General features: G+C 55.3%; 21 protein-coding genes and 1 pseudogene. 3 read left to right on the top strand and 19 right to left on the bottom strand.

Annotated elements, in window-relative coordinates:
* Positions 1–117: 117 nt before the first annotated feature.
* From V3O24_RS03105 to V3O24_RS03185, 17 genes and pseudogenes are all read right to left on the bottom strand, one after another.
* Entirely contained in the window at positions 118–1119 is a 1002-nt protein-coding gene (locus V3O24_RS03105; RefSeq protein WP_331306153.1) for a DUF3387 domain-containing protein, read from the bottom strand.
* Positions 1116–3251: a type I restriction endonuclease subunit R gene (locus V3O24_RS03110; protein WP_331306154.1), complete on the bottom strand. Its 2136-nt coding sequence runs from the start codon at positions 3249–3251 to the stop codon at positions 1116–1118. Before V3O24_RS03110 ends, V3O24_RS03105 begins: the two co-directional genes overlap by 4 nt.
* Before the next feature lie 311 nt (positions 3252–3562).
* The gene (locus V3O24_RS03115; RefSeq protein WP_331306155.1) at positions 3563–4513 is read right to left on the bottom strand and encodes a Fic family protein; all 951 of its coding nucleotides are present in this window, start codon (positions 4511–4513) and stop codon (positions 3563–3565) included.
* Positions 4510–6291: a restriction endonuclease subunit S gene (locus tag V3O24_RS03120; RefSeq protein WP_331306156.1), complete on the bottom strand. Its 1782-nt coding sequence runs from the start codon at positions 6289–6291 to the stop codon at positions 4510–4512. The genes V3O24_RS03115 and V3O24_RS03120 overlap by 4 nt, the downstream gene beginning before the upstream one ends.
* Positions 6281–6676 (bottom strand): HI0074 family nucleotidyltransferase substrate-binding subunit, encoded by a 396-nt coding sequence (locus V3O24_RS03125; RefSeq protein WP_331306157.1) that lies wholly within the window; start codon positions 6674–6676, stop codon positions 6281–6283. The genes V3O24_RS03120 and V3O24_RS03125 overlap by 11 nt, the downstream gene beginning before the upstream one ends.
* Before the next feature lie 127 nt (positions 6677–6803).
* Positions 6804–7364: a DUF1016 N-terminal domain-containing protein gene (locus V3O24_RS03130; protein WP_331306158.1), complete on the bottom strand. Its 561-nt coding sequence runs from the start codon at positions 7362–7364 to the stop codon at positions 6804–6806.
* Positions 7357–7578 (bottom strand): hypothetical protein, encoded by a 222-nt coding sequence (locus V3O24_RS03135; protein ID WP_331306159.1) that lies wholly within the window; start codon positions 7576–7578, stop codon positions 7357–7359. The genes V3O24_RS03130 and V3O24_RS03135 overlap by 8 nt, the downstream gene beginning before the upstream one ends.
* Positions 7568–9325, bottom strand: a complete 1758-nt coding sequence (locus tag V3O24_RS03140; protein ID WP_331306160.1) for a class I SAM-dependent DNA methyltransferase — start codon at positions 9323–9325, stop codon at positions 7568–7570. The genes V3O24_RS03135 and V3O24_RS03140 overlap by 11 nt, the downstream gene beginning before the upstream one ends.
* Before the next feature lie 585 nt (positions 9326–9910).
* Positions 9911–10012: pseudogene (locus V3O24_RS03145) on the bottom strand (aminoacyl-tRNA hydrolase); the annotation flags it as partial.
* A gap of 103 nt (positions 10013–10115) precedes the next feature.
* Complete coding sequence (locus tag V3O24_RS03150; RefSeq protein WP_331306161.1) at positions 10116–11453, bottom strand: POT family MFS transporter; 1338 nt, start codon at positions 11451–11453, stop codon at positions 10116–10118.
* A 165-nt stretch (positions 11454–11618) separates the two neighbouring features.
* A complete protein-coding gene (locus V3O24_RS03155; protein WP_331306162.1) occupies positions 11619–15227 on the bottom strand; it encodes an ATP-binding protein in 3609 nt (1202 codons plus the stop codon).
* Positions 15224–15907 carry a DUF4194 domain-containing protein gene (locus tag V3O24_RS03160; RefSeq protein ID WP_331306164.1) on the bottom strand — a complete coding sequence of 228 codons (684 nt, stop codon included), beginning with the start codon at positions 15905–15907 and terminating at the stop codon, positions 15224–15226. Before V3O24_RS03160 ends, V3O24_RS03155 begins: the two co-directional genes overlap by 4 nt.
* Complete coding sequence (locus V3O24_RS03165; protein ID WP_331306165.1) at positions 15882–17324, bottom strand: Wadjet anti-phage system protein JetA family protein; 1443 nt, start codon at positions 17322–17324, stop codon at positions 15882–15884. The genes V3O24_RS03160 and V3O24_RS03165 overlap by 26 nt, the downstream gene beginning before the upstream one ends.
* Positions 17325–17459: 135 nt before the next feature.
* Positions 17460–18170, bottom strand: a complete 711-nt coding sequence (locus V3O24_RS03170) for a VTT domain-containing protein (protein WP_104424064.1) — start codon at positions 18168–18170, stop codon at positions 17460–17462.
* Positions 18171–18281: 111 nt separating this feature from the next.
* Entirely contained in the window at positions 18282–18962 is a 681-nt protein-coding gene (locus V3O24_RS03175; RefSeq protein ID WP_331306166.1) for a 4'-phosphopantetheinyl transferase superfamily protein, read from the bottom strand.
* A gap of 74 nt (positions 18963–19036) precedes the next feature.
* Positions 19037–19426, bottom strand: coding sequence for a GxxExxY protein (locus tag V3O24_RS03180; RefSeq protein WP_258076638.1), 390 nt, complete (start codon positions 19424–19426; stop codon positions 19037–19039).
* A 70-nt stretch (positions 19427–19496) separates the two neighbouring features.
* Positions 19497–20777 carry a hydroxymethylglutaryl-CoA synthase family protein gene (locus V3O24_RS03185; RefSeq protein WP_331306167.1) on the bottom strand — a complete coding sequence of 427 codons (1281 nt, stop codon included), beginning with the start codon at positions 20775–20777 and terminating at the stop codon, positions 19497–19499.
* Between the two features lie 340 nt (positions 20778–21117).
* Between V3O24_RS03185 and V3O24_RS03190 the strand changes: the two genes are divergently transcribed.
* The 3 genes from V3O24_RS03190 to V3O24_RS03200 all read left to right on the top strand — a co-directional run bounded on the left by V3O24_RS03190 (position 21118) and on the right by V3O24_RS03200 (position 23637).
* Positions 21118–21372: a phosphopantetheine-binding protein gene (locus V3O24_RS03190; protein WP_331306168.1), complete on the top strand. Its 255-nt coding sequence runs from the start codon at positions 21118–21120 to the stop codon at positions 21370–21372.
* A complete protein-coding gene (locus V3O24_RS03195; RefSeq protein WP_331306169.1) occupies positions 21369–22682 on the top strand; it encodes a beta-ketoacyl synthase N-terminal-like domain-containing protein in 1314 nt (437 codons plus the stop codon). Before V3O24_RS03190 ends, V3O24_RS03195 begins: the two co-directional genes overlap by 4 nt.
* Positions 22683–22902: 220 nt before the next feature.
* Complete coding sequence (locus V3O24_RS03200) at positions 22903–23637, top strand: enoyl-CoA hydratase/isomerase (RefSeq protein WP_331306170.1); 735 nt, start codon at positions 22903–22905, stop codon at positions 23635–23637.
* A 202-nt stretch (positions 23638–23839) separates the two neighbouring features.
* Here the strand turns inward: V3O24_RS03200 and V3O24_RS03205 are convergent, their stop codons facing one another.
* Both V3O24_RS03205 and V3O24_RS03210 read right to left on the bottom strand, forming a co-directional pair.
* Positions 23840–25546, bottom strand: coding sequence for a carboxylesterase family protein (locus V3O24_RS03205; RefSeq protein ID WP_331306172.1), 1707 nt, complete (start codon positions 25544–25546; stop codon positions 23840–23842).
* The gene (locus tag V3O24_RS03210; RefSeq protein WP_331306173.1) at positions 25524–44057 is read right to left on the bottom strand and encodes an amino acid adenylation domain-containing protein; all 18534 of its coding nucleotides are present in this window, start codon (positions 44055–44057) and stop codon (positions 25524–25526) included. Before V3O24_RS03210 ends, V3O24_RS03205 begins: the two co-directional genes overlap by 23 nt.
* Between the last annotated feature and the right edge of the window lie 685 nt (positions 44058–44742).

Below are 44742 nucleotides of genomic sequence, written 5' to 3' on the forward strand. Positions count from 1 at the left end.
AATAACTTGAGCAAGTTTTATTTTTCATTTTTTAACCATGAAGGACATGAAGCGGCATGAAAGGTTTAAGTCTTCATGTCCTTCATGGTAATTGCCTAAATTAATTTATGCACGATCCTAAGCCCACTCCGCGCTCAAACTCTCCGCCTGCTCCAGCACCAGTTGAATAGCTTCTTCCTGCTTGGTGGGCGGGTATTTGTACTTACGCAATATCCGTTTAACCATCAATCTCAGGCTGGCGCGAACGCTTTCGCGCACCGACCAATCCACGCTGACGCTGTTGCGTAAATTTTCGGCCAGTTCATGGGCAATTTTCTTCAAGGTTTCATCGCCCAGTTCGCGCACGGAATCCTCGTTGTTGGCCAGCGCATCATAGAAGGCCAACTCGTCACTGTTAAGGCCGAGATCGACGCCGCGATTGACAGCCTCCTTGAATTTCTTCGCCATCTGGATCAACTCTTCCATGACCTGTGCGGTTTCGATGGAGCGGTTCTGGTAACGCTTGATCACGTTGGCGAGCAACTCAGAAAACTTGTTTTGCTGGACGACATTGCCGGCGAAGCGGCTTTTAATTTCGCCTTCCAGCAACCGCTCCAGCAATTCCACAGCGAGGTTGCGTTCCGGCAGATTGCGCACCTCGTTCAGGAAGCCTTCGTCCAGAATGCCGATATTCGGTTTATCCAGGCCCACCGCATTGAAAATATCCACGACGTCTTCGGACACTACCGCCGAGCCGATGATCTGGCGGATCGCCAGTTCGCGTTCTTCATCGGTTTTCTTTTTGCCGCTGATGTCCTTCTTGGTCAGCAACACTTTGACCGCCTGGAAGAACGCGACTTGTTCGCGCACGGCCTTGGCTTCATCCAATGTGCAGCACAAAGTAAAGGCTTTGGACATCGCCAGCGCGGTATCGCAAAAGCGCTTCTTGCCGTCGTTAACGCCGAGCAGATGGTTGGCTGTTTTCGCCAGCATGCGGTGACCGCCGGTTAAAAATCCGCTGTAATCGAAACCGTGCAGCATCGCGCGCAACACATCGAGTTTTTCTTCCAGCACCGCATAAGCTTCATGAGCATCGACGGTCGGGCGTCCGCGTCCTTTGCTGGCGGTGTATTCCTTCAAGGCCTGTTCAGGTCATTGGCGATGCCGATGTAATCGACCACCAGGCCGCCTTGTTTGTCGCGGAATACGCGATTGACCCTGGCAATCGCCTGCATCAGGTTATGTCCCTTCATCGGCTTGTCCACGTACATCGTATGCACACACGGCGCATCAAAGCCGGTCAGCCACATATCGCGCACGATCACCAGACGCATCGGGTCTTCGGGATCTTTAAAACGCTTTTCCAGACGCTTTTTGACTTGCTTGGAATAGATATGCGGCCGCAGCAGGGCCTTGTCGCTGGAGGAGCCGGTCATCACCACCTTGATCGCGCCCTTTTCGGGATCTTCATCGTGCCAGTCCGGCCTCAGCTCAATGATCGCGTTGTACAAATGCGCGCAGATGTCGCGGCTCATCGCCACAACCATAGCCTTGCCGGATTGCGCCTTGTTGCGCTCTTCAAAGTGCGCGACCAGATCTGTAGCTACCTGCTGAATGCGGGGTTCCGCACCGACAATGCTTTCCAGCGCGGTCCATCGGCTTTTGAGCTTGGCTTGTTCGTTGTCTTCTTCGTCCTCTGCCAACTCGTCAACTTCGGCATCCAGGTCCGACAATAACTCTTCCTTTAATCCCAGTTTGGCAAGACGCGATTCATAATAAATCTCGACCGTCGCGCCGTCATCCCTCGCCTGCTGCATGTCGTAAATATGGATGTAATCGCCGAATACGGAACGGGTGTCGCGGTCTTCGGAGGATACCGGCGTGCCGGTAAAGGCGACAAACGTCGCATTCGGCAACGCATCGCGCAAATGCTGGGCGTAACCGACCTGATAGCGCTCAAGGTATTGATTGGAGGCTTCTTCGACAGCGTTCAAAGATACACCGGCAGGCAACTTCCTGGTTTTAAGTTTGGCCTCGAAACCGTACTGGGTACGGTGCGCTTCATCGGCAATCACCACGATATTATGGCGGTCAGACAATACGGGAAAACTGTCTTCATCCTCGCCGGGCATGAACTTCTGAATCGTCGCAAACACGATGCCGCCGGAAGGGCGATTAGCCAGCTTGGCCCGCAAATCCTGGCGGGTTTCGCCCTGTACCGGCTGCTCGCGCAATAAATCCTGCGACAGCGAGAACACGCCGAACAACTGCCCGTCCAGATCATTGCGGTCGGTAATCACTACGATGGTCGGATTTTCCATCGCCACTTCGCGCATCACGCGGGCGGCAAAGCAGGTCATCGTGATGCTCTTGCCGGAACCTTGGGTATGCCAGACCACGCCGCCCTTGTGACTGCCGCCGGGGCGGGATGCGGCGACCACCTGCGTGATCGCCGAACGCACCGCATGGAACTGGTGATAACCGGCGATTTTCTTGACCAACGTGCCGTCATCTTCAAACAGCACAAAAAAGCGCAAAAAATCCAGCAGATAAATCGGAGCCAACACGCCGCGCACCAAGGTTTCCAACTCATTGAACTGGCCGAGCGGATCAAGCGCCACGCCGTCAATGGTGCGCCAGGCCATAAACCGCTCCTTGTCGGCGGAAAGCGAACCCATCAGCGCCTCGGTGCCGTCCGAGATTATCAGCACTTCGTTGTACTGGAACACATCGGGGATTTGTTCTTTGTAAGTATCGATCTGATCGTAGGCTTTCCAAATATCGGCAGTCGCGTCGGCAGGGTTCTTAAGCTCCAGCAACACCAACGGCAAGCCGTTGACGAACAGGATAATATCGGGGCGGCGGGTATATTTCGGGCCTTTGATCGAGAACTGATTGACCGCCAGCCATTCGTTGGCAGCGACATCTTCAAAGTCTATCAGTCGCACAAAATCGCCCCGAGTTTCGCCATCCTTTTGATATTGCACCTGCACGCCGTTGACCAGCAAACGGTGAAAGTGGCGATTGGCCGCCAGCAGCACCGGCGTATCCAGATTCAACACCTGCTGCAACGCATCTTCACGGGCGACCGGCGGTACCAGAGGGTTGAGCCGGTTGATCGCCTGCCGTAAACGTTCGACCAACACCACCTGAGTGTAGTTGCCGCGCTCGGGCGCATTGCCGTCCATCGCAATATCCGGGCCGTAGGCTGAGTTGTAGCCGACGTCGGCCAGCCAGCTTAGAGTTTCTTGTTCCAGTTGGTCTTCGGTCATTTGTTCACTTCCATTTCGCCAAATATATTAGATGCTGTTGAGTGTAGAAAATGCGCTTATTTATACGTGCCGGTCTTGATATGCATAGAAAAAGGAATTTTTTATACATCAAAGCACGCAGAAAACTCTTTCCAGTTGGTTTTTGGTCACGTTCGTCACTGTAAAAAGCTTTACATGAGCCCCTTGTCATGTAAAAAATATCGGATATTTTTAACATGACAGCAGGATCATGTTAAAACCATCAACATGATGTCAGCGGGCGGAAAGACTGCTTCCACTTGCACCCTCGGCAATTTAGCGCTTACCCTCGATCATTTCAGCACCTCCCAATGGCCGCCTTTGGCAGGCCCGATGCGTGACAAACGGTTTTCATCTTGCAGCTTTTTGAGATTTCGTTCAACAGAACGCTCGGTTACACCAATCGAAAGCGCTAATTCCGGGATCGTGGACAAAGGATTTTCGCGAAGCAGCGCAAGAATTTTCCCCGACGTTTTCCCCGACGTTTTCAACAGCACTTCTTTCATCGCATCCTGCAACGCTTGCAACATGAATTCGATGAAAGGAGTTGAATCCGCCAGCCTGTCCGCGTCCGCCAAGGCCTGATAATAAGCGTCTTGCCGGGTTCTGATCACCGATTCAACCGGCAAATACGCCAATAGCGGTTGCCACCGGCTCAATATCAGTGTTTGCCATAAACGCCCCATCCGGCCGTTACCATCCGCGAAAGGGTGGATAAACTCAAATTCGTAATGGAACACGCAACTGGCAATCAACGGATGTACAGGTGCCGATGCCAGCCAAGTCAGCAAATCCTCTATCAGCCCGGATACCCGGCCTGCGGGCGGCGCCATATGCACCAAGCTCCGGTCATTGTATATGCCTACGCCGCCGCTGCGAAAACAACCCGCATCATCGACCAGTCCCGCCATCAGCAAGCTATGGGCTGTTAATAAATCAGTTGCGGAATGCGTCTGCCAACGCGGCATCTGTTCATAAGCGGCAAAGGCGTTGCGCACCTCCTGGATTTCACGCGGCAAACCCAAAACCGGTTTGCCGTTCAGTACGGCGGTCACCTGTTCGATGCTCAAGGTGTTATTTTCGATAGCCAGCGAGGCCTGAATGGTGCGGATGCGATTGTTGCGCCGCAACTGCGGCGACAGATCGCCGTCATCTGACACCGCCCAACGGGTTAACAGCTCGACGATGTCTGCGACCCGTTGCAGTATCAGCGGCGTGATGGTGTAGGGCGGCTGATAACTCATGCGCCGGCTTCCTCGGCGAGTGCTTCGGCATCCGGCAGGCGCAGCTGGCCGGAGATCAGGCGGGGGAGCAGGGTGTCGCGTAGGGTGGCTAGGGTTTGGGCTTGTTTAAGGTTGACTGCAAATCTTTGACGCAAAGGAAGTGCAATTTCATCAAATGCAAGCAAGGTTTCTTTAGGTGGAATGATTAGCTTCAAAGCAGCAAGTTTACTTCGATTTAATTCGGTTTGACCGGTCGATCCTTCTCCCAGACGTTCAATCTCAACTTGTCTTCGCATCATCGAAAGACCGAGATAATTCCATGTTAGATTTTCGCTTGCGCGTACAACCGTAACGTGTGAATCCACTATCATCAACTCGTCAGAGGACAGGACTTGAGCAACGCGGCCTAGTGTTCCGACGCCAGTTGAGTTTACCAAAATATCACCGATGGATAGTTCGCGCCCATCAATTTTTCTTTGCACGGGATCGTGCCGACGCGCTTTGCTGAGATCTAGGATAAAGTCGCGGATACACTTTTGATTAACAACCAGAACGCCACCTTCCTCTAAATACTTTGGTGAAATTCCACGGCTCAGATAAACCGTATTATCACCAATATTTCCAGCCCGCCATCCCTTCGGCACCAAGCCCAGTTCCGATTCTTCGAAACTGTCGGGAAAGAGCGCGGCGGTTTCGGCATCCAGGGCCGCTACCGGCATCCTGCCTTCAGTGGCACTCGTACATCCCTGTACAGCGCCTTCCGGCTCGCGGCCTTGCTGTTTGGCGCGCACGGGGTCGAAGTCCACGAACCAGGATTTGAACAGGGCTTGGGCGATGGCTTCGAGGGTGGCGTTGGTTTCGCGTAGGAGTACGATGCGGTCGTCAATTGGTTTTAGGACTGATGCTACTTGTTGCTGAACATCTATATTTGGTATCGTCGCCGTTATTTTTCGCTGATCTCTAAGGCTGACGTAGTCCGCCATATCAGTTTGGCCTTTCAAGTACCCAATTTGATTTAAAAATTCTTGGCTGCTCATCCAGTAGTAAAGATATTCAGGCAATATTTCTTTTTTGTCTAAGGAGCGCCAAAAACATAATTGCGGTGAATAGACAAATCGAGGTGTTTTTAGATCAACCAGCGCAAACCTTCCCACTGTGCCTTTTGATGTAAAAACTACGTCCCCCGGTTTGCTAATTTTATTTCCTACTTTTGCCAAGTCAGCTTCTGGGAAAAAATCAGCATTATTAAATTTGAAGCCATTGTTAATGTTTGCAGCTCTCGCAAAGGGAATGCCTGTATTGGAAAGCTCGCTATTTTTCGCACGATAGCCGTCTCCAATCTCTAAGAGATTTTTTTCAATTAATTGATCGATTCGGTAAGCCGCGTAGGTCGGATTAACGTAATGTAACCCGACATCTTCGTTCGCAGGTGCATCCACAGCCTGTCGGGTTACGCCCGATGGGCTAACCCGACCTACATGGCTAATTTGCGTTTGCTGTTCTTTCTGAATAACTACCTTGTCTTGCTCGATAATCTTTCGGAACGACTCGCTGGTCGTGGCCCAATCCACCACATCCACTTTGTAGGGCAAATCAGATTCGGAGAAATCTTCCGTCAAGGCCCCCAAGACACGGAAATCGAGCGCCTTATCGGAAACGACGCACAAGTCCAGATCGGAATAATCCTTGGCAGTCCACTTGGCGCGAGAACCAAACGCCCACACTGCATACTGCGGAACATGCCGCTGCAAAATTTCCTGAACTATTTGCAAATGGTCGGGGCGTATATCAATCAGCATAGGGGCGGAGTCGCTTCAGCAAATCTTGTGCATCGGGCAGAAAAGTCGGCGTGTGGGCGAAAACCTGTGCTGCAATGACTGAATCGTAAGTATGCGATGTGCGATTGCGGGCGGCAAGATGCCCTAGCCAAGCTTCGGCGTCGGCAATCAACCCGAGTTTTGCTGCTTCCCTAAAGGTGTCTTTTTTGGCGTTTGCTTTCTCAAGGCCAAAGACCTCTTTTAGAACACGCACCAAGATTTGCCTAGAGACATCCATCGCTATTTCAAAGCGCTGGATCACGCCATCCCGGACAGTCAGCAGCTGCGGGTACTGCTCGTATTCAATCAAGCCCTGCTCCAAAGCGGCTACTGCTAATTCCAGGGCTTTAATGCTCAGCTGAGACATATTCGTTACCTCCTACACCCATTGCCAATGTTGATTTTTGTTCAAAACTCATACCCCAAGCCTCACTGCCATTAAGTTAAGGATGGACAGTCCCTTCTCCCTCAGGGAGAAGGGTAGGATGAGGGGATCAAATAAAGTTTTTTGCCTTATTTTTTATTCTCCTCACCCCAACCCTCTCCAGCAGGAGAGGGGGCTTTTTTCTTAACTTAATGGCAGTGACCCCAAGCCTCCCAACTTCAGGCGTATCAGCCGCATAGCTCGGGTTACGACTTATATGCAGAAGGCAGAGCAACGCATGGAGCGGTTGCAGTGCGCAGTGTAACATGAGCTTGGTCAGCAAAATCACGACGTGAAACCAGGGCAATTGGGCAGCAGGCTGCTGCCCAATTAAACCTGCCGGGCAGTGCTCGGCAAAATAGGCCATGTATTTCAGGTTGCGGGTGGAAAAGCCGCGCATGTCGGGGAAAGCCTCTTTTAAATCGTGCGCCAGCCGGTTGATGACCTTGGCGCCCCAGCCTTGCTCGGCTTGGCGGTTCAGGATCTCGCGCCCGATCTGCCCGTACAGGCTCACGAGTTCGGCATTGGCCGCGAGGGTGGCGCGTTGGCGGGCTTGTGCAATCCGGCCCTTTAGCTGCGTCAGCCATCCGGCATAACCGGGCGGCAGACCTAATACCTGAGGCTTAGTCATGGGTCGGCTCCGCGGTTTTTTCCAAGCCGATAAAAACCACATATTCACTCTGATCATCAAGCGCCAAAAATTTTCCTGCCTGTAAGGCGGCAAGATGCTCAGGACTCAGCCGAATCAATTGTTGGCCGTACCGTTTGCCAAAGGGTTGGCAGGTCTGCTCCACATCGCATATTGCATCAACGATGGCGACTACATTTTCTTGCTCAGAACTCATACCCCAGCCCTCCCAACTTCTGCCGGATCAGCGCATCGAGTTCCGCGCCTTTGGCCATTTGCTCGCCCAGCGTTTCGGTCAGTTTTTGCATTTTGTCGGCAAACGCTTCGTCATCGTCTTCAACGGCTTCTGCGCCGACGTAGCGGCCGGGGGTTAGGACGTGGCCGTGTTCGGCGATTTCAGTCAGGGTGACGCTACGGCAGTAGCCGGGGATGTCGGCGTAAGAGACTGCCCCTTTACCCGTGTGCGGTAATACTGTTGACTTAATAGCGGGCGCTCCTTCTCCCTCAGGGAGAAGGTTGGGATGAGGGGATTTAAATAAGTCTTCTTCCTTATTTTGCTTTCCCCTCACCCAACCCTCTCCCTCTGGAGAGGGCTTTAAACCGCTTAAGTCAGCAGCATTGCTTACGAAGGGAGATGAGGAATTACGCCATGCCTCGACAGTTTCGGCGATGCGCTCGATAACGTCATCGGTGAATTCGCATTGCACCCGGCTGATCATGCTGCCGAGTTTGCGGGCGTCGATGAACAGGACTTCGCCTTGGCGGACGCGCTTTTCCTTGACCAGGAACCACAGGCAGGCGGGAATCTGGGTGTTGAAGAACAGCTGACCGGGCAGCGCGATCATCACTTCGACTTTGTCGGCCTCGACCATCGCGCGGCGGATGTCGCCCTCTGAGTTCTGGCTGGACGACATCGAGCCGTTGGCGAGCACGATACCGGCGCGGCCTGTCGGTTTGAGGTGGTAGAGCATGTGTTGCAGCCAGGCGTAGTTGGCGTTGCCTTGCGGCGGGGTGCCGTAAACCCAGCGCGGGTCGCCTTCCAGGCTGCCGTGCCACCAGTCGGAGATGTTGAACGGCGGATTGGCGAGCACGAAATCGGCGCGCAGGTCCGGGTGCTGGTCGCGCACGAAGCTGTCGGCGGGTTCTTTTCCCAGGTTGAAGTCGATGCCGCGTATCGCAAGGTTCATTGCGGCCAGCCGCCAGGTGGTCGGATTGGCTTCCTGGCCGTAAATCGATACATCGCCCAACTTGCCGCCGTGAGCTTCGATGAATTTTTCCGATTGCACAAACATGCCGCCGGAGCCGCAACACGGGTCGTACACCTGACCGTGATGCGGGGCGAGTACGGCGACCAGGGTTTTGACGATTGAGGCGGGCGTGTAGAACTGTCCTCCACGCTTACCTTCGGCGCTGGCGAACTGGCCGAGGAAGTATTCATAAACTTGGCCGAGCAAATCGCGGGCGTTATTTTTAGCCCGGTCTTCGGCATTGCCGGATTCGCCAAAGCCGATTTGCGAAACCAGATCGACCAGTTCGCCGAGTTTGCCGTCGGGCAGCTGCACGCGGGCATAGCGTTTGTCGAGGATGCCTTTGAGTTTGGGGTTTTCGGTTTCAATCAGCGACAGGGCGTCGTCGATGCGTTTGCCGATGTCGGCTTGTTTGGCCCGGGCGCGCAGGGTTTCCCAGCGGGCGGCTTCGGGCACCCAGAATACGTTGACTTCCTTGTAGTAGTCGCGGTCTTCGAGTTCCGCATCGATCAGTTCCTGGTCGGCGTCTTCCAGGTAATAATCGTCCCGGCTGTCGGCAAACTTGCGCATCAGTTCTGCGCGGCGGGTCTGGAAGGTGTCGGAGATGTATTTGACGAAGATCAGGCCGAGTACGATGTGTTTGTATTCGGCGGCGTCCATGTTGGCGCGCAGCTTGTCGGCGGTGGCCCAGAGTGTTTTTTTGATGTCTTCGATCATGTGTTTTTGCTTAACAAATTTGAATGGCGAATCTTATAACAACTCCCTGCCTTATGATCGGCAAAACCGGTTGCGATAAACAATTGTTCCGTGGCCGGTTATGCACCCGTCCCGGTATTTTGGCCGTAGGTTATCCTACCTCGCCTATTTTTTCGAATGTATTTTCTCGTTCATGCGCTACGTCACTGCCTTAAGTTAAATCGTGTGTGGTGAGCACTTCGGCGACAGTCGGGAGAGCCTTGTCGAACCACGACTTTGTCAGATTTAATGAACGCAAAATTCCCCAATATCGTCATTCCGGCAGGGATTGCAGGACCCGTTAGAGCGCGTAGCGAATCCAGGTTCTATGGATGGATTTGTGCTTAGGATCGTGCATAAATTAATTTAGGCAATTACCATGAAGAGCATGAAGGACATGAAGACTTAAACTTTTCATGTCCTTCATGTCCTTCATGGTTAAAAAATGAAAAATAAAACTTGCTCAAGTTATTTCATGCACGTTCCTTACCATCCATGTCACTGGATACCCGCTCCCAGCGGGTAACATGAGCTTGCGTATAATCTGACAAAGTAGAATGAGTGGTGATCAATATTTCCTCTCAACGCTTTAAGCCGACCTTGTTTGGTTTTGCTGTCCAGGCGCCTTAGCTTTGATCCTTGGGTCGGCTTGGTTGCTTTGCGCTTTTGGGGCGTTATTGCCACACTTTGAATTAATGCCTGTAGTACGCTGAACAGGGATTTGCGCGAAACGCCTTTCGACATGGCCTTTAGTCTTGAGTGCATACGAGATCTATGTCTCATCTTGCAGATAAGTTTTTTCCCGGTAATTCCGGCTATGCCAGACAAATCCCAAAGCGGTCGCCAGCATCAATGCGGCGAAAAACCAAAAATAGCTCGCCCCGGCAAGACGGCTGGAACCGTCCGGGTTTTCGATGAAAAAATTCACCGCGCTGGTGAACAGGTTGCCGAGCGCGACCGCCGCCATATACAGCGACATCACCAGTGATTTCATCGATCTTGGCGCTTGCGTATAAGAAAATTCCAGGCAGGTGATCGACACCATCACCTCGGCGGAAGTCAGCAGCAGGTAAGCCAATAACTGCCAGCCGATGCCGGGGTGAAACCCCGCATCGATGCGCATCTGGATAGCGGCGATCAATACAAACGACAACACCGTGATAAACAAACCGATCGCGATTTTGTTCAGATAGCCCAAATGCAAATACCGGCCCAGCGCCGGGTATAAAAACCGGTAAAACAACGGCGTGAGCAGCACGATCAGCAACGGATTGGCGGCTTGAATCTGAGACGGCAATATCTCCACGCCGAAGACAATCCTATCCATCTGCTGCGATTGCAAGACCCAGGACGAGCCGTTTTGGTCGAACAAGGCCCAAAACATTGCAATGAACAAATAAATCCCGCTTAACCGGCCCAGACAGCGCAAGCCTTCTCCGCTCAAGGCCTCGCGCACGAAGCCCATGCCGGCGGCGGGTATGTGTACAAACCGGTGTCGCCCCGACCAAAATACCACCGTCGCCAACAGCATCAACAGGCCCGGCAGCAAAAATGCGACCGATGCGCCGTAGGTTTTAAGCAACCAAGGCACCAGCAGCATGGAGATAAAGGCCCCGAAGTTAAGAGACAAATAAAACCAGCTGAATACCTTGCTTAGCCAATGTTGGTTGCTTGCCCCAAACTGGTCGCCGACATGCGCGGACACGCAGGGTTTAATGCCGCCCGCCCCCAGCGCGATCAACGATTGTCCCACCAACAAGCCTGTTCTGGTATCGTCCAGCGCCAAACAAAAATGACCCAGGCAATAAACCACCGACAACAGGATGATGGTTCGGTACTTGCCCAATAGGCCGTCGGCCAGCAACGCGCCAAAAAACGGCGTGAAATAGGTGATGGAGACGAATAAATGAAAATACGCCTTGGCCTCGCTGTCCGACATAGGCGCAAGGTTGCCCCCGGCATCCATCAGGTATTGGGTCATGAACACGACCAAAATCGCCCGCATGCCGTAATAGCTGAAACGTTCCGCCAGTTCATTGCCGATAATGAAAGGGATGCCTGACGGTATTTCCGTGGACGGAACAGGCGCGGTACGGTAGGGAGTTTTCACAAAATGATGCCTGCTAAATTTTGATTACGCTGATTATGCTGGTTCCCAAGCTCCAGCTTGGGAATTCAGTCCGGGAAGCTCAAGCTTCCTGTATCGCGAAGCTTGAGCTGGGGGACCAGTGTCACTTGTTTCGTGCTTTTCGTGGACAACACAGTTTTTCCGGCATCATCCGTCCGTTTGCCCCTCGGCTTCAAATTCCAGCCGGGTTTGTTCTCGAATCTGCCGGCGGCGCAACTCCCATAATTCGCGCAGCTTGTCGGAGTTCAAATCCCTCTCGTCGGCTTCGGAAATGAAATCGACCTCGCCGTTGCCCTCGGCTTCGGTGCGGGTAAAACTCCATTCCTTGGTGAACTCGGTTTTGATCGCCCCGGCATGCTTGGTCGGCATCGCGCAGATCAGCTGCATGCCGAGGCTGTCGCGGATGAAGCGGATCACGTCGTGGGCGCGGCGCTCGTCCATTTTGGCGAACGACTCGTCGTTGACCAGCAATTTCAGGTTCATGCCTTTGTCGAAATGTTTCAGGCGATTGGTCACCACAGCGGCGCGGACGATGTAGGCCGGGGTTTCCAGCTGTCCGCCGGAACCGGTGCCCCATTCCGACAATGCTACACGGGAGCCGCTGTCGGAATCCTTCCAGATTTCATAGCGGCGGTAATTGCGGTAATCGGCCACCCGCTGCAATTCCTTCAACGCGCGATCCTGGTCGTCCGAAAGCAGGAAGCCGACCAGCCGGTCGCGAATCTTGCACTGTTCGGGACTCAGCTCGTTGGTATCGAACAGGTCGCCGGACTCCTGAGATTCCGACATGTCGTAGGCCGCGCAAAAGAAATCGTAATATTCCTTAAACTCCGGCACCCACACCGACCAATCCAGCTGAAACCTATCGGTGCCGAATTTAAGCCGGTTCAGTTCGGTGTTTAAAATTTTCAGGGTCTTTACGCCATCATCGACGGCGTTGCGGATTCCAAAACAGAACTGTTTGGTGAACACATCCTTGAACGACGACTCGGCGGTACGCAATTTATCCAGGTTTTTGACGAAACCGATCTCCTGCTGTTCCCGCAGTTGTTCTTTAAGCCGCTCGAACAGTTGAATCAACTGCCGGTATTGGCTGGCAAAGTCGGCGTCACGCGCTTCGCTGTCATACTGCAAATGCAGCTGTTCATGATTGCGGGCATGTTGATTGTAGTCGGCGATGTTTTCGTGTATCAGGCCAAAGGCGGCCGTGGCTTCGATCAGTTTTTTGCCGTGTTTGTCCTGCAACTGGCCATTGGATAACGCGGTTGAATCGGCGATTGCATCGACCGCTTGCTGCAACGCGGTCAACGACAGGCTTTCATTGACCGAAGCTATCCATTTCAGCGGTTGCAGGTCGTTGTCGATCTGGTGCTGCCTGTCGGCCAATCCTTGTTCCAGCACGTCCGATTTTCTTTGCTGCTGCTCTTTATCGCCCTGAAATTTGCCCACTTGGCGGTTGGCAAGATTCACCTGTTTTTCCAGGTCGGCGATCAGCTGGTCCAGCGTATTTTTCTCGGCCTCCAGCTGGTCGACTTCGGTCAAATCCAGGCGCGCCAGATCGGCATGCGCAGCCTGGCTGTCGTGAACCGTTTTCTCCAGCTTCGCGACATCGGTAAAATTCGGCGTTTGCAAATCGCGAAGCGAGCCGAGCAAACCGTTCAACTGCATACCCTCGGCTTTTAATGCCTGCAATTCCTGCTCGGCCTTGCCGTGCGCCTCCAGCGCATTTTGCCGCGCCAGACGCTGGGCTTCCTTGCCGAATACCAGCGTGTCGACATCGCCGGTAAACAGGGTCCGCGAACCGGCGGCCTTGCTGTCTTTCATGACACCGCGCTTTGTGTAGCGCAATTGTTCGACATTATCGACCTTGACGACATCCCCGTATTGGGCGACCAGATAGGCATAGGCCAGCGGATGTTCGGTATGCAGCTCGTGGATGACGGCGTCTTTCGGTACGCGCTCCGGCTTGGCGTCGCGCTTGCACAGCGAGCCTTGGATCACCTTGGCGCGCAGTCGGCGTTCCTTGACGAATTCGATGGCTTCCGCTTCCCAGTCCTCATCGACGACAAAGTTGAAGCGCGCACCGGCGATATAGCCTTCGATGGCCGATTGCCAGGACAGGTCCTTGGGTTCGATCAGGTCGCACAGCACCTGGGCGCGGGCGGCGGGCAATTCGCTGCGAAAGGCTTTCAGCGCCAGCGCTATTTCACGGGGATAATCCGCGCCGCCTTCGGCCAGATTGGCCTTGCGCTCGGCCAGCTTCTTTTCCTGCGCCAGGGCTGCTTCAAGGCGGGTTTGCAGTTGCCAGATCTGGCTTTGCACGGCGGCGACAAAACTGTTCTCGGTTCCGGCCAGGGCTTGGTAAAGCCGCTCGAAACCGTCATTCAAGCCTTCCAAGGCCCGCACCGTGACCAACTGGTCATGCGGGTCCTGCTCTGCCAGCAACTGCTGCTCAAGTTGTTTACACGGCGTTTGCCCGACAGCAGCCATTACCTCGGCCAGCAACTCTGCCGCTGCCGACAGCTCGCGTTTCGACGCCGGAAACGCCATGCCGATGATGTTCTGCGCGGCGGCTTGCAAATGCCCGGCTTGTTGCAACGCTTGTTGCAAGTTGCCAATCGCCGCTTTCGCGTCCAGTTGAATCGCATCCAGCCGTTCGGTAATACGCCGTTTCTGGTCGGCCGCCGCAATACCGCTCAAACGCGCGGCCAGCTGAATCTGGCTGTCGACATGGCCTTTCTTGTCGCGGTTTAAAGCGTCTATCCGAACATTGGCTTCCTGGATATTTTTGTCCAGTTCGGCGATTGCCGTCTTGGCTTGCTGTATCTGTATCCGGTCGCCCTGCAACAAGCGCTGCGAATGCGCCAACTGGTACTGGACAGCGGTTTCATATGCCGCATTGGCTTTGGTCAGCGCTTTTTCGATGCTTTCAAGACGGACCACATTGGCCTGCAAGCGGTCGCCTTCGATCCGCAATTGATGCACCTGCCGCATCAGACCGCTGATCTGGGTAATGCGCTGCGGCAGTTGCTGGATGTCGTATTCCAGAATCTGGGTTTTGACCAGATCGTCGACGCTGCCGATCGGTTTATGGGCGATGGACCCGCTCCAGGCTTTGGCGGCCAGTTCCGCTTCCGAAAACGATACGTTACGCTGGCCGCGAAACCGGCCGTACAGCTGGCACAGGTATTCGCGCTTGGCGTCGCGCAGGTTCATCACCTGCGGGTAGCGGGCTTTCAGGTGGTTTTCTATTTTTTCGACCTCGACCACGCACATATTATCGTTGCCGTCGTAATTGACCAGATCGCCCAAGCCGAGCGTCGCGTCGTCGATCAGCAACAAGGCCAACCGCTCCTGCACCGCCTGGCGACGCTCGCCGGAACCGTCGACGCGCACCGCAGCGCCGATCAAAGCGGTAAACGGCTTGCCGTCTTCGCCCTCGTCAGGTTTGAATACTGCCGCGACATAACCGTGCGCGCCGTCGGGGCGGGCGAACAGGTTGTCCTCCGCACCGACAATATACGACCACAAGGTGCGCTTGCTTTTGCTGCCGCGCGAGGTTTGCGTGGTCTCGTCCTGGCCGGGATTATAGCTGTAGATGTTTTGGTGCGCGGCGGTCATCACCGTTTGCAGCGCATCCAGCAGCGTCGATTTGCCGGAACCGGTAGGGCCGGTCAGCAGCGTCATATTGCCCATCTCGTATTCGTCGCTACGCAGCGCGCCCCAGTTGACCAGGATCAGTTTATCCAGTTTCATTGGCTTTGCTCTCCGCTTTCCGGCTCAACGGCTACCTCGACAAAGCCTTCCGCCTCCAGCGCCGCTGCCAGCACGTCCTCGCCGATAATGCCGAGGATGGTCGGGCGTATCGCAATCAGCGCGTCTTCATCGAGCATCGAAAACAGCGCGCCGTATTGGATCAGGCGATGCCGTTTCAAGTCCTTCAGCAGGCGGTCGCGGTCACCGAGGTTATCCGGCAACGGCCTCTTGATCTGGACTTGCAGCGTGGTCGCCAGTTCCTCGAAACGGATCAATACATCGCCGTCGTCGCTCAAGCGGCCGCCGCCTTCGGCCAGGCCTTGCTGATACAAAAACCGCAAAGCCAATGCCGAGGCGACGAAATCGGCGGACAGCCGGGCGCGTAGCGACGGCGTAGGGTCGTTATCGTCCTCGGCCAATCCCGGAATCTGCGCGCCGGGCGCATAGAGCCGGAAAAATTCGTTTTGGAGATCATGGATCAGTCGAAAGCCCGACAGCGCAAAATATTCGGCCAGCAGGTTTTCGATCCGGCAGGCGTCGTCGTAGCAGCGCTGTTCGACGCCGTCTTCGCCGCGGACGATGATGCCCCAGGCGAACAGCCGCGCGGCGATTTCCTGGAAGCGTTGCAGTTTGAGGTTTTCCGGCTCCAGCCGGTCAAGCAGGGTTTGGGTCAGAGTCATGATTGAATTCAATTTGATAGTCGCTGCCTGTGTAATAAGCGTTGTGTAATCGGCTGGGCAATTTTTTGGCGTCCAGCGTTTCGTCGCGGGAGGCGCGCACCGCTTCCACCATCTGCATGGCCTGCAACACGTCGGTTGCGGTCTGCATCGGCAGGCTGGACAGCCGCACCGAGCGCTGCTGCAAGCGCAACTCGCCGCGGATGTAATCGACGACGTCCTGGTTCGACAGCGTAAAGGCTGCCGCCTCGCTACGCTGCATCGCCGCCTGCAAACGCGCATCGCGGGTTACTTTGGGCAGCGCGGTGACGGTCAAGGCCTTGCGGCGTTGCGAGGCGCTACGCAATTTGAACGCCGCGGGGTCCAGCAAGCGGATTTCGCTGACGGTGATGGCGGCACCCAGCCGTTTCAGAAAACCGGTTTGCGCGTCGCCTTCCAGCGTTGCGGCCTGGGCGATGGCCCGGCTGTAAGCCTGCCGGCTTTGCCCGCCTTGCAGCATCAAGGCTTGCTGGACGATGCTCGCGGCGCGGCGCATGTAGATATTCATCGCCTTGATCAGTTCCGGGTGTTTGGCGGTACAGGCGACTTCGACCCGGTCTTCGATGCGATCCAGCAGCCAGTTGAAAATCGCGGTATCGCCCCGCTCCTGATGGGTCCAGGCGGCAATGTCCTGCAACTGGCTTTCGAAAGCGTTGACCTTGTCGCCTTCCAGATTGCGCAAGCGGCTTAAACTGTCGCGTATCGCCTGCCGGTGGCGTTCGACATTGTCGGCAGTCAGCTGTTTTTTAAATTCCTTCTCGAAGCGGTCCAGGAAAGCGACGAACTCGTCCCAGGGCGTATGGGTCGCTTCCGACATCAGACGGCGCACCAGTTCCTGAAAATAATCGACGCCTTCCGACAAGTCGCTGATGATTTTTTCGGCATAATCGTAGGCATCGACCAGATCGTAGGCGTCGATATTCTTGCGCGCCGCTTCCAGCGCGTTACGGCAGCTGCGCACGTTGCGCTGGCGGCTGCGGGAGCGCAGGCGGTCCAGCGACCACAAGGCCTCGGCGAACAGTTTTCCGGCGCGGGTTAGGCGATAGGCTGTCACCAAACCTGCGCGGTCGCCGAAGGTCTCCAGCCAGCCGTCTTTCAGCAGTGCGCGTATCAGCGCGTTGGTCAGTTGCTGGTCGTCGGCGTTATCCAGTCCCGACAGCTCGTCCTCGTCCAGGATGCTGTCGGCCGCAATGTTGTTGATCAAGCCCTGCACGGTCGGGGCCAGTAAATCCTTTAAGGCGTCGCGGGTCAGGTTCTGCGAATAATCGGCGCTGGGCCCGTGCAAGCTCTCATACAGGGAGCGCAGGCAAGCCACCACCAGTTCGCGGCGCTTTCCGTTCAACGGGCGGAAAAAATTCTGACGTTCAGCTTCGAAAAACACCGGATACCCACAAGTTTATTGTTTCAGCGGTTGCAGCAAGAACTCCCCAAAGCTGTTTGGAAAGCGTTAGAAGGATGCGGACATTATATCAAACATACGCGGCAACCGAAGAAAGACGCCGGGGATGTTGTTATATCAGTTGGGTTCCTCAGGGTTCTCTACATGTAATTCCTTCAGTGTTTTCCCGGCTAATTTCGATACATAAAACAAGATTCCCAGCGTAAACAACAATCCGGCAACCAGCAACGGATACGAAACCGTAGCTGGCGCCGAAGCGCCGCTAACCAATCCGGCAATGTGTTTGGTCGTGTAACCGATATAGACCAGGATCAGGTTGTAAATCAATATTCCGCTGGTCGCGGCCAGATAGGGCCAGAATCCGACCGGGGCAACGGCGAAAGCGTAACTGAGCAATGCAAAGGGCAGCGGGGTCAAGCGTAACAGCAGCATCAATTTGAAGGCTTGATTGCCTAGGGCTGCATCCAGCGCTGCCATTTTGGGGTGTTTTGCGATCAAGCCGAGTACTTTTTGCCTGAACAAATAGCGGCCCAACACAAAAATAAGCGCTGCGGCAAGATAGGTGGAAACAATAATGTAAAACTCGCCTGCACCGATTGGAAATAACAGCCCGGCAGCAAAACAAAGCGCATCGGCGGAAACAAAAAAAGGCGTCAGCACCAGGAATAAAACGATAAAACCCAGCGGCGCCCACGGGCCGAGGTTTTGAATCCAATGCTCGATACCCGGAAGGTGCAGTTCCAGCTCGTGCCCGATCAGAATTAAAATTCCCGCAGCCAATGCTAGAGGCAGCAGTTTTTCGGTGAGTTTGCTTGTTTTTGTTTTCATAAGTAGTTTCCAGAAACACAGAATCGTTTTTTGGCTGAAAATAAAACCGCTAAAAACCGCAGTTGGAGCGCACGAACGGGATGTTGGAATGCTCAACTACGACTTTTAAAATTAACGGACTTTGATCGCCGTTATCAGATAATTGCCGGTTGTAGCCGCAACAATATCCGTGCTGACGGCATTCCCGGATATTCTGAAGCGCAATTTATCGGCATGGTAAATTTCAATCGCGCGCATATCGATAAAGTCATCCAGTTGAAACGACATGGCCTTTACCACCGACTCCTTGACGCTGAATAGCAGCAGCGCCGGGTCAACGGCAAGGTTAAATGCCGCCATCGCGCTCAGCTCATCGGTGTTGGCCAAGAACATCGGCGCCAATTCATCCATCCTGCCGACTCGCTGCGGCAAAGAAACCAGGTCAATGCCGATGCCTGCCTCGCAGTGCTGATGTTTTTGCATCAGCACGACGGCGCAGAGCTCGCCATCGTGGCTGATCGTTCCGGTCACCGACTCCGGCCACAGCGGGTTTCTTAACCGGCCCATTTTAATCGGCTGGTCCGGCAAGCCGAAAGACTGCAAGCCCTGCCTGGACAGCCAGCGGCCGGTTGCAAATTCGTGTTGGCGGCTGCTGACCGCATTCGCAACCAGCGCCTGTTCTTCCGGCAGAATCGGGTAATGCTGGATTTTGGCCGCCTTTACAAACGCCTGACTCGGAAACCATTGCCTCAAGCTATGCTCTATTTGTTCAACGTCCCGGCTTAACTGAGTGCTAATTCCAGAAAATGTCATTTATTTTTACCATGAAGCCCATGAAGGACTTGAAGATATTGCTGTATTGACTTCATGCGTGAAATTTTGACGGTTCATAAAACAAAACTTCTTAACCCTTGCTTCAATAGCTTTACATTAAAGTTGATTAGGAAGCCTTGTTTAATGTTCGCCAGCTTCATATAGGTCAAAAGCTGTGCCTCGTGGATTCCTTTCAACTGTTCAACACTTTTTAATTCCAAAATAATTTCATTTTCAATTAACAAATCTAATCGATAACCACAATCCAAGTGCATGCCTTTGTATTTTACCGGCAAAGGGTACTCGATTTTGAATTCAATCTGATTAATGCCAAGTTCATGGGCAAGACATTGCTGATAAGTGGATTCCAATAATCCAGGACCGAGTGTTTTATGAACTTCAATGACGCAACCAATCACCTTGTTCGACAAATCACTAAATGCTCTTCCCTTCATTATCTTCATGCCCTTCATGGTAGAAAAATAAGTTACCCTTCAGCACCCGCTTAACTCAATCATGGCGTCTGCATCCGGCTTAGCCCACCCATTCATATTGCCGGTAAAATTCTTTAATCTCCTTCAGAAAAATCCTTTTCGTTCCCTTGCCGGTGGTATTGTCGATGATCGATTGCCAGACACCCGGCAGCAAACCGGTATTCGGGACAACATTGCGGGTGCCGAACTTGACCTCGTTGCTGCCTTCCAGCAAGGTTTCGTATTCGCCCATGCTTAACTGATACCGGCTATCCAGATTTTTTTCCAGTTGCATGGCTTTGAGTTTTTGCTGGCCGGACGCCATTGCCACGCCGCTGTAAAATTCCGAACAGCAGCCGGAACCGTAGGAAAAACAGCCGATTCTCTTAGGAACGTCAAACACGCCCTGCTCGATCGTGCTGGCCAGGGAAACCAATACGGTTGCGCCCATAATATTGCCGACGCGCTGGCAATAAGTCAGTCCCGGTTGTACCCGCTGGTGAAAGTCCTGATTGATTTCATCGCGTTTTATATCGGTGTGCTTGCGCATCATATTACGGTGCGCGCCTTTTACCATGCCGCCGAATGGCGTATGAAAGCACAGGTATTGAAACGTCGTCCGGTAATCGGTTCCGGTCACCCGCTTTTGGTACTCCTGAAAACTCTGGTCGCAACAATCCAGGTACGACAACAGCGACAAATCGGCGTTGCCCGCCTCGCTGTCGGGGATAGGCCGACAGGTGTCGAACACTTCAAAACTGTAGTAACCGTTTGCGCCGACATCCAGCTGGAATATCTCCGGCTTTTCGCTGACCAGCAATGCCACCGCGCCCGCGCCGCCGCTGGGTTCGAAAAACGCCCAGTCCATAGTCAGCGCATCGCCGTCTTCAGTCACCAGAAAACGCGACAGATCCGTGGCAATGACCAGCGCCTTGGCGCCAGGGGATACCTGGGACAGAATAAAATTCACCGCCATTTGCAAACCGGCGGTACCTGAATAACAGGCCTGCTTCAGCTCAAACAACCGGCAATTACGGTTCAGCCCCAGATAATGATGGATGTAGGTGCTCATTGACTTGCCGAAATCAATGCCCGACTCCGAGCAGGTAATCAGCAATTCAATACGGTCTTTTTCCGCTTCGGACAACTGGTCGATAACCGGTTTGGCGGCGTTAATCGCAAAGCTCACCGGATCTTCATAAGGCAGCGCGACCGATTTATGTTTCATCAACAGGTTATCGAAGCGTGCGGTATCGAGTTGCCTGTAAGCCGCCAGCTCCATCACATCTACAAATGTACTGCCGCCATAAAGATTCATTGCTTCAATTCCAACCGGCGTCATGATTTTCCTCACTGGGTCATGCTTAAAAGCGCTGATTCTACATTGTTTTCAGATGGTTTTGGCGGAAATAACCGCCCGGAAAACGTCATTTATTTTTACCATGAAGCTCATGAAGGACTTGAAGAAATACGGTATTGATTTCATGCGCGATATTGACTGTCTATAACAAATACGCAATTCATAACCCATTCGAGAAATTACTCAATGCTCTTCCCTTCATTGTCTTCATGTCCTTCATGGTAATAAAAAACAATTTTTAAGCCATATAGATTTAATCACCCTCCCTTGAACCGGCGCTTCAATTATAATGACATTTACTCTAACAAACGGACACACACTTATGAGCCATACAAGAACCAAAGCCGAGGTTTTCGACGTCGTCAAAAACAATATTCTGGACATACTGCCGAAAGTGCAGCCTGAAATGGTTTTAATCGAAAAATCGCTGAGCGATCTCGGCGCCAACTCCGTCGATAGAATGGAAGTGGTCACCCTGTCCATGGAGGATCTGGGCGTTAAAATCCCTTTGCTGAGTTTTGCCGGCGTGACCAATATTGAAGGTTTGGTCGATGTCTTATTCAACAATGCGCAATGACGGAAAAAAAGCATTCGCCTAAATCCCCGCCATGCGTGCAAATCACCGGCATGGGCATCGTCTCGGCTATCGGTCATGATATAGCCGAGTTCACCCGGTCATTGGCCGACGGCAAATCGGGCGTCAGGCGGATAGCCCAAAGCACAACGCCGCCTTTAGCCGTCGCTATCGGCGCAGAAATTGACGGTTTCAATTTTGAGCAAATGCTCGGGCAGTTTTCGGATATGCCTGAAAGCCTGACTCAATCCGCGCAGCACGTCACACGACGCGCCCCGTTTACGATACAGACATCGGTCATTTCAGCGTTACAGGCTTGGCGGCAGGCCCGGCTGAATGACAAGCCCATTGAATCGGAGCGGATCGGGCTCGTTATCGCCGGACACAATACCACGCAGAATTATCAATACTCGCTCTGCTCCGATTTCCAACGCAACCCGGAATACCTGTCGCCGCGCTATGCGTTGCAGTTTATGGACAGCAACCAGATCGGCGTATTGAGCGAAATATTCAATATCCGGGGGGAAGGCTTCGTAACCGGCGGCGCTTCAGCCTCCGGCAATGTCGGCGTCATCCACGGCGCCCGGTTGATTCAGGCCGGACTGGTCGATGCCTGCCTCGTGGTCGGCGTGGTCGCCGATTTGTCGCCGATGGAGATTCAGGGGTTTTGTACGATCGGCGCTATGGGCGGCAAACAATTCCACGATCAGCCGGAGAAAGCCTGCCGGCCGTTCGATGCATTGCACGAAGGCTTTATTTACGGCCAAGCCTCAGCCTGTCTGGTTCTGGAATCCGGTAACAGCGCCAACGCAAGGAAAGCACCCGGCTTGGCTAACATACTGGGCGGGGCCATCAATCTCCACGCCACCGCTTCAGCGCAACCCGACATCGACGGCGAGACGAAAGCCATGAATGCCGCGTTGCAACAAAGCGGCCTCGCCGCCTGCGAAATCGACTACCTGAATACACACGGCAGTTCGTCGCCCTTAGGCGATAAGGTCGAAATCCAGGCCATCGAACAGGTCTTCGGCGATCATTTTCCCCGTGTCCGGCTAAACGCCACCAAGGGCTTGACCGGCCATTGCCTGTACTCGGCCGGTGTTGTCGAAATCATCGCCTCGGTCGTGCAAATGCAGCAAGGATTCATCCATCCGAACATCAACCTGGAAAACCCGATCAATACAACGGCGAACTTTTGCGGCGCAACGGCTGTTTCGCAACAAATTCATAGCGCGATGAGCAATTCTTTCGGCTTTGGCGGCATCAATACCAGCATTGTGTTGCAGAGAATCTCAGCAGATACTGATTTTTAAATGGAACACAGATTAGACGGATTGAAACGGATTTAAAAAAAACCGCTGCCGATAATTTAAGCAATTACAATGAAGCGCATGAAGGACATGAAGACTTAAATCCTTCATGCTTTTCATGTTCTTCATGGTTTAAAAATAAAATTTTATCAGTGCTCATCCGTGTGCCATTTTTTAAGATATTGAAAGTTACAAATAATTAATCCCAACATTATAGGCCATTATGAATTACCAAACCATTCAGGTGCGCGTCGAACAGTCCGTCTGTTTCCTCAAGCTTTACCGCCCGGAAGCCAACAACACCATCAACAAGACGATGGTTGACGAATGCCGGCATGCCTTGGCGGCCTGCGAAGACGCTGTCCATATCGTCGTGCTGGAAGGCTTGCCCGAGGTTTTCTGTTTTGGCGCGGATTTTCAGGACAATACGGCGGAACCGGAAGCGCTTTATGATTTATGGGATCAACTCGCACGCGGTGCGTTTATCAGCATCGCGCATGTCCGGGGCAAGGTCAATGCCGGAGGCGTCGGCTTCGTCGCCGCCTGCGATATTGTGCTGGCCGACAACAACGCCGAATTCAGCCTGTCGGAGTTGCTATTCGATCTGTTTCCCGCCTGCGTGCTGCCTTTTTTGATCCGGCGCATCGGTTTTCAAAAAGCGCACTATCTGACCTTGACGACGAAGCCTGCGGCTATTCAACAGGCGCTGGACTGGGGACTGGTTGACGCCTGCGAGGACAATAGCGAGGCGCTGCTGCGTAAACACCTGCTTCGCTTAAGACTCCTGTCCAAAAACGGCATTCAACGCTATAAGTCCTATATAAACAGTCTGGACGCTGTTCTGACCCAAGCAAGACCGGCCGCCATCGTAGCGAACCGCGAACTGTTTTCAGACCCTGCCAATCTGGAAAAAATCAATCGCTACACAAAAACAGGGGTGTTTCCGTGGGAAAGTTAGCTCTCGAAAAATATTTTCGTTCCCACTCTCTACGTCACTGCCATTAAGTTAAGAAATAAGCTGGTTCCCAAGCTCCTGCTTGGGAACCCAGTGAGCAAAGCTCTAGCTTTGCGAGACGGGAAGCTGGAGCTTCCTACACTGAATTCCCAAGCAGGAGCTTGGGAACTAGCGCAAAAACCCCATATTTGCGTTGCCGTGTTTTTTACCTTCTAATCCACGGCTCAACCAGGTTATAGCCGATACCGTCCCAGAAATCGCAGATTTCACGGTAGGGATCGTTCTGTACGGACACCGCAGGTGCATTCAGTTCCAGATAATCCTTTTTGTGCTTGCTGAACTGCGGCCAGCTCACGCCGGCCGGAGATGCCGTCGGATCGCCATTCGGGTTTAAATAGGTTGCAAAATTGACCCAATAATCGATTATCGTATTTGAAAGCGCCTCTTCCTCGGCGGTAAAGCGGCCGCCAATTTTATCGGCGCTATGGAACACAAATGGCAGTTCCGCGCCATGACAGACATTGTCGTCGGCCCGACAATCCGGGCCGCCCCAGACTTGAAACGACGGCTGGTGATTGAACAGATAGGCATAGACCGGCGCTGCGGCGGTGGCTGCGACATAACGCGAACTGCAACGCAGGAAATTGTCCGTCTGAATGCGCGCCCACAACGCGCTGTTGCTGCCGTCGTTCTGCGCCGGATACTTGGCGATGGCTTTCTGGAAATCCAGGCCGAACAAGGACGCCGCCCAGGCGGAATAATCGGCCGGGGTAATCGACTGCCCGTTGACGAACAGCACAGACTCGTTTTTGTTGGTTCCCAGCAGTATGGGCTTGTTTGCCCGGCGTTCGGCAGCGGCGACAACCGGCTGCTTGGTCAGCAGCGCGCCATCAATCACCGGCGTAAAGGGGATGTAATATTTGGCTCCTGAAAACACCGTACTCATCTTGGGTATAAACGCATCCTGCGCCAGCAGAAGGTCGTTTACATCGGTATTTTGCAGGCATTTCAAATCCCGGCAGTTCAGGCCCTGTTTAAAGACATTGCCGACATTGACCTGATCCTCAAGCCGTTTGTAAGGCAACGCCAGGAAATTGCTTTCCATAATCCCGGCCCGGAACAACTTGGCGCTGCCGGGCGCGGAAAACAGATGCAGGCCCACCGACATCGCGCCTGCGCTCTCGCCGAAAATCGTCACCTTGCCGGGGTCTCCGCCGAAGTCCCGGATACTGTTCTGTACCCAGGACAGCGCGAGCTGCTGATCCATGAAACCGTAGTTCCCGGACAGCTCGTCCGTCGCCAGAAAGCCGAGTACGCCAAGCCGGTAGTTAAAACTGACCAGGATGACATTCTTGTTTGCGGCCAAAAAACTGCCGTCATACAGCGGGTCGGAACTTTCGCCCTCGCTAAAGCCGCCGCCATAAATAAACACCATGACCGGAAGCTTTGCATCAGGTTTTATGCCTGGGGGTGTCCAGATATTCAGCGACAGGCAATCCTCACTTTGGCCTGATGCCTCAAGCAATTTGCGGCTATCCGGTTTGGCGTTCCGGTGATGAATTGGGCTGAGTTGCTTGCCCTCCTCCGCAGCCGTCGGCTGAACTGCATACTGCGGGCATACCGGGCCGTATTGCACGGCCTCCAGTGTTTCCGTCCACGGCTGCTTGGTTGTCGGCGGCCTCCAGCGTCTGTCCCCGGCAGTCGATTCGGCAAACGGAATGCCTAAAAATGCATTGGCCTGTTTGCCTGAATCCGTAGTCACCGACTTGCCGCAGACCGGACCGGCCTTGCTTTCAACGAGTCCGGTCGTGCAGGCTGAAGCCGGAGCCGCCGTTACGTTCGGCGCTGTCAAAACAAGCAACGCTACTGCCGCCGCTGTAGCGTGCGGCTTACCCAGTTTTTTTATTAACATAGTCCCCCCATTTATCCGCTAGAAATTGTACATTCGGTTGCCGGAGAATGCTGTAATGATCTCCGGGTACGGCCTCGATACTCAGATCGCCGTTTATCAACTCCGCCCAGCCGCCGTTTGCATATTCTTGATTTGCACTGCCGGCATGCAACAGCCTGACGTCGCCCCGGTATTGGCCGGGGACATAGCGATTCATCGCCCTCACATTGGCTTCAAATACACTAAACAGCCGATGCAACTGCGCCGAATCAATATCTTCCGGCAACAAACCGGCGTGTTTTGCCTGATTAAACAGTGCGTTCAGACGCCGGGTTAAACCGGATGCCGCCGTTGCCTGGTCCGGCATTGCTTCAGCATCGTCCAGACCCAGTTCCCTGGCAAACATCATTAACAGCAGCGTTTCGCCGTCATCTCCGGGCAGCAGGTTTTTATCGAGATAATCCCGTTCAAACGCCTGTACTGCCTCGGGCGTATAGCTTTCTATCAGCGCCAGCGTGCCGACCTGCTCGCCGGCCTGCTGCAACTGTCCGGCCATTTCATAGGCAATCACGCCGCCCATCGACCAGCCGCCCAGATGATAAGGGCCCTGCGCCTGAACGCTGCGTATTGCGGCGATATACAGCGCCGCCAGCTCTTCAATGCAGCCCGGATGCGCGCCGCTGTCGATGTCCGGGGCCTGCAAGCCGTAAAACGGGCGCTGCCGCCCGATGTGCCGGGACAGTTCCTGGTAACACAATACATTTCCAGCCACCGCATGAATGCAGAACAGCGGCGCCATGTCTCCGTTGGGCTGCAAACACACCAGCGGCGTCCAGGGCTGCCGCTTTTGTTGCAGAAGCTTTGCCTGCCCGGCAATGTCCGGGGCCTGGAACAGCGATGACAGCGGCAGCTCCTGGCCCAGTTTTTTATGAATAACGGCCATCAGGCGGACCGACAGCAGCGAATGCCCGCCCAAATCGAAGAAATTATCATGCACCCCTACCCGCTCGACATTCAGCAGCTGCCGCCAGATTTCAGCCAATTGGGCTTCGGTCTCTGTCCTCGGCGCAACATGGCAGCGGTTTTCAACAGAGCCTGAATCCAACTGCATTAACGCGGCGCGATCCACCTTGCCGCCGGGCGTTACAGGAATTTGCGCCAGCGGCACAAACACGGCCGGAATCATATAGTCCGGCAGCCGGGCCGCCAGCGCTTGTTTCAAATCAGCGCTACTGAGCGGATTTTGATCTTCGGTCGGCACGATAAAGGCGACCAGTTGCGTAGTGCCGTTGACCGGCCGGGCCAGCACCACCGCCTGCCTGACCGAGTCCAGATCCTGCAACGCCGCTTCTATCTCGCCGCATTCGACGCGAAAGCCCCTGATCTTGACCTGATGATCCAGACGCCCCAGAAACGCTATCGTGCCGTCGTCCAGCCAGCGCGCCAAGTCCCCGGTTTTGTACACCAATGATCCTGGATTAACCGGGTTATCGATGAATTTTTGCCGGGTCAGCTCGGGCTGGTTCAGGTAGCCTATAGCCAGCCCCGCGCCGCCGATATGCAACTCGCCGGGCACGCCGACAGGAACCGGCTGGCCGTAAGCATCGAGAATATAGGCGCTTTCGCCTGCCAACGGGCGGCCGATCGGAATATTGACCGCAATAGCCGACTCGGGCGTTTTCGCGCCGGTCTCAAACACCGTGCTGGTGATCGTGGTCTCGGTCGGGCCATAGGCATTGACCAGACGGCAGCCGCGAAGCGGGCTGCTGCGCCACAGGCTCAGCGTTTCCGGCGTCAGAGCCTCGCCGCCTGTTATGACCAGCCTTAACGGGCGCAGCGCAGCCCATTCGGCGTCAGTCCGCGTATCCAGCAGCAGTTCGTACAGATAGGACGGCGGCACATCGGCCACGCTGATGCCCAGTTCCAAAACATTGTTCCTGAATGCCTGCGGCGACCAGAGTTCGTCCGGCCGGATAACCACCGTTGCGCCGGTCAATAATCCCGGCAGCAGCTGCTCCAGCGATGCGTCAACGTTCACGGACGCAAATTGCAGCACCTTGTCTTCCGGCGTGAGCCGGTAATAATCCCGCATGACCTGGCAATGATGACTGATCGCCCCGTGAGCAATCGTTACACCTTTAGGCAGGCCGGTGGAACCCGAGGTGTAAATGACATACGCGGCCTGTTCCGGGCTTATCTGAGGCGTCAAATCGGCAGCGGATGCCAAAATTTCATTCCATACCTGATCGACGGCAACGCAGATGCAAGCGGAAGCCAGCGCCTGGATGTTGCCGCGCAGTTTTGCCTCGGTCATCAGCAGTTTTGTTTTGCTGTCATCCAAAAGATGGCGAATACGCTGTTCGGGATAATCCGGCGCTATAGGCACATAAACTGCGCCCGCTTTGAATACAGCCAGCATAGCCGCAACCATTTGCAGGCCGCGCCCCATGCAGACGCCAACCGGATCGCCCGCTGCCACGCCCTGATCCAGCAAATAGTTCGCCAGTTTCGAACTGTACAGGTCCAGCTCCCGGTAGCTTAAGGGTTGATGCTCAAACAGCAGCGCGGTGTTGTCGGGAGTCAGTTGCGCCTGCCGTTGAAACAGTTCGACTATAGAGCGGCTGCTGGCGTATTCGGGAGCATCGGCATTCCAATCAAAGACAATCCGCTGTTTCTCGTCCTCCGACAACAGCGCATGCTCCGCAATCGCCGTATCCGGGCTGGACGTTATCGAGCGCAACAGATTGATGTAATGCGCCATCGCCCGGCGGATCGTGTCGGCGCTGAATAAATCGGTGTTGTAATCGAGTTTCAGCTGAAAATTTTCTTTACCCTGATACACTTCCAGCGCCAGATCATGGCTGCCTTCCTGGTTAATCCCCGATAGAAACTCTATCGGTAAAGGCGATTGCGCGCCGCCATGCAAATCGGTCAAATCATCCGGCTGAATAAAATTCTGATAGGCGTACATCACCTGGAATAACGGCGACCTTGACTGATCGCGACCGGCTTTTAATTCTTTCAGCAAGGCCGGAAACGGGTAATCGGCATTATCCAGTCCGTCGGCAACGATGAGTTGCAACTCGCTCAGAAACTCGGCAACGCTCTGCCGCCCCGAAACTCGGCTACGGATAACGATCATGTTGATGAAATAACCCACCACATCATCGAAACGGCTTTCCGGGCGGCCCGATGTCGGCATGCCGACCAAAATGTCATCGTCGCCGGAATAACGGTGCAGCAGCATGTTCAACACCCCCAGAAACAGCACCGACAAATTCACCCGTAGCGATTTTGCCAGTTCCCTGATTTTTTCGGTTAAGTCCGAAGCCAGCGCCAATTCATAACTGGCTCCGTTAAAACGCTGTTCCGCAGGGCGGAGATAGTCGCAAGGCAGCGACAATGAGGGAAGCTCGCCGGAAAGCCGGGCTTTCCAGTAATCCAATTGCATCTGTGCTTGTTCGCCGGCCATGAAATGCTGTTGCCAGCGAACGAAGTCGTTATAGCCGGTTTCCTGCGTATATTCGGGTTCTGTTCCGGCAAGCAACTGCCGGTAAGTATCCAATAAGGCTTTAACCAGCAACACGGCGGAGCTGCCGTCAAAAACGATATGGTGAACCGTGATCAACACATAACTGTCTGCGGCGGAAACCGGCGACAGCAGATGCACCCGGAACAACGGCCCGCGCTCCAGGTCGAACGGCTGCTTGCTCTTTTCCCTGAACAGCTCGATGACCTCGGCGTCGGAATTTTCATGCGTAAAGCACAGCCGCGCGTCACTCGGCAAAGTTTGGAACAGCTCGCCGTTGTGCCGGCGGAAAACCGAGCCCAGCACAGGATAGCGTTGCAGCATCAGTTCGCAGGCCCGCCTGAACAGGCCGATGTCCAGCCCGCTGCGAAACCGCAGCGCAACAGGGATGTTATACGCGCTCATTTGCGGGGCCAATTGATGCAGCAACCACAGCCCTTTCTGGCCTTCGGATAGCGGCGACATCGCAGGCTGGGGCTTGCTTGCCGTATCCTCAGATGCTAATTCACTGCCGTTTTTTTTTACCTGCTGCGCCTCGCCAAATTCGGCCAGCGAAGCCAGTGTGGCATGCGTGGACAGATCCCTTGCCGATAGCTTTACCCCAAAGACCTGTTCAAAACCGCGCTGCAATTTGATTGAAAACATCGAGTCGACGCCATAATCCTGAAGGCTTTTGCTCATGCTGATGTCATTGCCCGGGATGTCAAGCGACCGGCTCAAGCTGTGCGCCAAATAGCGCTCCATGTTATCGCGCATCGATTGCTGCGTATCGATCACAAACGGCATATCCGAATCGGACGCAGGCAGAGGCGCATCGCCGGATACCGTTTTTCCGCCCAGCCAATAGCTTTTCCGCTCGAACGGATAGGTCGGCAAAGCGATTCTGCTTAAGGTCTCGCCGTGATACATTCCCTGCCATGCGATCTTGACGCCCTTAACCCAGTACAGCGCCAATTTTTCTAGATCCTTTTCAGCCAGCAGTATCTGTAGCATCGACTGCCCGGTTTTACCTGACAGCAGCTGCCTGACATCGGAATTGTCCTGCTCGTGATCGCCGGTAAAGATGTTTTCCGCCGCTTCGCTGCTTTGCAAATATGCCCGCAAGCCCTGAATCAGTGGCTCCCGCCCATCGACCACCAACGCCATCCGGTATTCCATCGCTTCCCGCCCGGTTTGCAGCGTATAGGCCAGATTCGCCAGCGACAATTCCGGCTGCTGTCCGATAAACGCCAGCATCTGCCGGACAACCGCCCGGAGCTGCACGGCTGTCTTGGCCGAGAACAGCATCAGCTGCGGAGCGCCGGTTTCCCGGCTTTGTTGCCTGACCGCTTGATATTCCTCGACGATCAGGTGCGCGTTGGAACCGCCCGCGCCGAATGAACTGACTGTCGCCCGCCGCGGATATTCGCGGCGTTGACCGCCATCCAGCGCAACTTCCGGCCTGTGCCATTGTTCAAGCCGCCGCTGTAGATGAAACGGGGTTTGCTCGAAGCTTATATTCGGGTTAAGCGGCTGCGCCTTGATAGTCGGCGCCAACTGCCGGTGTTGCAGTTGCAAAAGCACCTTGATCAGTTGCGACATGCCCGATGCCGCCTCGGCATGGCCGATATTGGACTTGACCGCGCCGATCGCGCAGAACTGCCGCTCGTCCGTGTATTTGCGAAAACCCGCAGTCAACGCGCTAAGCTCGATCGCATCGCCCAGCGGCGAACCGTTGGCCGCCGACTCGACATAACTGACGGTGCGCGGATCGATACCCGCCCTGGCGAAATTGCCCGCAATCAAATCGGCCTGGGCCGATGCGCTGGGCACCGAATAACCGTTGGACTGCCCGCAGTGATTGATCGCCGTCGATTTAATCACGGCCAGAATATTATCGTTGTCGGCAATCGCATCCTTCAGCGGTTTCAGCAGCACCGCGCCGACCGCTTCAGCCGGAAGATAGCCGTCGCCATCGCCGAAACTGGTGCTGTCCGGGTGGCTGCCGATGATCTGTCCTGCGGACAAGCCGATATATTTTTTAGGATGAATCGTCAGGTTGACGCCGCCGGCAACGGCGATTTTGCACTCGCCTTTCAGCAGGCTGTCGCAGGCCATGTGTACGGCAACCAGCGCCGATGAACACATCGTATCAATCGCAATGCTGGGGCCCTGAAAATTGAAAAAATAGGAAACCCGGTTGGCGATGGAACTGTGCGATGACAGCGCAACGACGGACTCGCGAACCAGATCCGATTCAAACGCGTGATACTGCTGCGTCATCGATCCGGCAAAAACACCGACCCGCGACTGGCAAAGACGCTGCAATGTCTCGCCCTGATACCCGGCGGATTCAAGCAGATTCCATACCGTTTCCAGAAACAGCCGCTCCTGCGGGTCCAGCAACTCGGCTTCCCTGGGCGATATTTTAAAAAACAGCGGGTCGAATCCGGCCACATCGTCCAGAAAACCGCCCCATTTGCAGTAACTTTTACCGGGCTTGGTTCTGTCGGGATCGAAATACTGTCGGTGATCCCAGCGCTGCTCGGGAATCTCGGTAATGCAATCTTTGCCCACCGCCAAATTTTGCCAGAACCGGTCCAGGTCGTTCGCCTGCGGAAAGCGCCCGGACATGCCGATCACGGCTACATCGTAGAGGCCGGTTTGCACTGCGCTTTCCGTAACGGCGGCTTTGGCTGCCTCAGGCTGTTCGGCGACAGCCTCCTGTTTTTCAACGATTGCGGGCGTCGGCTCAATCATCGCCGTCAACTGCTGCGGAAACGTATCGACAAAATAAGCGCCGACGGCGTCAATGCTCGGGTATTCAAAAAACAGGGTTTTAGGCAACGGGCCGAAAACTTTTTCCAGTTCGCCGGTCAGTTTCATCATCGACACCGAATCGACGCCGTACTGCTCTATCGGCACATCGACTTCGATGCGGTGAGGCGGCAGCTTCAGCATTTCGGAAAGCAACGTCGCAATCAAGTCTTCGACTTTAGCCTGTAATTGCTGCGGATCGGATGGTTGAACCGCCTCAGCCGCAGGCTCGTTGCTTGCCGGTTCGCGCTGCTGATCAAGAAAAAGCTGCCGCAACCGGGGGACATCGCCTTCCAGCGCCATGACCCGATCTTTACCGGAAGCCAGACTCCGGTACAACGCGTCAATACCGGCCTGCGTCTGCATCGGTTTTAGCCCGACAGTTCGCCACATCATCTCTTTGCTCTGCGGATCGATGTCCATGCCGCCCTGTTGCCACAACGGCCAGTTGATCGACAACGTATGGCCTTTAGGCCGCATCGCGCCGGCTTGGCCGGATTGCTTTGACGCCAACCGATTGCGGTAGGCCGCATAGGCGTCCATAAACGCATTGGCGGTTGCATAATCGGACTGGCCGGGATTTCCGGCGGCCCCGGCCAGCGACGAAAACAGGATGAAAAAGTCCAGATTGACGGATCGGCTGGCCTGATCCAGGTTGACGACGCCGGAAACCTTCGCGGCAAGCACATCCTGCAATTCCGTAGCGGTTTTTTTGAAGATAAAATTATCCCGAATAATACCTGCGCTGTGGATAATGCCGTTCAATGAACTTTCGCAAGACTGGACCAGGCCGGTCACCGCCTGTTTGTCGCTGACATCGACGATGCGGTATTCAACCTTCGCGCCCGAGGCTTGCAACGCTTCGATACTCGCCCGGCGCGCATCATCCAGCTCCGAGCGCCCGGTCAGAATCAAGCTTACGTCATTGACCTGACGGACAATTTCCCGCGCAAAAATCAATCCCAGCCCGCCCGCCCCGCCGGTAATCAGGTAAACGCCGCCCTGTTTCCATACCGGCATGGCTTGTTGAACGCCATCCAGCTCGGCCCAGGTCATGACCTGCCGTTTTCCCCGGCTGTAGCGGACATGCTGATCGGCCGGGATCTGCCCGTTTTCGTGCAGCATGGCGGCCAGTTCAGCCGGTTGCAGCATAGCGCCGGACGCATCCAGCTCGATCAACTGACCGGTAAACTGCGGATTTTCCATTTGCGCCGTTTTCAGCATCGCCGCCAGAGCGCCTAGTAACGGCTCGGGGCAACCGGACGATTGATCCCCGGTACCGGTCACAATCTGCAACAAGACCCGCCCTGCCGGTTTACGTCCGAGCAGTTCCTTGACCTGCTCGAATACCTGAACGGCATAATCGTTAAAACAGCTATCCGTTTCGCGGCTGTCGGAATGCAGCGGCAAACAGACAGCGCCGGGGATTTCAATCACCGGGCCGCTGAATAAAATCCTGCGTTCGGCATATTCGGCTTCAACAGGCGTTTTCCGGGCGAATTGATCTTTCCAGACCGGGTATAGCATCAACGTATCGGCATTTCCTGCCGGACTGCCAACCGTTTCGGCAGTTGCCGGTCGTCTCGACTTTTCGGGCAGTTCCAGCCAGTAACGTTCCCTGGCAAACGGATAGGTCGGCAGACTGATGCGCTTTGGCGGTCTGGCGTTGCCAACATATAATTGATGCCAATCGACACCGGCTCCCTTAACCCAGTTCGCCAGCAGCTCGGCGATGGTTTGATGATCCTGCCCGGCCAAAGATTCTGTTTGATTGCTATATCTGGCCCGGCCAAGATAAAGCCCATCGTAATCACCCTGCAAAAACCGGCTCAGTTTTTCGGCCAATTCCTGCGCCGACCCGGCGATAAGGCCCAGCCGTTGCTGCATGGCCTCCCGCCCGATTTGCAGGGTAAAAGCCATATCCGGCAGCGACAGTTCGACATTCGCATCCGACTGCCGACGCACAAACTGCACAAGACTTTCGGCATATTGCCCGAGCTGCTGTTCTGTCTTGGCAGACAGCACAAAAGCGCAAGGCGCGTCAGACGGCCGCGCCGCAACGACGCTTTCCGGCCCGATATATTCTTCGATGACCATATGGGCATTGGAGCCGCCGGCGCCGTATGAAGAAACGCCGGCGGTACGATGTTGAATCCTGCCGTCGATCACCGGGCGTTGCCATTCGCGCAACTGCTGATTCACCTGGAACGGCGTAGCCGAAAAATCGATATTGGGATTCAGTGTTTCAGAGTGCAGCGACGGCGCAATCCGGCCTTCGCGCATTTGCAGCAATACCTTGGTCAGTCCGGCTATACCGGCCGCCGATTCGGCATGGCCGATATTGGACTTGGCCGAACCGATCCAGCAACTGTAGCCCGGAGCGGTATATTTGCCGAATGCTTTGCTCAAGCCGGTAATTTCTATCGGGTCGCCGAGCTTGGTGCCGGTGCCGTGCGCTTCGATGTAATTGATCGCCCTGGGGTCTATGTCAGCTTCGCGCAAGGCCCGGCTGATCGCCATTTGCTGCGCATTGGGGTTCGGCACGCTGTAACCGTGGGTTTTGCCGCCGTGATTCAACGCGCTGCTCTTAATCACGCCGTAAATATGATCGCCGTCGCGTTCGGCATCGGCCAGCCGTTTCAGCACCACGACGCCGACGCCCTCGCCCGGAACATAGCCGTCGCCGCCGGAACCGAAGCTTTCGCACTGTCCGCGGCTGGAAATGTACTGTCCCGTGCTGAGGATACTGTATTTATTCGGGTGAATGCTGATGTTAACGCCACCGGCCAGAGCCATGTCGGTGCGTCCCAGCTTCAGGTCCTGGCAGGCCAGATGTATTGCCGTCAGCGAGCTGGAACACATGGTGTCGACAGTCATGCTGGGGCCGTGCAGGTTCAGAAAATAGGACACGCGGTTGGCGACGCTGGCGTAAAAGCTGGCCGACAGGGTGTTCTTGCCGCTCAAGCTACCTTCAAGCCCCAGCAACTGGTACTCCCCGTACATGACGCCGGCATAAACGCCGACCTGGGCAGGCATATCGTCGTCATTCAACGAACCTGTAAGCGGCTTTTGCAGATCCTCGCGCCGGTACCCGGCATCTTCCATCGCCATCCAAGCGTGTTCCAGAAACAGCCGTTCCTGCGGATCCATATATTCGGCTTCGCGCGGCGAAATATTGAAGAACAGCGGATCGAATTTATCGACATCGGCGATAAAGCCACCCCATTTACTGGAATGCCGCCCCGGCTGGCTGCGATCCTCGCTGTAATAGGCATGCCAGTCCCAGCGGTCGTCGGGTACTTCGGTAATGCAGTTCCTGCCGTCGCGCAGATTGCGCCAAAACTCCTCAATATCCCTCGCCTGAGGATAACGTCCCGACAGGCCGACAACCGCAATATCCAGAGCCCCGGCATTGGGTTTTGCCGGGGTAAGCGTAGCGGCATTTGCCGCAGGAGCCGGCTTGAATTCGGTTTTGACCGATTGCGCAGGCGCATGATCGGCCAATGCGGCGACAGCGACGTCCGGTTTATCGGCACCGAACAGTTTCAGTAAGTTCGACCGCTGCGCCTCCAGGAAATAATCGACCAGCTCGGCCAGCGTCTGGTACTCGAAAAACAATGTCTTCGATAACGGGCCAAAAGGCTTTTCCAGCGCAGCGGTCAACTCCATCACCATCATCGAATCTATGCCGTAGAAATCCAGCGATTCGTCCGTCCTGATCTCGCTGACCGGATACTTGAGCGTTGACGAAAGCAGTTGCTTGAAATAGTCGATTGTTTGATTCCTGAGTTCGGCGGCGTCAACCGGCGCCGACGGTTTATGACCGGTTATTGGCGATATTGTGTCGGCAGGCTTCGCTGTCGAATCGGCTCCATCGGTGTCCAACAGGCGCGAGGAAAAGCCCTTGATCTGTACGCAAACCTGTCCCTGATCGTTGCACAGGTCTATATCGAGCTTCTGCACCCGGTCACCGGCCGAGCTGCCATTGGAGCGGCGCACCCAGGCCCACATCGAACCGGCGCAGGCGCCGAACACATCAACCGTTTCCAGTGCAAACGGCAGCGCCGGTTTTAAGCGCTCGCCTGACGGCGCTGTTGTTTCGGCAGTCATGCCCAAGCCGATGGACGCTTGCAGCGCGGAATCCATCAGGCTGGGATGCAGCACATACTGATCCAGCGTATGCTGCACCGATTCAGGCAGCACGAGCCTAGCCAATACCTGACCGTTTCCTGCATACAGCTCAGAGATCCCCTGATGTCCGGGGCCGTAATCAAGCCCCAGCGCGCTGAACAGCGGGTAGCATTGCGCAGCATCAAACCGACTCATGCCCGCTTGCGCCGGCATTGCGCCCGGATCGAGCCTGGACGGATTGACTGCGGGCTTAAACGAAACAATGCCCTGGCTGTGAACAAGCCTGCCCGGTTCAGCCGAGCCGCCGGTTGCAGTTTGGCTGAAGACCTGAAAGCCGATAGCGCCGTCCGCACCGGCCGTCAGCTCGATCCCGATACTCTGAGGCTGATTGACGACCACCGGCCTGAGCCAGACCACATCCTCCAGCCGGAATGGCGTCTTCGGCTCGCGCTCCCGCCCCGCCGCAATCGTCGCCGCCGCGCGAGCCATCTCAAGATAGGCCACGCCCGGCAGCACTTTTTGCCCCTGCACCCGGTGATCCGCCAGGAAAAACTCGTTTCCGGTCAATGCGGTGGCAAACCCTACCTGCTGCAACGTCGATACGTTTTGATGCACCAGAGGATGCAGCTGCGCGGAAGCGCCCGCCTGATTCGGCGCACTTCCGGCTCGCGCTTCCATCCAGTACCGTTGTTCGGCAAAAGGATAACCCGGCGCGGAAATCCTGCGGGGTTTGTTAGAATACGGTTTCGCTTCGCCGTACAGCTTTTCCCAGTCAAGGTTCAGCCCTTTGACCCACATGTCCAGCAATTTGGAGAATTTCCCGCGCTGCATCCATTTTTCCAGCGCTTCCTGCAACTCCTCATCCGCTGTGAAGGCGGCCAAAATATGCTTGTGCTGCTTAACCTGCCCCAAATACAGGTCATTGACCGCATCGGTCCGCCCTTCGATAAAGGCGCGCAGTTTGTCTTCAAGCTCTTCGATGGAAGCGGCGATAACGGCAAAGCGCTCTTCCATCGGCTCCCGGCCGACCTGTAGCGTATAGGCAAGATCGGCCAGCCTGAAACCATACTGCTTCTCGCCTTCCGCACTCGTTTGTTCCGACTCTAACGCCGCTTCCCGGTTCAGCCGGTCATGCAACACAGGATGTTTTTCCAGAACGCCCGCAGCCATTGCCGCAACGGAGTGGTTATCGAGAACCGCTCCAGCCTCGATTTCAAGCCCGAACGCCTGTTGCAGCCTCGCCAGCAGCATCGTTCTATGCACAGGATCGAAGCCGTAATCGTCCAGCGCCTGCGTCGGTTCGATTTCGTTCGGGTCTGTCTGCAATATGTCCGCAACCAGGGCGCGAACGGTGTGCGACAGAACTTGCCGCGCGTGGCCCGAGTTTCGATTATCCGCTACGGTGCCTGCCTCTATAAAGCCCAGCAATTCTTCGGCGTAAGCTTTCAGTCTGTCCTGATTTTTCGCCGACAGCAGCACCAGACTGGGCGGCTCCGGCTCTGCGGCATCCGCCGCGTCCGCGCCCTGCCGATATTCCTCGATCACGATATGCGCATTGACGCCGCCGAAACCGAACGAGCTGACGCCCGCACGCCTTGGTAGTTCGAGCCCGTCTCGGTCGCGCAGCGGCGTCCAGTCCCGGTTATCCCGGACCAGGTAAAACGGGCTGTCCTGCAATTGGATATAGGGGTTCACTTCATCGCAATGCAGACTCTTGACCAGCGTTTTGTGTTTAAGTTGCAGCAGCACCTTGATGACCCCGGCAACCCCGGCCGCCAGCTCCAAGTGACCGATATTGGTCTTGACCGATCCCAGCCCGCAATGCGCGGCGGCAATTTCAGGCGTGCCGGTGGCCTGATACAAGTCCCTGAATGCGGTTTTCAGCCCGTTGATTTCGATCGGATCGCCAAGCTCGGTGCCGGTGCCGTGCGCCTCGATATAGCTGACCGTGCGCGGATCGATGCCCGCCCTGGCGTAGGCCGCCTTCAGCAGTTCCGCCTGCGCTTTCGGGTTCGGCGCGGTCAGCGAATTGCCCCGGCCGCCGTGGTTCTCGGCGCTGCCGCGAATGACCCCGTAAATATGATCGCCCGCCTGCTCCGCCGCTGTCAGTTTCTTCAAAAACAGCATGCCGACGCCTTCGCCGCGCACATAACCGTTGGCCTGGCTGGAAAAAGTTTTGCAGCGCCCATCTTCACAAAGCATGCCCGCCTTGTTGAAACTGATCTGCGTTTCCGGGCTGATGATCAGGTTAATGCCGCCGACGATGGCTTGGTCGCAGTCGCCGTTCGCGATGGCCGCAAGTGCGCGGTGAATCGCCACCAATGAGCTCGAACACGCGGTCTCGACCGGCTCGCTCGGGCCGTGAAGATTCAGAAAGTAACTCATCCGGTTCGGCCCTACCGAGCCGACCACGCCGGTCGAACTGTAGCTTTCGATGGCCGAACCGCTTTTGGCCATCAGTTCGCCATAGCCGCTGGACGCCGTGCCGATGAATATCGCGGTATTGCTGCCCGACAGACTGGCGGCCGAATAGCCCGCGTCTTCTATCGCTTTCCAGACATACTGCATCAACAGGCGCTGCTGCGGGTCCATCAATTCGGCTTCCCTGGGCGAAATGCCGAAAAACCGCGCGTCGAAATTGCCGACGCCGTCGATAAAACCGCCCCATTTGATATTGGTTTTGTTCGCCTCGGTCGCGGGGTCGCCGTATAAGGCCCGCCAGTCCCAGCGGTCTTCCGGGATCTCGCTGATGCAGTCTTTCCCGTACAGCAGATTGTTCCAGAACTGGTCGAGATCGTTCGCCATCGGAAAGCGGCCGCTGATGCCGATGATCGCAACCGCTTTGTCGGCGTCTTTTTGCGGTTCGGCTACCGTTTCGGTATTTGCAAAACGCGCATGCGGCTGGAAAAGTGTTTCAACCGGATCGGCTAAAGGTTCTTGATCAGCTTCGCCGCGCCTGATTTGCCCAGGTCTCGCCTGCAAGCCGAACGCCTCTGCAAACACGGATGGATATTCCGAAGCCAGCCAGTCGGCAAAATCGGCGATGGTCGGATATTCAAAGAAAATCGTCGGCGTCAGTTCCAGTTGGTATTGCTGATTCAGCCTGTTGGAAAAATCGGTCAGCGTGATCGAGTCAAAGCCGTAATCGCTGAACTCGGCATCCGCGTCCAAATCGTCCGGCTCAAACTTCATCAGTTTCGCTACGGCCTGCAACAGCATTTGCCGGATTTTGGCTTGCAGCTCGCCGGTATCGATTTGCGGGCCGGTCGCAATGTCATCATTCCTGTCCGGCGTAATCTTTTTGACAGTTTTTTCCGGCATGACCAACAGTCGCCGGATGCGAACGGGCGAACCCTGCATGACCATCATCTGTGCTGCGCCGGACGCCATAATCCGGTTGAATGCGTCAATGCCGTTTTCGGCCGGTAACGCGACCATGCCCGTGGTCTGCTGCATCATGGCTTCCGCAGACGCTTCCATGCGCATGCCGCCGTCCGCCCACAGCGGCCAATTGATTGAAAGCGTATGGCCGCGCCGCTGCCCATCCTTGACTTGTTCGTTGCGATACGCTGCAAAAACGTCCATAAACGCATTGGCGGCCGCATAGTCGGCCTGCCCGGCGCTGCCCCAGGCTCCGGCAGCCGATGAAAATAAAGCCAAGAAATCCAGATCGATATTTTCAGTGGCCTTATCCAGATGCAGGGTTCCGGCCACTTTCGGAGCCAGGACTTCGGTAAATTCCTGCGCCGATTTTTTTTGAATGAAATTATCCCGAAGCAAGCCCGCGCAGTGCAAAATGCCGTCGATACGGCCGTGCGCATCGAGCAGCCTAGCGACCAAATCATCCACGTCCTGCCGCCTGCCGACATCCAGTTGCCGGTATTCGGCGTTTACGCCGGATGAGGACAACCGGTCGATCTGCGCTTGTTTTTGCGGACTTAATGCCGAACGCCCGCACAAAACCACCGTCGCGTTTTTGGCATGTTGGGCAATTTGCTTTGCAAACAAAAGCCCCAACCCGCCGCTGCCGCCGGTAATCAGGTAGATGCCGTTATCTTTCCACGGCACGACAGACGACGTTGCAATATCCGCTTCCTGCCAGCTCAACACCTGAGGCACTCTGCCGCTGTAGCGAATTTGGGCCTGCTCCGACATCCGGCTGCCTTCGATGATTTTTGCCGCCAGTCCGTTCCCGGTTTCACCGGTGTCCAGCTCTATCAGTTGCCCGAAAAATCTTGCATTCTCCCGGCTTGCGGTTTTCAGCAGCCCGGACAAGCCGCCCAGCAGCATGCCTTTCCCGCGTCCCGGAACCAGCACCTGAAGCAGCGTATTACCGGTAGTTTTCCGGGCAAAAGCCTGCTTGATCATCTCGAAAACCTGAATAGCAGCATCCTTGTAGCTGTCCTCGATAGCGCTGTTCAGATTCAGCCGCGTGCAGGACGCTCCTAGAATCCGTGCCGCAATGTCCTGCTCAGTTGAGTCGGCAAAGCACCTATCCAAATCGCACAGCACGACCAGATGCTGCCCCCAGGCCAAGCTGTCCGTATCGTGAGCTATAGCCTGATCCGTCCATACCGGCTTGCACATCAACATGTCGCTGGTTTCGGACGGTTGTTTTTGTTCTACGGTGCGGGAGGAAAACCCCTTCATGCGGACGCAAATACGCCCTTGCTCGTCGCACAAGTCGATATTCAGTTTTTGCACTTTGCCGGTCGGCGAACTGCCGTCGGCGTAGCGTATCCACGCCCACATCGTTGCCGACGGCTGGGCCGGCAAGGTGAGTTCATCCAGCGCAAAAGGCAGCGACGCCGCTGTCTTTGACGCGCCGCTTGCCGCGCCTGTCGGCAGCGCATGACCGGAACCGGCCATCAGTCCGATACAGGCTTGCAGACCGGAGTCTATCAAGCCCGGATGAAGCACGAATTGCGCCGCTTCGCCTTCCACGCAGTCGGGCAAGGCCAGTTTTGCCAGTACCTGGGGCGTTGCCGCGTTGCTTTCGGGAGCGGAATAATAAACCGTTTCCAGCCCCTGATGCCCCGGCCCGTATGCTATGCCCATGACCCTGAACGCGTCATAGCATTGCTTGGCGTCGAGACTGTTCCGCTCGGTCATTTTTTCCCGCAACGCGGACAAGTCGAGCTTTTCCACAGCAGCGTCGGAAGACGGTTCCGCTTGCACCACCGCCGTGCCCTGGCTGTGCAAAACAACCGAGTCACCGGTTTTGCTGTAAATCCGGTAGGCGATTTGATTATGTTGCTCGGGATAAAGGCCGATATGCAGCGGCGTCGGTTGATTGCCGAGTACGAACGGCCTGGCCCAGACCACGTTTTTCAGCCGGATATTCACCGGGTTGCCGTCCGCCTCCGCGCTGACCTGCTTTATCGCCGCCCGCGCCATTTCCAGGTAGGCGACGCCGGGCAGCACCTTCTCGCCCATCACCACATGGTCGGCCAGAAAAAACTCGTTGCCGCTAAACACGGAACTGAAGCGCTGCTCGGACAGGTCCGAAGTGTTCTGGTGCAGCAACGGATGCAGTTGCGCGGGAGCCTGACCGATGCGCCTGTTGCCGCCGGTTTCCGGCAGCCAGTAACGCTGTCTGGCGAACGGGTACGAAGGCAGAGTAACCCGGCGCGGCCGTCTACCGGCAAGCGCTGTTTCGGCATACAGCGCTTGCCAGTCGATATTGACGCCCTTGGCCCACAGCTCGGCCAGTTGCCGGACATCGCCCTCGGCAAAGCATTGTCTAAGCGTTGGCGCTAAGGTGTCATCCTCATGCAACGCCTTGTTGCGTTTGACCGTGCCTTTGTAGCAATCGGCAGCTTCCATCCGGCTGAGCTTTATCTTTAATTCGGCAACCGAATCCGCGATAACAGCCAGCCGTTCGGCCATGGCCTCGCGCCCAACCTGCAAGGTAAAGGCGATATCCGCTATATCCGGCGTTTCCGACTCCGGCATCCCGTTCAGGAAGCCAAGCAGGTTTTCGACAACATCGCCAAGCCGGGCTTCGTTCTTGGCCGACAACAGGATCAGCGCAGGTGCCGATCTTTGCACCGGCGGCAACGGTTTTTCGCTATATTCCTCAATCACCACATGCGCATTGGAGCCGCCTGCGCCGAATGAACTGACGCCTGCGCGTCTTGGCTGCTCGTTGCCGTCGATGACTGATCGCTGCCAGGGCCGCCCCTGCTGCAAGATGAAAAACGGCGACTGCTCCAGCTCTATCATCGGGTTGACGGCCTCGCAGTGCAGACTCCGGTACAGCCTCTTATTCCTGAGCGCCAGCACCGCCTTGATAACCCCGGCGATACCGGCTGCGGTTTCGGCATGGCCGATATTCGACTTGACCGAACCCAGGCCGCAATAGGCAGTATCCGGCATCGCAACGCCGGAGCTTCGGTGCAGCTGCTCGAACGCCATTTTCAGGCCGTTTATCTCGATCGGGTCGCCCAGCGAAGTGCCGGTGCCGTGGCATTCGATATAGCCGATGCTGCGCGGATCGATGTTGGCCTTTTGATGCGCCTCGACAATCAGGCTGGCCTGCGCTTTCGGATTCGGCGCGGTCAGCGAGGTGGACATGCCGCCGTGATTTTCGGCGGACCCCCGGATCACGGCCAGGATGGTGTCGCCGTCCCGCTCGGCCCGTTTCAACGATTTCAGCAGCACCGCGCCGACGCCGTCGCTGCGCACATAGCCGTTGGCCTGCCCGGAAAAGGTTTTGCAGCGGCCGTCCTCGCAGATCATGCCGACCTTGCTGTACATGATGTGCATGTCCGGCGAAATCAACAGGTTCGCCCCGCCCGCTATCGCCATTTCGCAGCCTTCGTGCTGAATGCTCAACACCGCCCGGTGCAGCGCCACCAGCGAACTCGAGCAGGCGGTGTCGATGACCTGGCTAGGGCCGTGTATGTCGAGGAAGAAGGACAGCCGGTTGGGGCAGAACATGTGTCCGAGACTGGTCAGGTGCAGCGCCTCCATCGCGCCGGCACGGTCGATCAGGTGCGCATAATCCTGTAAATTGATGCCCATGAACAGGCCGATTTTGCGGCCGGAAAGGGGTTTCGGCGCGTAACCGGCCGACTCGATCAGTTTCCACACGCACTGGATAAACAGGCGGTGTTGCGGGTCCATCAATTCCGCTTCCCTGGGCGACATGCCGAAAAACAGCGGATCGAACTTGTCGATATCCGGCGCAAAACCGCCGTATTTGACCTTGGTGAATTCGCCCTGTTTGGGGTCGCCGTAAACCTGCTGCCAATCCCATCGGTCGGCGGGGATTTCGCTGATGCAGTCGTCGCCATCGCGCAAGTGTTTTTCGAATTCCTGCAAATTCGCGCTGTCCGGGAATATGCCTTCCATTGCGATAATAGCGACCGGTTCGTAGCCGGTTTCGCCGGAGCTGCGAACATTTTCCGGCGTTTCCCGGTATTCCGTTTCTTCAACGGCAGGAGCATGCGACCCAACGCTGGCCCGGAATTTGCTGATCCAGCTTTTAACCTCGGAATCGATTTCGGCGCTGCCGATGTCGGCCGCGCCAACCGACCGAACAGAACCGGCATCGTGCGACACCATATCGACCGGCTGAACATCTTCGTTCAGCAACCGCTTCTCGATCGTCTTGCGGTAACGCTGATACAAAATGTCGGCCAATTCGTCCAGATGCCGGGCCTCGAAAAAAACAGTCGGCGCAATCGGCAAGTCCAGCAGGTCTGAAATGCGCTTCATGATTTCGGTGACGATGATCGAATCGACGCCGTAGCGGGACATGTTTTCCCTGACATCCAGCCTGTCCGGCGGAATCTTCAGCACCGTTGACGCAATGTGGGCAATTTCCTGCCTGAATTGAAGCGGCGTTGCATTGGCGGTATCGGGCGATCCGGTTTGCCGAAGGGTGGCTGCGTCTACCGCGCTCACAGGTGCAGGCCCAGGCTGTTTCTGCCTGTCGGCATTAGATGGTTGCGGTTGCCGGCGCGCGCGCGAACACTCCGGCTGCGCCTGCTCTTTTGCGGCCTCTACCAGCTCGTCATCCAGAAACTGCTGCATTAGAGCGTCCAGGTCTTGCGAACTCTTGTCCGTCATTCGTCGCCTCGGTCAGACAATTTCAGAAATCCCATCATATCAATCAGCGTCCTATTTTTTGCCGGGTAGTTACAAACAATTTCAAATGGTAAGGATTAGAGCACTAATGAAGGATTGCCGCAACACCCTGTAACCGCGTTCGTCCGATCGTTAGCGAGCCATTATCCGGTCTTATCTTTGTTGCAACGAAAATAAGACAGCCCAATTGAAATGCTCAACCGAATTTTCCGGGGAACGCTGATTTTAGATAACGAAGTTAATAGAGAAGCACAAAGCCAAGCTGGGGGCACCGCACCCGTTTCCGGTGCTAATGAAATACTGAAAACTGCAAATGGTGGAAGAAGTGGATTGCGCTGATGTCGTATTTGTTTGCATGATATGTCGCCTTACCTTACAATCTAATCATTGAAAACAATAAGATAACTTTAATCAAAAATGATTATACGACAATACGATTTTTTTATACGACAAATGGTATCGTATATATTACGTTAGCCAACATTTATACCCCATAGATACGCTAATCGATTGAAACAAAAGAGGTCTTATGTTGTTGTTTCTTCTTAAAAGTGATACCCTCGCCCCGTCGTATAACTGCGTTGATACGACGGGGCGAGGGTATCACTTTCTAAAGTCAACACACCCCCACTTTCGTCCCAACGATTAACAACTGTGCAGTATAAAT

It is taken from the genome of Methylobacter sp. Wu8, from assembly GCF_036440755.1.
Lineage (GTDB): Bacteria > Pseudomonadota > Gammaproteobacteria > Methylococcales > Methylomonadaceae > Methylobacter_A > Methylobacter_A tundripaludum_A.

Excerpts from the sequence above, each read along its gene's own strand:
- V3O24_RS03180 (WP_258076638.1), bottom strand. The coding sequence starts at position 19,426 with ATGAAGATAATGAAGGGAAGAGCATTTAGTGATTTGTCGAACAAGGTG.
- V3O24_RS03120 (WP_331306156.1), bottom strand. The coding sequence starts at position 6,291 with ATGCTGATTGATATACGCCCCGACCATTTGCAAATAGTTCAGGAAATT.
- V3O24_RS03170 (WP_104424064.1), bottom strand. The coding sequence starts at position 18,170 with ATGAAAACAAAAACAAGCAAACTCACCGAAAAACTGCTGCCTCTAGCA.
- V3O24_RS03185 (WP_331306167.1), bottom strand. The coding sequence starts at position 20,777 with ATGACGCCGGTTGGAATTGAAGCAATGAATCTTTATGGCGGCAGTACA.
- V3O24_RS03125 (WP_331306157.1), bottom strand. The coding sequence starts at position 6,676 with ATGTCTCAGCTGAGCATTAAAGCCCTGGAATTAGCAGTAGCCGCTTTG.
- V3O24_RS03205 (WP_331306172.1), bottom strand. The coding sequence starts at position 25,546 with ATGTTAATAAAAAAACTGGGTAAGCCGCACGCTACAGCGGCGGCAGTA.
- V3O24_RS03115 (WP_331306155.1), bottom strand. The coding sequence starts at position 4,513 with ATGAGTTATCAGCCGCCCTACACCATCACGCCGCTGATACTGCAACGG.
- V3O24_RS03200 (WP_331306170.1), top strand. The coding sequence starts at position 22,903 with ATGAATTACCAAACCATTCAGGTGCGCGTCGAACAGTCCGTCTGTTTC.
- V3O24_RS03175 (WP_331306166.1), bottom strand. The coding sequence starts at position 18,962 with ATGACATTTTCTGGAATTAGCACTCAGTTAAGCCGGGACGTTGAACAA.
- V3O24_RS03160 (WP_331306164.1), bottom strand. The coding sequence starts at position 15,907 with ATGACTCTGACCCAAACCCTGCTTGACCGGCTGGAGCCGGAAAACCTC.
- V3O24_RS03140 (WP_331306160.1), bottom strand. The coding sequence starts at position 9,325 with ATGATCGAAGACATCAAAAAAACACTCTGGGCCACCGCCGACAAGCTG.
- V3O24_RS03195 (WP_331306169.1), top strand. The coding sequence starts at position 21,369 with ATGACGGAAAAAAAGCATTCGCCTAAATCCCCGCCATGCGTGCAAATC.
- V3O24_RS03210 (WP_331306173.1), bottom strand. The coding sequence starts at position 44,057 with ATGACGGACAAGAGTTCGCAAGACCTGGACGCTCTAATGCAGCAGTTT.
- V3O24_RS03135 (WP_331306159.1), bottom strand. The coding sequence starts at position 7,578 with ATGAGTTCTGAGCAAGAAAATGTAGTCGCCATCGTTGATGCAATATGC.
- V3O24_RS03110 (WP_331306154.1), bottom strand. The coding sequence starts at position 3,251 with ATGACCGAAGACCAACTGGAACAAGAAACTCTAAGCTGGCTGGCCGAC.
- V3O24_RS03155 (WP_331306162.1), bottom strand. The coding sequence starts at position 15,227 with ATGAAACTGGATAAACTGATCCTGGTCAACTGGGGCGCGCTGCGTAGC.
- V3O24_RS03130 (WP_331306158.1), bottom strand. The coding sequence starts at position 7,364 with ATGACTAAGCCTCAGGTATTAGGTCTGCCGCCCGGTTATGCCGGATGG.
- V3O24_RS03190 (WP_331306168.1), top strand. The coding sequence starts at position 21,118 with ATGAGCCATACAAGAACCAAAGCCGAGGTTTTCGACGTCGTCAAAAAC.